The organism is Anabaena sp. FACHB-1237, assembly GCF_014696225.1.
In the GTDB taxonomy this organism is placed as follows: Bacteria; Cyanobacteriota; Cyanobacteriia; order Cyanobacteriales; family Nostocaceae; genus FACHB-1237.
In genome coordinates this window covers 1-57,671 of sequence record NZ_JACJPV010000013.1, presented here as the reverse complement: position 1 = coordinate 57,671, position 57,671 = coordinate 1, and the positions used below count along the sequence as shown (strand labels likewise).

Below are 57,671 nucleotides of genomic sequence, written 5' to 3'. Positions count from 1 at the left end.
GGTTATGCTTGTTTATGCACAGCAGCAGAATATCCTGAAAATGTAGCAGGTATCGTATTACTCAACAGTGCAGGAAGATTTTCCTCTACAGAGAATAAAAATACAGATGGTCAAATAAAACCAGATCAAAATATTTGGAAAAAGCTGCAAAATCAAAGTATAACATGGTTATTTAAACAAAGAATTATCCAATCTTTAATATTTCAATATACACGACAAAAATGGGTAATTCGACGTACCTTAAAGAAGGTTTATTTAGATCAAAGTTCTGTCACGGAACAACTAGTAGATGATATACAACGTCCAGCATTTGATACAGGGGCATTGGATGTATTTGTTTCCGTTTTTAGCAGTCCAAAAGGAGACACAGTTGATGTTTTATTATCAAAAATAAATTGTCCATTATTATTACTTTGGGGACAAGGAGATCCTTGGATGCAAGCACAAGAAAGATCGAAAAAATTCCATGAATATTATCCACAATTAACAGAATATTTTATCAATGCTGGTCATTGTCCTCATGATGAAGTTCCAGAACAAGTAAACTCCTATTTACGCAATTGGGTACTGACAAATTACATCAACTAATAAGGTAATAGGGGTGCGTCAGACAGTATAAATCATGTAAATAACCAAACTGTTGATATCTGACGCACCCTACAACAGATTTTTTAGTGTGACACTTGCGTAAGAGGGTGTTTTAAAAATCTAAATTCATACGTATCTAAACGGTTAAAAAACGCTTTTACACAGGCTAAACCCAACTACGTTGGGTTTAAAACCTTAATTTTGTGTTAGTCCACGAAGGTGGACTTTGTTTGTTTAGTAGCGAATTATATTGGCCGATAATTTTTCAAATATCCTCTAATAATTGTTGATGCAAAAAAGCATCATTTACCAAAGTTTGAATTTTTTGATGTGATAAAATTTCACCTTTTTGATAATATTCAATCCATGTTTGACTAATGATATTAACATCTTGAGGAATATCAATTAAATCCCATCCAGGTATGTGTAAATCTTCCATTAAACGATTAATTTTTGGGTCATAACTAATGGCAAAACAACGACAACCTTCACTAGCAGCCATAATTAAACTATGTAATCTCATTCCTATGACCATATTTACATGACGAAATGCACCTTTTAATAATTGAGGATCTTCTAAACAAATAATTTGACTGTGATCATTAAGTTGTGATTTAATGGTTTCAGCAATTTCTAAATCATGACTTTTTTGAAATGGCAATAATAGAAGAAATGCTTGAGTGGCTGTTTGTAAATTGCGTAAAGCGTGAGTTAAATTTGCTAAAATATCCGGTGTTAGTTGAGGATGACTTCTTAAAGTTACTGCTATTCTAGGTTTGGGTAAATTAGCTAATTCTGCTACTGGTTGGGAAGCTAAAGCCCACACTGGATCTGGTGCTAAAATATGGGGTATATGCCAATTAGATAATAAACTAGAACTGGAGCGATCGCGCACACTAACCTTAGCACAACTAGCAAAATTTGTCCTGGCTAATAATTGAGTGGGCAAATATTTTAAAGGTCCAATTCCTTGACCCCAAGCAATGGTTTTTAACCCCATTATTCGGGCTAAAATCATTAAACCACCGTAGTAAAAAGGACTGATTAAACTAGTAACATCTTGGATTAAACTACCACCTCCCCAAATAAAAACATCACAGGAATGTAGGGCTTTTATTACTTGGGAAAAGTTCTTTCTTTGATAAGTTTCCACACCATAACGTAAAGCAGTTTCTTGAGGATTTCCTGATAGTACCACAGGGGTAACATGAGATGGTAACATTTGTAAAAGTGTGGCTAATAAAGCCTCATCTCCACCGTTACCTAGCCCATAATATCCAGATAATATAACTCGTTTTTTCATAGATGTTTGTTCCATTGTTTATTAACTACAGTATTAGATTTAAAAATTCATCTAAAATTTCTGGTGTTAAGCCTCTAGCAGATGCTCTATCGCTGATTTCATCCATGATTTTTCTGAGAAAATCAATGTCATTTTCTTTTTTCAGTAATAGGCTAACAATTTGTTGAATTTGTTGACGTTCTTCTAAGGGAGTAAATTGATATGCTTCGGCAATTTCATGGCTGACTTCAAGGGTGATAATTTGCATAAATATGCAATTTTAAAATGTTATGGGATAGTTTGATTATATCATGAGTAGAGAGTGAGGAGTGAGCTTTCATCTAAATTAGTGCGATCGCTTTTTTTGTGTCAATAAGCGATCGCGAAGCGCTGCCTAGGAAATGGTAATGCAACTCATATCATTACAGGAGTTAATATTATTTTAATATTATGACAGCTACCCAATTTTTAGAAATTTTCTCAGATTGATCATCAAATGCGATCGCTTCCCACAGACATCACCTATTTTAAAAACCCTAATATCATACTCATTTTGGGATATTATAATATTATAATTAATACCAATAGCTCAACCCCTAATCAACAATTATGCACGCACTTTCAATTCCTACCTGGATAATTCACGTTTCCAGCGTCATCGAATGGATAGTAGCCATTTGGCTAATTTGGCGCTATGGAGAACTGACAAATAACCGCACTTGGTGGGGTTTATCCTTCGCCATGTTACCAGCCTTAATTAGTGCTATGTGCGCCTGTACATGGCATTATTTTGATAATAGCGAATCATTACAATGGTTAGTCACCCTACAAGCTACCATGACATTAATTGGTAATTTTACATTATGGGCGGCTGCTATTTGGATTTGGCAAAATGCACAATCTGTAAATTCTACCAAAATCGAAAAATGATCTCCAAAGAAACATTATTTGCCCTATCATTATTTCCCTATCTAGGCTTTTTGTGGTTCATTACCCGTAGTCAACAAATGCCTAAATTAGCTCTGTATGGATTTTATGGTACTTTAGTATTTGTTGCTGTGACAATTCCCGCCGGAATTTATGCCAAATTGCAATATGGAGAACAATTAGCTAATATAGACTGGTTACATGGTAGTGCGGAAGTATTTTTAACCTTAACTAATATTTTAATAGTCTTAGGTTTTCGTGAAGCTATTGCCAAATTGGAAGCAGGGAACAAAGAATAGTTTTAACATCTTTTGTTCTCACATTTTATTAGAGTTTTATGATGACCATAAATTCTCATTCAACTAACAACTACTTTAGTAATTTAGGAATTAACAAATAATATGGATGTTATCCCCGCAATTGATTTATTAGATGGTCGCTGTGTTAGATTATACAAAGGCGATTATGCACAATCTCAAGTCTTTGGAGAAAACCCTGTAGAAGTTGCCAAAATGTGGGAAGATCAAGGGGCAACTAGATTACATTTAGTTGATTTAGATGGCGCGAAAGCTGGTAAAATAGTTAATTTAGCCGCCATAGAAGCTATTAGAAATGAACTTTCTATTCCTATAGAAGTGGGAGGAGGATTACGCGATCGCTTTAGTGTTATACAATTATTTAATATCGGCATAGAATGGGCAATTTTAGGAACTGTTGCTGTAGAAAAACCAGAATTAGTCCAGGAACTTTGTCAACAATTCCCCCAAAAAATTATAGTAGGAATAGATGCCAGAAATGGACAAGTTGCTACTAGAGGATGGTTAGAAACTTCCACAGTATTAGCCACACAATTAGCAGTACAAATGCAAGAATTAGGTGCAGCCGCCATTATTTACACTGATATTAATAGAGATGGCACATTACAAGGACCAAATTTAGAGGCACTGCGAGAACTGGCCGCCACAATTTCCATACCCGTGATAGCATCTGGAGGAGTAAGTTCTGTAACCGACTTATTGAGTTTATTAGCATTAGAACCCCAAGGAGTTGAAGGGGTAATAATTGGTAAAGCATTATATACCAATGATATTATTTTGAAAGAAGCATTGCAAGCGATCGGACCTGGAAGACTGCAAGATATACCAGCAGACTTTGGTACTTCTAATATTGCTTAATGTAATCAGATCCCCGACTTCTATTTTCTAAATTAGGATATCTGAATATCTGAGAGGATGTTGTAAAAAGCGAATTATATTCGCCTCTACAAACATCCTCTAAGATTAATTATCAATTATCAATTTCTACAACTTACTAATCGCATTTGCAAATAAACGAGATATAAAAGGTAAAATTTCTTTATTTCCCGCTTGCTTCTTACCCTCTGTAAAAACTACCAACAGATAAGGACGTTGATCCACTAACTCAATATAAGCCGCATCATGACGTACTGAACTTGTCCAGCCTGCCTTAGACCATATTTGTGCCGTATCTGGCAGTCCACCACCAAAAAACCCTGTAAGTTGATTTTCCTCGCCATCCTGGGGCAAATCAACGCCTTTGAGACTACGTTTGAGTAGTTCCATCATGGCTTGCGATCGCTCACTAGAAACCGCAATACCACCCACAATACTATGTAACAACCGCGCAGTAGCATCAGTAGTTAACATATTACGATTTTCAAACATATCACCATAAAACCGTCTTTCCCGGCCATAAGGACCATCTCCCCAAGTTTTCTGACAAACATTAATTTCCTGTAACTCATTCCATCCCAAAGACTGATAATAACGATTAATAATTTGACGTTGATACTTCCAAGTTTCAAAAGGTCCTGCGGTTAACTCAGGTCCAGAAGTTGTACCCGTCAAAATATCCACCACTAAACTAGTAGCATCATTACTAGAATCCACAATCATATCATGTAAAGCCCGATCCAACTCCTCAGAACCAGAACTCATCCCCTTTTCTAACCATTCCTGTGCAGCTACCAAATAGAATAACTTCACCACACTAGCAGGGTAAATTCTCTCACTTCCACGATAACTAAAACCCCGTACCCCATGATCCCAAAACGCATTAGGAGTTAAAGCACCACCAGTATTAACAGGCACAGGTGGATCATAAACAACCCACGTGAGCGCAATTTGGGTATCTGTCAAACTAGGAAATTCTCGCCAAGTAATTTGTAAAATATCATTACCGATACTTGCCAATTCTTGATCTTCCTTAAAAAATACCATTTCTATCAACATCCTTAAAAAAATGACTCACAGTAAAACTACCATCTATCAATGTTTAGCCAATTTAAACCTATATGATTCTCCTCAGTGTAACCGTTTAGCTACCCAAGCCGCTAGAGGAAGATACTTACAAATGACATCAAACCATGAAAATAGCGCCATTAAAATCTATCTCAGAGAAGACAACTATCCAGGATGGTTATCTATCAATGATTTACACCTAATTACACAAGCTAAATCAGCTTATAAACCACAGACATTTACCACAGCAGAAGTACAAGCAAAAATACCAGAAGTAATTAAATTTATCCAAAAAGCAAAACAACAGCCAAATTATTATCTTTGGGGAGGCACAGTAGCACCTAATTATGATTGTTCTGGATTAATGCAAGCTGCATTTATTTCTGTAAATATTTGGATACCTAGAGACGCTTATCAACAGGAAGGATTTACTCAACCTATAGATATTAATGAAATACAACCAGGAGATTTAATTTTTTTTGGTACTCCTGAAAAAGCCACCCATGTGGGATTATATTTAGGTAATAATTTTTATATTCATAGTTCAGGAAAAGATCAGGGTAGAAATGGCATAGGAATAGATCAACTTTCTGCTGATGGAGATCAAATTAGTCAAAATTATTATAAACAATTGCGAGGTGCGGGTAGAGTGATTAAGAATTACATTCCTGAAGAAATTGACAATTGAATAATTCAGCAATTGAACACAGGACTTACGCAACTGGTACATTGGTAGGGTGTGGTTCGACAAGCTCACCAACCACGTCAGACAGTGTAAATCATGTAATATCATGTCCGGTTGAACACTTATCATATCTGTTGAGGCTGGTAATGGGTAATTGGTAATTGGGAAAAGGCAATACAATGATGAACTATATCGTAAGTGATTGGGCGGACATGATATAAATCACCAAATTGTTGATATCTGACGCACCCACTCAACAGATTTTTTAGTGTGACACTTGCGTAAGTCCTAGAGTAATTAAGCAATTGAATAATTAAGGATGCAAGCAAGATGCTTGCACTACATTAACACATTAACCAAAACTTTCCACAACATAAATATCACTACTAGAATCACCAATAAAAATCATACTACTATCATCACTTGCTAAATTAAGACTACCAGAAATACCATTTCTGAGGACTTTAATTAACATTTGCGGGGTAAAAGACTCTAATTCCACAAAATTTCCAGCATCTAACCATTTTAACTCTTCCTTAGACAAATTTTGGCGAACTTCTATGGGTAAATCTTGAGATTTTTGGCATAAAGCAGTATTATTTTGAATAAACATTCCCCGTTTATTAGCTAGAATTTGACGAGGTAATAAACCTACATCAATAATTTTCACATTGCTATTAAAAAACCAATTTTCACTACTACGAAGATGATGGACTAAACTAACACCTTTAGCACTACAATCATGTAAAGCAAAGACTTGTAAATCTGGGTTACGTCTCACCATTTCCATAGTTGTTGTAAAAATACTTTGAGGATAACCAGTAATACTCAAAATTGCACAGTTATTTTCAAAATGGAAATTATTAGCAATTAATAATTGTGCAATATTAGCACTATCACACACTACCAATCTATCAAAACTATAAGCTGTAACTTCAGGATTAATAGATATTGAATTACTTTCTGAAATAACCTGTTGTACAGAAGGAAGAACTTTATCAATTGTACCATTAATGTCTTGCCATCTTGTTAACCAACTTTTTAAAGATGATTGAGAAATTATAAAATCTTGAATACTTGTAGCAGGAGCAAATTTTTGCTGACTGAGAAGTAGTGCTGAACCTCCTAAAATTATTACAGCAATCATAATTGGTGGAGATTTTAGTAGAAAAGTAATCAAAGTTCCCACTGATAAAATCAGAATACCAACAATTTTCAAAGATTTTGCACTAGCTTTACGTCCTGCATAATTTAGTTGAGGAGATTTAGTTTGTTGATATAAACCAATAATTGTGATTACCTGATAAATTAAATTACAAATTAGAAAAGAATTAGGTAAAAATCCACGAGTAAATCCTCCAAAAAAAACCGTTACCCAAACATTCAAAAATATATATGAAAAGATATTTCCAACGACTGAAGATGCTTTACGTCGGATACGATTATCCAGAAAATATAGAAGTTGTTTAGGTGTAAAATATAAAGTATTATTAGCGGAAATATCAGCTAATATTTTAGCAAACATAGGATCTGTAACCTTCACATTTCCCATAGCTGTGGGTTCAAAAGCAAAACGATGATTACACTGTTTACATCTTCCTTGATTTCCCCTTCTGTCTTTTAAATTGTTGTCAGTTCCACAATTAATACATTTCATAATTTTATCCTGATATTATACAATCTGATTGTTAAGTAAAACATTGTAATTTTCACGTTTTCTAATTAAGCGATGTGAACCATTTTCTAGGAGTATTTCCGCAGGTTTAGGACGATGTAGAAAATGAGAAGACATAGCATAACCATAAGCACCAACATCTAAAATAGCAATAATATCACCAATTTGTAAAGCAGGAAGTTGGTAATTTTTAGCTAAATAATCTCTGGAATAAGTAGTATTTCCACAAACATCCGTGAGGTATGTTTCCGATGTGGAATTTTTCCAAGTGACAACTTCTCGATAACCTCCATGTACAGCAGGAACAGAAATATTTGCAACAGTAGAATTAACTCCGACAATTTGTTTATCACCTTGCCATTTTATAGATACAACCTGTACTAAAAGAGTACCACAACCAGCAACAGCAGCACGTCCAGGTTCAATAATTAAATCTACATTTATTGGTAATTTATTCAGTCTTGCGGTTAATTCATCTCCAAAAATATGCCAATTAAAAGATATTTGATCACGATGATATGGATAACCAAAACCACCACCAAAATCTAAATATTGCCAATGTGGTAAATTTTCTGCTATGGATATTACCTGATCAATAACATTAGTAAAAGCGGCCGTCGCATTAGTTCCCGTACCGCGATAAAAATGTAAACCTGTAATTTTCAAACCTGCTAAACTAGCAATATCTATTGCTTCCTGAAAATCCTTTATACTAACCCCTATACGACTATCTTGAGAAACATTCAAACGTAACCCGATTCTTAAATTTTCTCCTAAATTCTCTCTGTGACTCTGCGTCTGTGGGTGAGATAACAAAACCTGAGAAAATAACTGTAACTGACTAATACTATCCAGATTAAACGTAGTAATACCCCAATCTAAAAGTTGTGAAATATCCTCTTGATTTAAGTTACTACCACTATAAACAATTTCACTAGGATAAAACCCTGATTTTAAACCTAAAAAAACATCACCTGGGGTATTAGCATGAAGTCCCCAACCAGCATCTTTAAAGAATTTCAATAATGAGATATTACCATTAGTGACACTGGCAAAGTAAAATTTAGTTCTAGGATAATTAATAGAATTAGTAATATGAGAAATAGTGTTTTTCAGAATATTACTATCATAAACATAGAGAGGAAAACCGTAAACTTGTAATAACTCCTCAGCAACTTCTAAAGAAAAAGGAGTTAATAAACTGGGAATTGTTGCTGGATTTTTTTGTATTGTTTCCATAACCAACTAGGGAGTACAAAAGAATGATTAAAAGAGATTTTACCTACTTTTCTTCCAAAAACGTGATTATACCAAAGTTCCCACATAATCAGTAACCAAAGTATCTCACCAATGCGTCTTCCTTGAATATTACCTCCTAATTGTCCCGTAATGATTTGTGTAGCAATATCAGGGTAAAAAATATTTTCTGCTGCGATTATACCCGGATTTAACCAATTACCGATATTATGCCATAAATCATGAAAACACCACGAGGTTAAAGGAACACCCATACCGCGTTTTTGTCTCCAAACAATATCGGATGGTAATAAATCTTGCACTGCACGTTTAAGGATATACTTTTCACAAGCACCTTGTAAATAGAGTTCTCCTGATAGTTGAAAAGTCCATTTTGCTAAGTTTAAATCACAAAAGAGCGATCGCACATTTAACCCATGAACAAAACCCAAAGCAGACGCACGAGGATGAATGTTTTGTGATCCTTTTAACATTAAATTTGCCCTTCTCAGACGATGTAATAATGAAGAAGCAAAACTGATATCCAATGCATTAACGAGCCATTCTTCAGCATTTAAACCTTGAATCTGTGCATATATTTGTGGTAGATAAACCCTATTTTCATAGCCCCATAAACGGTGAAAAGTACGGAGATATTGTTGCATAAAACCCTCTTGTTTTTGAGGATTTTGTGATTGATAAATACCAGCAGCAATTAAAGGTTTATTAGTCCAACCTGCAAATAATTGATCACCACCTTCACCATTAAAAATGATATTTGTTTCTTGAGAAGCAGCTTTATTAAGAAGATACAAAGGAACAGTAACACCATCACCAAAAGGTAAATCTAATGCTTGAACAGTAGGAACTAAATACTTTTTTATTTTATCAGGACTTGCATCAACTTTTACAAGAGGAATATTTAAAAAATTTGCCACTTTTTCTGCATAAGAAAACTCAGAAATACCAAACTTACCAAAATCTAAACTATAAGCACGAACTTTTACACCAGCTTTTACTAACAAAGCAGCAACAATAGAAGAATCTAAACCTCCAGAAAGGAAAACTCCCACTGGTTCATTATTAATATCAGAAATTTGTTTTTCAACAGCATCTTTGAGTAAAGTTTGTAATTGAGAAACAGCGACTTTTTCATCTTTAACTTGTTCCTGAGACTCATACCATTGATCAAGATAATGTAACTTATAATTATTAATATTATCCCAGATCATTTCAACTCCCGCAGGTACAGAGAAAATCTGATTAACGGCAGTTAAAGGAGTAGGAACATAAGAAAAACAACTATAACCATATAAACCAGAAATACTAACTTCGGGTTTTTCCATCACTTGTAAAAGCAATTGTAATTGAGAAGAAAACCAAATTACCTGATCTACTTTCATCCAAAATAAAGGAACTTTACCAAAAATTTCCCTTCCTAAAATCAACTTATTTTCTCTTAGCTTTATCCAAACATCAGGATCACCAGAAAATCCTCCAGCAGAAATACCACCAATAATATTTGTAGATGTATTTTTAGCTAAAATTGGTAAACATTCACAACCAACATAAAGAACATTACAAGAACCACTTTCTACCTTTGCGACTTTGCGACTTTGCGTGATAATTTTCTGCAAAATATCTTCACAACCATCACCCCAATAACCGATAAAATGATAAACAGACATATCAAAAACTACTCAACACTAAAAATTTCATCGCTAATTTTTCGACCATCAAGTAACATTTGTACTTGCCAATTACCAACTTTAGCACTAGGATTAATAGTATAACGACAATGAGTATCGAATATAGAAGTTGCGACTTCTTTAGTTATGTATTTATTTTGTTTGACAATAGTACCAGTAGGATCAATCCAATTACAAGAAAGAGACAACTTTTTACCTATGGGTGCATCTTTTAAAGTCACACGATAGAAAACTTCTGAATTAGATTGACGAGAAATATTGGTGATATTACTATTATTGGAAGATAAAGTAATTCTATCAGCTTGAGAACTAACATTAGCTAATAAAGAACTTTCTTTTTGAGAGACAAATAACCATCCTCCTAAAGAAATAATTACACCAGCAACCATACTAGCAATAATTAACTTATTGCGACTTTTTTCAACTTGTAATGCTTGACGACGACGTAATTGAATTAACGCTTCATCTAATAATTCAGGAGGCAAATTTAACTCTTGTAAAATTTGTTGAACCTGCTGTTTATTCAATTCTGATTCTTGACGTAATTGTAAAGATTGAACCTCATAAATAATTTGATTTAGTTCTTCCTCATTTAATCGTTGATTCATATTTGTAAACCTCTGTTAATGTTTTCATAAAATTGCAATTCTCGACTTCTTAAATAAGTCAATAACCTTACTGTGGAAATTGTTCCATAAAACGACGATCAATAAAATCTTTCCAACACCATAATAACTTATGAGGAGGCAAAGTGAAATTACCTTTAGTAGCTATGGCCTTACCATCTCCTGTACCGATTAAACTCAAATAACTACTTTGTGGTTTATAAGATTTTAAAGGTTGATCATCCATTATTCTGCGTAAATTATCATATAAAGTTTTACTTTGACGTACCGCAAATACACCTGATTTCGGTAAATTATAATTAATCATAGTAGCAATATCACCCGCAGCGAAAATATGGTGATGAGAGACTGATTGTAAAGCATTGTTTACCAAAATAAAACCATCATCATTCGTAGCAATTCCCGAATCTTTAACCCAACTTGCTGCTGATGGTTGAGTTACCAAAAACACATAATCACAACTTAGGATCAAACCAGATTCACATTTAACATTTAACCTATCATCTATAATTTTTATTACCTCACATACCCTTTCCTTTAGATGTAAATTCACACCTTTACTGAGGAGAAGATCCTGTATAAATTCACCAACCAAATAATAGTAATTTGGCATTAAACTTATACCACTGTGAAATAAATGAAACTCCACATTTGGCAATTTTAAACAACTTTCTCCTTGTAAACCTCTGATCATGGATAATACCAATTCCACACCGCCAGCACCACCACCAACCACAGCGATACTAAAAGACTTACCAGAATTATTCCAGATATTTTCTTGTAAATTATACCAACATTTTAAAAAACGACTCACAGGTTTTACACCAATAGTATATTCGGAACCAACCAATACAGATAATTGTTGAGGAACACTACCAATATCAATAGAAAGAACATCAAAACTTACAGGTTCTTTATTAGCACAAAGCACATAATTATTTTTTAAATCCAAACCTACCACAGAATCAAGATACAACTCAGAACCAGCAAAATTGCTTAAATATTGTAAATTAATATGGCACTGAGAATAACTATAAAAACCAGCAATATGTCCGGGTAACATACCTGAATAAGGAGTATATATATCTGGAGTAATTAAAATCAATCTTACCTTTGACAGTGGACATTTACCTAAAAGATTTAATACAATGGAATGAGTGTGTCCACCACCAATAAACACTATCTTTTTTGTAACATTAAACATATTTTTCAGAGGTTGTTTTAAAATATGAATTTATATTATGATCCTCATCATCCCAGATGGTATAAAAGACCAGATTGGTTTGTATCTGTGGGTGTTTCTCCTCTTTATAAAAATGGCGATTAATAAAAACTAGATCCCGGACTTCTTGAAGAAGTCCGGGATCTGAATCTGAATATTTCTAAAAATCAACGCCCCGCTTCAATTCTACTCCTTGATTTGCGTAATGTTTATGACAATATACCTCCGAATGAACACTAGCTAAATCAAAATAAGCTGGTTGATGTTGACAGCGCCCAGTAATAACAATTTCTGTGTCTCTTGGTTTCCGTAGTAATGCTTGTACAATGGGATCAACAGGTAATAATTCTAAATCAACTGTAGGGTTAAGTTCATCCAGAATAATAGTTTTATACACTCCAGAAGCGATCGCTGTTTTGGCAATTTCCCAACCTCTTTGAGCTTCTAAATAGTCTAAATCTTGTCTAGAATTACGCCAAACAATAGCATCACGCCCACAACGTTGATGATCTACTACTTCAGGATAGGATTGTTGTAAAGCGGCGATCGCTGCATCCTCAGTATATCCACTACCACCTTTTAACCACTGCATAATTAATACACGGGTAGATCCAGGGTGATTAATACCTCGACCTATTGCCTGTAATGCTTTTCCCAAAGCACTAGTAGATTTACCTTTACCTGCACCTGTATAAATTTCTATACCTTCAATTAACAACTCATCTGCTGTAGGATGATGTAACGGTTTCATCTCTGAATGCAGATCCGCAATATCTAATAGTTGTTGTGGTGCAGCGCGTCCTGTACAAATAATTTCTAATTCTTGGGGTTTATTTTGCAGAGTTTTAACCACTTCTGCCACAGATAATAACCCCAAATCTAACACCGGGTTAATTTCATCCAACACTACCACAGAATATAAATCAGAAGCGATCGCTCCTTTAGCCACATCCCAACCCCTAGCAGCTTCCACACGATCAAAACTGGTAATTTCATCATGTCCGAAAAATTCCGCCCTTCCTGTACGAACCTGGTCAATAAGATGGGGAAACCCTTTTTGTAACGCTGTAATTGCTCCATCTTCATCATAATCTCGCTCTGGTCCTTTTAAAAAACGTAATAATAAGACTCGATGAAAATTATTTTCCGCGTTTATACCTAGACCAATAGAACGTAAAACCACACCTAAAGCCGCTTGTGATTTACCTTTACCAATACCATCATAAACATGAATTTGACCAGTAAGGCGTTCCGAACGGGCTTGGGCTGTACGAATACCGATACCATTTCTTGTCATTGTAATTACTAACTCCTTAATTGTCTACCAATATGATCCATTACTAATCAATCGCTTTTCTATCACTTTGGACGTTTTACACCACCAGGACGTTTTACCCCAAATCCATACATATAAATTGTAGGCATATTAACACGCTTATCAGAACGCCTGTCAATAATTCCCAGTTGTAGCAAATATCCCATAATTTCCTCTGGTTTGGAAGCAGGAGGTTGTTTTCCTAATTCTTCACTCCACATTGTATTTTTAAGTTTATCGAGGAAAATTTCTTCTTCCACAGGAACTTTCAAACCATTTAAGCTATTTTTGAGAGGTTCTAACCAAGGATATTCATCTACTAATTCTCCAATTCTATACTGAGAAATATCCACAAGTGCGCTTTGTAAATCAGCAGGAGTGAGGAGAGTATCTCCAGTTAAATTTTGCATATCAGATTCATTTATTCTTCTTTGTGCTGGTAATGAAAATAGCTGTAAAAATGCGCGGGGATAAATTCGACCTCCAGCATCTTTAAGATTATTAGGAATCCAAAGATGTGTATATCCCTTTCTAGGATTATCACCCATAAATCTATTAATTATTCTGCCGATCACAAATTCATGAGAAACTTCATTAGCAGTGATAATTATTCCTAAAGGTGTGTTAGTTTCCTTGAGAAAATTTGGTGATGTCGGTGATATATCCTGCAAATATTCAGCCATTTCTTGACCAGAATTTGCTAATCTTTTGAATAGTAGTTGATATAACCATGAATCTTTCCATTCCAAATTAACTTGATAAGCTTTTAATTTAGAAGCATCAGGAAAACTTAAAAAATCTTCTCGAAAAAGGTCAGTACGTAAAAAAATCTTAGGTCTAATTCTTTCCCAACGTCGCCATCTATCTAACCAAAAAGCTAAAAGTTCACGTATAGGAGTAGCTAATTGATGATATGAATATCCTAATCTATCTAGTTCATCATAGGTGATAAATAACCATTGATCTGATTCAATTAATTTTTGATCTAACAAATCTAAAGCATAATTAATTTTCTCTATGTTTTGACATACAAGAGGAAACCAAGCAGATAATAGAGGTAATTTATTGATTAATAATTCCCGAATTTCTAAAGGTATCTCATCAACCCAATCACCTTTCAATATTTCTTGTTCTTGGCTTAAAATTCTTCCTAACATTAAACCAATCCAAAATATCCGCCAATCCAAATTACTCCCATTGTGTATTTGTGCTTCTATAGTTTCTGGCGTAGGAAAGGTTTTTTCCTGCTGTTGAGTACGTCCAAAACCAGCAATCCATGTTGTTTTGTCTAAGTCTTCTAATGCTCTAATTTTTAAGTTTTCTACCAGGATTTTTCGTCCTGAAGGAATGGCTAATAACCGAAATAGTTCAGTTTTACCTACCCCCTTTCCTCCTAATATTAAAAGTGTATCTCTTTCTAAAACTTGGCGATAGTTAGGAATAGGTAGAAAGTTTTTGAGAAAAATGGCATGATCATTACTTTCATTTTCTGCTGTTGCGTTTCGTGGTGCTATACCAGCCATTAATTCTAGTAGTTTTTGTTTATCAGAATTACTCATCTTACTTCCTCTTCTATTTTGTTAAATCTCTTATTAAATCTTATACACAACCTTTGAGCAATTTTTTGATAATCTTCATTAGTCATCAAAGATACAAACTGTTTCAGCCGTTCAGATTCTTCTTGACTTTCATCACGCACAAATAAACTAATATCTCCTTGTAATTCATCTTTCAAAGGCAGTATTATAGGTAAAAAAGGTTCATTAATATCATCGGCATTAGGTACAACTTCACCTTCATAATAGTAGTTTTCTTGAAATGCTATATATGCCTGTTCTTTAAATGCTCTTAATTCTTCATTCCTTCGTCTTTCCAAACTGGCAAGAGCCATAGCATGAACTAATATTACAGCGAATTTTTCCCTTTCTGCTAATAATGGTTGAGATAAACGACGAATAACATAAGTTAAACCAGCCCAACTTTGCCGAGACTGTCTACCAAATATCACTGCGGCGTGAGATAAATCAGTTAATGCTAATCCTCCAATATCATGAAATCCTGCTCTAGAATCTAAGAGAATAAAATCAAGAGGTTTAACAGCACTTTCTAGTTCTTTCAACATTCCCTTAAAGGTTTCAGGAAGTTGATGATCTACTAAGTTTTGAAAATCTAACCTTGCTAACTTTTCTAAGTAATTATTATCTACATTTCCCGCAGTAAATAAATATATTTGTCCTCCTGAATTTCCGAGTAATAGGGGATCATTAATTCTTAAAATATCATTTCTTAAAGACCAATTTCTATTTTGAATCTTTTTCTCTAATAAATAATCAATCACACCAAAGTTTTCTACTGTATCTTTAAAAAAGATACTGGATAACCCGGGAGCTTCTAAATCTAAATCTAAATCTACTATAGCTACTCGGTGTCCATTACGAGCTAAAGTAAGTGCTGTAGCTACTAATGCTGTGGTTCTACCTACACCACCTTTGAATGAGAAAAAAGTGACAACTGCTGGTTTTGTTCCTGTATCCACCCATCTTATTTCCCAAGGTGGATTACCTGAATTTTGATTAGTCCATGTCTGTTTAGCAAGATGGCGTTCTAGCACATACCAATCAATATTATTATCATCCCATTCAGCCGCTATTCTTTCATTTTTTATGGCATCAATTAAGGATTTGTAACCATCTTTTTCACCTTGTGCCAACCAAATATCTTCACCATAATAATAACTTAATTTTTGTTGTAAATGTCTTTTTAATTTATCTGTTTCTCCTGCATCAATTGTAATACTTTCCTTTGGTTCAAGAAACAGCCGAATTTTACCATAAATATCACGAATTATGGTTACAGATTTTAACTTTGGTTTGAGTCCTGATTCAATATTTGCTTCTGTAAAACACTCTTTTACTTTGTCAAAAGTATCACCAAAACTAATCATATTTTTCTCAATTTTTCTAAAATTCGTTACTGCTAATTATACCATCTAAAACCAATTTAGTGATAACTTCCTGATAAATTTCCTCTGCTCTGTTAACTGCTTCCTCCGCTTCAGTTTGATTCCAAATTCCTGATTTATAATAGCGTCTGCCTGGATGATTTTCTGCTAATTTTGTTCCTTGGGTTTGAGAAGTTGGAAGCTGCATAAGTACAGGATACATCAAGCGTAATCTATCTATTGCTTTTCCTTGAAGTTCTGTTAAATCATGTCCATACTTTTTAACTGCTGTTTTACCTTCAGGAATATATACTTCTACTAATACCTTAAATGAGCATTCAACGACATAACCCGCAAGATATACAGCATTATCCCATCGTTGCTGATCTAACAAGATTTTTGCATCATATAAATGTCTTGCTGCTGCTTGAGGAAAAGAATCTGGTAACAATGGTAACAAAATTACTCCTTATTTATTATTTTCAAAAAACTACGAAAATGCTAAATATAAACTAAGTATAAATGTGATTATGCGGTGTTTGTTTGTATATCAGCAACTTGTATTTTCTCTTAATTATTTACTTTATATTAAGATATGTAACAAGTTGGTCTATAGCGATCAAGTGAATCATCAGTATTATGACTTGACAGAAGCATCAAGTTATCATAAATAAAAAGTAATCAGAAATGTGGGAAGATACTTTTATTATTAAACCTATCTTACCTATTTAGTGATACTCTGTACAGTTTACCCTACCGACACACCACTATGTCTGAAGAATTAACACTACCGATAATTTTACCAGTTGGGGCAATTCTGTTTGAAGTCCTATTTTTAATCACAGCTATTCCCATAGAAGCTACTGTTCTCCATAAATGGTTGAAATTTGATAAAAAAACTAGTACATTTTATGCTATATGTACTAATGTTTTCTCTAGTGTTATTGGCTGGTTAATATTTTTCTCAATTGAACCAATATTAGCTATAGAAATTAAATCACAATTAATTAACTATGTACTTTTCAATAAACTCAAAGATCCCAGTATCCAAACCATGATAGTTTTTACATCTTCTGCTATTTTCTTCGGAACTTTCTTAGTCAAATTTTTATTACTAAAATTACTAATGATATTTTTGAACGAAGCTAAAAAGCAAGAACAAACTACCGTGATGACTGGACAAGAAAGAGCAGCTTATCTGAATATCAATAAAGTTCAAAATAATCAACTGGTTTTAGCAACATTAGTCGCTAATTCACTGAGTTATAGTGCTATTACAGCACTTTTATTAATACGTTCACTTTAAAAATACAGGAGAAGAAATGGACAGTTTATTTAAGGATGTATTAGCAATATTTAAGTTTATTGAAGACTTATTCTCAGGAGTGCGAAAATTATTAACTCCAGCTAAAATATATTCATGGCAAACCTTAATTTATTTGAGTGTATTTTCTTGGGCAGCATCATATTTTGCTGTAGGATTTGTTAAAGATATTATTGCTTTTTGTGGCTGGTTATTTTTAATAGCAGGAACAGCATGGTATACAACAGATGATCCCTTGCGAGTTCCTGGAACTTTTATGCCTGTGGGAGCAGTAATTAGTGGTTTTTTAATCAGTGTATTTGCCTTCGGCCATGAAAAAAATATTATTACTACTAAAACCATAGTTATCTGGCCAACTATCGCAGCAATAATGACTGTTTTACCCAGTTTTTTTGAAGGTACAGGAGGAACAACAGCAAAGGTTACGCTTCCTAAATTAGAACAGAAACAAAAAATTCTGATTTTGTTAGCTTGGTCTATGTTAATTAGTTGTTGGATTCAATTTTACTTTGTTGTAGATAAATGGTTAAAAGACTATCCCAGTTTACGCGGAGATAATTTTCAAAATAGCGCTTTTGTGATTAGGGTAGAACCGCGAAAACAAAAACCTAAAAATGGTGATTTAATTTTAAGAAAAATTCAACCTTTAGTACAGCAACAAATTGCTAATAAACCTTGGTCAGAAGTGGAAAAATGGTTATTAGATGCTAATCAAAAATTAGGTAATTTAGGCCAGAGAACTATTGACAAGAATTTAAGTAAATTGGAGGAAAAGAAATTATGGGAAGTACAACCAAGAGTAGTTAGTATTAAAACTGGATACAGATTGGATATTTTAACTATTTGGAAAGGACCGAGTCCAGATAATAAAGGATTTTATTGGAAAAAATCTTGTTTGATAGAACCTAAAGGTTCTGATAAAACATCAGAAAATAAAAATGCAGTGGCTAATATTTCCTGCGAAACTAGTACCCTTATTATTGGTTCTCCTCCACCACAACAGTAGAATTGACAATTGATAATTAATTTCTCAATAGTAGATTAGGCTTCTAGCCCGATTTATAATTAATACTGAATGTGTAAATATGGGTTATCAATACCCATTTATCGAATTAGTTGAATTATCACAATATAAATTACAACGAGGAAGAATTATGAATGTAATGAGAACCTTTGTCATGGGTAAAAATGTATTTAAGGAAGTGATCCGCGATCGCATTGTCTACATTATCGGTTTTTATGCGATTATTTTAGCCGTTGCTTTCCACGCTATTCCTGAATTTTCTGCTACCAGTGCTGACAAAATATTTTTAGATTTTGGTTTAGCAACAATGAATATCATCGGGTTAATTGTTGCCATATTTATTGGTACAGGTTTAGTCAATAAAGAAATTGAAAAACGCACAATTTTAGTATTAATTGCTAAACCTATCAGTCGTAGTGAATTTATTGCTAGTAAATATTTCGGTTTATCTGCTGTGATCACTGTTTTAATTACAGCAATGACCATCATTTATGTAGGATTTTTACTAATTGGTAAAATATCTTATCCTTTTACTAGTATTCTTCTGGCTGTATTATTTTTAATTTTGCAGTTATCTTTAATTACTGCTGTCGCGGTTGCTTTAGGAGTATTTACTAGTTCTCTCATTGCCACAGCTTTAACTTTTGCTGTTTATTTAATGGGAACTATTACCAAAGATTTAGTAGCATTAGGTAAATTAAGTGGTAGTCAAGGGATTATGCAAATGACCCAAGGTTTATATTTAATTTTGCCAGATTTATCGAGATTAGACTTAAAAAATGATGCCGTTTATGGTATCCAAGCATTACCAGATTTTATGACTTTAACTATCAATGCTGGTTATGGTTTAATTTACAGTTTTATGTTGTTAGCATTAGCTATTTTAATCTTCTTAAAAAGAGAGTTTTAAATAATTAAACCTAATTAAACCTGTCTGAAAATTCAATATGCTTTTTCTATAACCCTTGTAAAGAGGTTATAAAATGTCTATTGAAAATGGACAATTGATAATTATTTTTGATGATTAAATCTATCCAAATAACTCACTAATGTACTGTTTAATCGGTTAATTATCAATTATCAATTATCAATTATCAATTATCAATTATCAATTATCAATTATCCATTATCCATTATTTATTCCTTCTCATTCGTGACTTGGATTTGTAAATAAACTAGTCCTAAAGTTATGACTAAAAGTACCGTAGCAATGGCCGCAGCATAACCAAAATCAAATTGTCCAAAGGCTTCTTGATAAGTGTAATAAACTAATAAATTGGTAGAATTTAAAGGACCTCCTCCCGTAATCACATAAACTGGTTCAAAACTGCGGAAAGTAAAAATTACTGTGGTAATAGTAGCGAAAATTAAAGTAGGTCTTAATCCTGGTAAAGTAATATGCCAAAATTGTTGTAAATCATTTGCCCCATCTAATTCTGCTGCTTCATATCTATTCACAGGAATTGCTTGTAAACCTGCCAAAAAAACTACCATATTAAACCCTATTTGTTTCCAAATACTGAAAAGAATCATTACTGGCATTGCCCAAAAAGTATCTCCTAACCAAGCAATTTCAGGAATATTAAAAATACCTAATAATTGATTAATTGGTCCAGTATTTTGAAACAACCACCGAAATCCTAAACCAGCAGCAACTAAGGAAATTATTGATGGTAAAAAGTATGCTGTACGGAAAATTCCCCGCATAGGAATAGCTTTATTTAATAATACTGCCAGTCCTAAAGGTATGATTAAACTAGGAATAACACTACCAATGGTAAAATAGATTGTGTTAAACAGAATTTGCCAAAAATCTGCATTTCCTAAGAGTCGCAAATAGTTTTTTAAACCTACCCAATATGCACCTGTGGATGTAAAACTACCTGCTGTAAAGCTGAGGTAAAACAAGTAAAATATTGGCCAAATTATAAATAAACCTAATATAATTAGGGCTGGTGTGAGAAAAATCCATGCTGCTATAATTTCGTTATCAAATAATTGGAATTTTGAGGTTTTTGGTGTATTCATAATGGTATGAAGGTGACAGTGTGAAGTAATGTAAGCTATTAGCCGTGATAGCGTGTGTAAGTTATAATTCATTTCTGGGCGGGTAGCCATACAAATAAGCCATCTGTAGCTTAAGTTGACAAAAATGAGTTCATGCTTTACCCCTATTGATAGCTGACTGCTATGGAGAAATCGTGAATTTATGTATATTTTTTCTCAATCTCTCTAGGGACTGTTAAGATCCTAATTAATACATTAGATTTTACCTCAATAATGCTGACAACTTTTCTTAATTTTCCCACAGAAAAAATCGTTAATAAATTGCTGAAGTACAGCCTATTAATAAGTTTACCTTTAACCTTTCCTGACACTGTTTTAGCACAACCTACGAGCACACCAACGCCTAAAAATGCGGAAACTGTGAGTTCTAGTGATGCAGAAGTGATCAAGAAATTATCAGGACGATGGGAATCTCAAGATGCGACATCTTCTATCACTGTAAGTTTTATTTTTGATGGTAATGGTAAGTTGTTTTTAATGATGGGGGATGCCCAAAGATCCGCAGCCTATGCTGTCACATATCAAATTAATTCTACTCCACAACCGATGCACTTAAATATTAATTTACCAGATACTCCTCAACCAGTATTAACCATTTTTGATTTTACTGCGGATGGACAAATGCGAATGCAAATAGAAGGAACTAATCCAGGTGAACCTAGACCAAAAGAGTTTTCTAAAAATGTTACTTTTTTTAAAAAAGTTTCCGAAAATACAAGTTTACCTCAAAATGTGGAATTAGTCACGAATGACCAAAAACCATCTGAAAATATTGCTGGAAATATTACTGAAAGTTCTGGTGAAGGTAAACAATATATAGGGTCAATGAATCGCGGACAACAGGCTTATTATTTAGAAAATAATAAGTTTGCTAAGAATATCCGAGATTTGGGAGTTGGAATTAAGTCAGAAACAGTAAACTATCGTTATGGTATTATCTTAAATCGTAGGATAAGCAATATGGTAGTGCATACAGCAACGCCTAAAAAACCTAATTTCAAGAGTTATATAGGGGTAGTATTTATCAGAAAAGTGAAGGGTGAAATATTCACAGATACAGCAATTTGTGAAAGTTTAAAACCTGGCACTAAACCTCCTGCTATTCCTAGAATTTCCGCTAAATCTTCTCAAGATGTTAAATGTCCATCAGGTTCGATTTTGCTGAAATAATTATTATATTAGGGACTAACTAATTGAGTTTCAGATCCTCCTAAATTCCCATTAAAAACGGAGACTTTGATTTCATTTCCCCCCCCTTTTTTTAAAGGGGTTAGGGGGGATCAATAGATTCCTAAAACCACTAACTTTTAACTTGTCTCACTGGTCTAAAGATGATATGGATGCTAGTCTAATTTATCCTCAAGTTGATTATAATAATTACGCTAATTATTCCCCAAATAAACCTGTAAAATTGGCAGTGATGGCTTCTGGAAATGGTAGTAATTTTGAAGTAATTGCTCAGGCAATTTCTGCGGGTAAACTTAATGCTGAAATTACGGTTTTAATTTACAATAATCGTCAAGCTAAGGCAGCTATGAGGGCAAAAAATTGGGGTGTAAAAACGGTTTTTATTAATCATCGAGATTATCAAATACGTGAGGAATTAGATCAAGAAATTGTGAACATTCTACAAATTCATGATGTAGAAATTGTGGTTATGGCTGGCTGGATGCGTATTGTTACACAAGTTTTAATTGATGCTTTTCCTCGACGAATAATTAATATTCATCCTAGTTTATTACCCAGTTTTAAAGGTGCGCGGGCGGTAGAACAGGCTTTAGCTGCGGGAGTAAAAATTACTGGTTGTACTGTGCATTTGGTATCTGTGGAAGTAGATAGTGGAGAAATTTTGATCCAGGCTGCTGTCCCAGTTTTTCCTAATGATTCTTATGAAAGTCTCCATGCTAGGATTCAAGTTCAAGAACATCGTATTTTACCTTTAGCTATAGATTTATTAACTAAAGATAAATAACTTCTTGGATAGGTTTATGATTGATCTGTTGTATGGTAAAATGGTCGGTCATCATTAGTTAAAAATTCACAAAAAATTGACAATTGACAAAATTTAGGATATTTTTATGGCAGTTTTGAGTAATCCTATTAAGTTTGGTACAGATGGTTGGCGAGGTGTTATCGCTGAAGAGTTCACTTTTGAACGTTTGGCTTTAGTGGCCAATGTAGCAGCAAAAGTTTTATATAAAACCTACTCGTCTTACACTAATAGTCGCACGATTATTATCGGTTACGATCGCCGATTTATGGCAGAAGAATTTGCAAGAGTGGTAGCTAAGGCTGTAATAAGGGCGGGTTTTGATGTCCTTTTTAGTGAAAGTTATGCACCCACTCCGGCTTTTAGTTGGGCTGCTAAGGATTTAAAGGCTTTAGGGGCTTTGGTAGTAACGGCCAGCCATAACCCTGGTACATATTTGGGTTTGAAGGTAAAAAGTGCTTTCGGGGGTTCAGTACCGCCAGAAGTAACTAAGGAAATTGAAAAATTATTATTAACAGAAGTGACATTTGCCGATAATGTTGGTGGTGAGAAAAGTTTTGATCCTTGGCCTAGTTATTGTCAAGAATTAGCTAGTAAGGTGGATCTGGAGGAAATTAAAAAAGCAATTAGTAGTCATAATTTAACTATTTTTGTTGATGCTATGCACGGTGCTGCAGCAGGCGGTTTAGCTAGGCTTTTAGGTGCAGAAATTAAGGAAATTAATAGTGAACGAGATCCATTATTTGAAAATGGTGCGCCTGAACCTTTACCTAAATATTTGTCTAAGTTATTTACTGTAATTAAGGAATATCAAAAAGTTAATAATTGCAGTTTAACTGTGGGTTTGGTATTTGATGGAGATTGCGATCGCATAGCCGCAGTTGATGAACAGGGAAATTTTCTCAGTTCACAAATTTTAATTCCCATTTTAATTGATCACTTGACTTTAAGACGGAAATTCACAGGGGAAATTGTGAAAACTGTCAGTGGTTCTGATTTAATTCCTCTGGTGGCTAAATTACATAATTTATCACTCCATGAAACGGCAGTTGGTTATAAATATATTGCTGATAGAATGTTAGATACAGAAGTTTTATTAGGAGGTGAAGAATCGGGAGGTATTGGTTATGGTAGTCATATTCCTGAACGAGATGCTTTACTTTCGGCTTTATATGTGTTAGAAGCTGTGGTAGAATCTCAATTGAATTTAAGTGATTATTATCGCTATCTTCAAGAAAAAACTAATTTCTTATCGGACTATGATCGGATTGATTTACCTTTAGCTAGTATGGAGGTAAGAAATAAATTACTAGCACAATTACAATCTCAACCATTAACAGAAATCAATGGTAAAAAAGTGACTGATTGTAATAAAATAGATGGTTATAAGTTCCGTCTAGCTGATCACAGTTGGTTAATGATTAGATTTAGTGGCACTGAACCGGTTTTAAGGTTATATTGTGAAGCTGCTAATATGACAGAAGTTCATCAAACCCTAAATTGGGCGAAAAATTGGGCTGAGTCAACTTAAAGTTAATTTAACAAAAATTAAACAATAAAGAAGGAATAATTGACAATTGATAACTAATGTTCCTTCTTTTAAGTTCAATTACCAATTACCAATCACCATAATATGAAAAAAATACTTGTAGTGGCTACAGGAAACCCAGGAAAATTAAAGGAGATGCAGAATTATCTAGCTGATTCTGGTTGGGAATTAACTTTAAAACCAGAGGATTTTGAGGTAGAAGAAACGGGAGTAACTTTTGCGGAAAATGCTTGTTTAAAAGCCGCAGCAGTGGCTAAAATCACAGGAAATTGGGCGATCGCTGATGATTCTGGTTTAATGGTAAATGCCCTAAATGGTCAACCTGGAGTATATTCTGCCCGTTATGGTAATACAGATGTAGAAAGAATTGCCAGATTATTGCGGGAACTTGGAGATAACAAAAATCGTCAGGCTAGGTTTGTTTGCGCGATCGCAATTGCTAACCCCCAAGGAGAAATAGTAATTGAATCAGAAGGTGTTTGTCAGGGAGAAATTTTATTTGCATCTACAGGAGATCAAGGTTTTGGTTATGATCCAATTTTTTATGTTCCTGAACAAAAATTGACTTTTGCCCAAATGTCTCCTGAAATGAAAAAATCAATTAGTCATCGCGGTAATGCTATCAAAGCCTTACTTCCTCAATTAATCACAATTTAACAATTATGACTGCTAAAGTTATTTTAATCGTCACTCATGGCGCAACCTCTGGACAAAAGTACAGCACATTCCATCTACATGAGGTACACTAGGAACAGGCAAGATGCCTGTGTTACAAGGGTTTTATCAATCTGCATCAGAAATTAAATCAGATTACCTGCAATATGATTTACAACATGGTGATACAGTGCAAATAGGTAATAGACTTTTTCGAGTCTTTATTGAAACGGAACATACACCAAATCAAGTTGTAACATTTTTAAATACAGATATTTCATATAAATCTAAGTTATTAGGAATGATTAAAACTTTGGTGGGTAAAAAAATCCTCTCGATAAAGATTTAAAAAACGTAGGAGAATATAAAATACTTCATTAAGCTGTTGTGCTTTTAACTTGAATAATTAATACAAGCAAGATGCTTGTGCTACTGTAACTTCAGGTTTTTTAATTATACAGTGAGTGCTGCACATTAGCTTATTATCCATCGCCAATCTAACATCTAAAATTCTGCCGATGGTTAGCAGCTTGCAATAATAAAGATTCGGCAAAAGCGATCGCTTCATTTGCTGATTTTCCTCCTGCTAATTGTGCTAATTCTTGTCTTCTAGTGGTTAAATTATCTAGTTTTGTCACTCTGACAACGGTTCTCTCTTCATCATTATTTATCTTATTAATTACCTCTTTAACTACACGGAAATGTCTATCAGCCATCGCTGCTACTAAAGGTTGATGAGTCACACATAATACTTGTTGATTTTGACTCAGTTGATGTAATTTTTCCGCAATAGATTGGGCTACAATACCAGAAACTCCCACATCAATTTCATCAAATACCATAGTTTCCACTTCATCACTGTGATTAAAACAGGCTTTTAATGCTAATAAAAAACGACTCATTTCTCCACCAGAAGCTATTTCTGTTAATGGTTGAATTGGTTCTCCAGGGTTAGGACTAAACATAAAAGTGATTTTATCAGCACCAGTGGAAGTGGGAGAAATAGGCGTAATTTCTACTTCAAATTTTACCTTATCCATTGCTAAAGGTTTGAGTTCATTTAATAAATGAAATTGAAAATTAGCGGCGGTTTCTTGACGAAGTGTGGTTAATTTTTGACAATATTGAATTAGTTGTTGTAAATATAATTGTTCTTGATGTTCTAATTTTTCTAAAGACTGTTCATTATTATTTAATTCTGATAATTCCGTTTGGATTTTTTCATAATAGGCGATCGCTTCTGCTAAACTTGGTCCATATTTACGACAAATTTGTTTTAATTCCCTAATTCTTTCTTCTACTTCTTCTAGTCTTTGAGGATCAGCTTCTAAATTTTCGCCATAAGCATTAATTTGTCTACCTATTTCTGTCACTGCGGCGATCGCATCTCTTACCAACTCTAATAATGGTTCTAATTGAGAATCATACTCTACCATGTGAGTTAAAAAAGTTTCGCCATCGGCTAAAAAGTCTGCTGCTGTAGGAGTTTCTGAATCACTTTGATATAAAGCCTGATAAATTTTATAACTCATTTGTTGCAGATCAACCACATGATTTAAACGTTCTCTTTCTTGAGTTAATAATTCCATTTCTTGAGGATCATCAAGATTTGCCGCTTTTAATTCCTGTACTTGATAAGTCAATAAATCTAATTGTTGTAATCGTTCTTTTTCCGAAGTACGGCGTTTTTCTAAAGTCTGATGAGTTTGTTGATAAAGTTGAAAAGCAGTAGCTACCTTTTGACGTTGTTGTAATAGTAAATCTCCGCCATAAACATCTAACCATTCTCTGACTTGGGCTGATTTTCCCACTTGTACAGTTTGTCCCTGGGCGGTAATTTCCACTAACTTTTCCCGCAGTTCTCCCATAAATTGGCGATTTACTAATACCCCATTTACCCGTGAACGACTGCGAACATTATTAGCATTAGCCACAATTTCCCGACTAATAATAATGCAATTTTCATCAATTAAATCACATTCCTGTTCATTTAACCATATAGCTAAATTAGGATTAACTAAAAAAGTTCCTTCGATAATAGCACGATTAGTACCCGTTCTAATCACACGACTAGAAACCTTACCACCTAAAATAGCATCAATAGCATCTAAAATAATAGATTTACCCGCACCAGTTTCTCCGGTTAAAACATTTAAACCTTTACCAAAATCTAATTCTAATTTATCAATTAAGGCGAAATTTTCAATTCTTAAACACAGTAACATGATAATAGAATCTCCAATCTTTAAATAACTTTCAGATCCCGGACTTCTTTAAGAAGTCCGGGATCTTGGTTAACCCAAATAATTCCGCATTTTCTCCGCTAAAATCTCTACATGAGGAATAGCCATCATAGTATGATGATCTCCTGGTATCCATTCCACATTAACAGATTTATTAGCGTAATCACTCCATCCCCAGTCTTCTAAATTAAACCAATCTTCTTTCATCACATCCAACTCTTCCCCAAAACCTCCCTGAGAACGAAATAATACTATAGGCAATTTTTCACAATTTTGTTCATTTACGACATATTTCGTATCATTATTGGCTTTATAAACTGTGACAATTCCTCGTAATTGTTTTACCAAACTTCCTGGAGGTAAAATTCCCGCATTTATTAGTAGTTTTAAAGCATAATTATATAACTCATCATCATCAGTGATTTTTTCTAAATCTTCTGGTATGACTCCTATTTTTTGACCATATAAACCTTCACCTTGTTGTAACATCATGGCTAACCATTGCCATTCTTGCATATTTTTTTCTTGGCTATATTTTTTCTCTTTTGGTGCTAAAGTATCCACTTCTAAAATATAACCAATTTTGTCACTTTGTGCCTGTAATTGTCTTCCCACTTCATAAGCTACATAACCTCCAAAAGAATGGCCTGCTATAAAATATGGTCCTTGTGGTTGTAATTTTTTCATGGCTTGAATGTAAGTATTAGCCATTGCTTCCACAGAATTATCTAACTCTTCTTCTCCATTTAAACCTTTAGGTTGTAAGCCATAAAATGGTCTTTCTGTTCCTAATGCTTGGGCTAAACTATGTAAATAAATCACATTACCACCCGCACCAGGAATGAAAAATAAAGGTGGTTTATTCCCTTGAGTTTGCATGGGAATTAATGTATGATTAGCAATTTTTACATTATTCTCATTTACTAATAATGCTAATTGTTCTACGGTGGGAGATTGGAATAAAATAGCTAAAGGTAAATTGACTTTAAATCTATCTTGAATTAATGCCATTAACCGCACAGCTAATAATGAATGTCCACCTAAATCAAAGAAATTATCATGGACTCCCACAGGATTAATATTTAGCAATTCTGAGAATATCTCACATAATATTACTTCTGATGCTGTGCGAGGTGCTTGATAACTACTTTGTAAATTTTCTCGATTCAATTCAGGTTCAGGTAGGGCTTTTCTGTCTACTTTACCGTTAGGAGTCAGAGGGAATGATTCTAAGACTACAAAAGCATTAGGAATCATATAATCTGGTAGTTTAGATTTTAAGTAGCTTCTTAATTCTTGTAACTCAAAATCATTTTTCACTAATAAATAAGCTACAAGATTTTGATTACCTAATTTATCAGCTTTAGCAATTACTACTGACTGATTTATCTGGAGATAATCATTAATTACTGCTTCTATTTCTCCTAGTTCTATTCTGAACCCGCGTATTTTTACTTGATGATCTATTCTGCCTAAATATTCTATGTTACCATCTGGTAAATATCTCGCTAAGTCTCCTGTTTTATATATTTTTTGATTGGCAGAAAATGGACTTTCAATAAATTTTTCTGCTGTTAATTCTGGACGATTTAAGTAACCTCTGGCTAACCCATCTCCTCCTATGTGTAATTCTCCTCCTACTCCTATGGGTACGGGGTTTAAATAACTATCTAATATATAAATTTGAGTGTTTGCTATGGGTTTTCCTATGGATATTACCGCTACATCATCTGTTTTTTCAACTTGCTTTACCATTGACCAAATTGTGGTTTCTGTAGGTCCATATAAGTTCCATAATTCTCCACCTGTTTCTAATAATTGATTAGATAATTGTGTGGTTAATGCTTCTCCACCACATAACATTTTAATTTTATTTTTATTGATTTTGTTTTTCTGGAGTGTTTCTTTATTTAATCCTGCTGTAATTAACATTTGCCATGTTGCTGGGGTAGCTTGCATGATGGTAATTTTTTCATCTTGAATATGTTGTAATAATCTCATGCCATCGGTAGCTATTTCTCTGGAGGTAATTACTACTTTTGCCCCAACTATTAATGGTAAATATAATTCCAAACCTGCTATATCAAAACAGATGGTAGTAACGGCATTAAATACATCTTTTCTCTTAATACCAGGTTGTTTTTTCATGGTATTTAAAAAGTTCACTAGCCCTTGATGTTGTATTTGTACTCCTTTGGGTTTTCCTGTTGAACCTGAAGTATAAATTACATAAGCTAAATTGTCTGGTTTAACTTGACTAATGATGTTTTCTGTACTTTCTTGGTTAATTTTTTCCCAATCTTGATCTAAACAAACTATGGTTTTTTGATATTCTGTAAAATCTGCTAGTAATGATGATTGTGTTAATAATAATTCGGCATTACTATCTGATAGCATATAGGCTATTCTTTCTGTGGGATAATTGGGATCTATGGGTACATAAGCTCCCCCAGCTTTTAATATCCCTAATAATGCTATGACCATTTCTAGGGAACGTTCTATACATATTCCCACTAAGGTTTCTGGTTTGACTCCTAATTTTTGTAAATAATTAGCTAATTGATTGGCTTTTTGATTTAATTCTTGATACGTCAATTGCTGGTTTGCAAATTTTATAGCTATTGCATCTGGCGTTTTTTCTGCTTGTTCTGTAAATAATTGATGAACACATTTTTGGTGAGGATATTTAATTTTTGTATTATTATATTCTTCTATTAGTTGCTTTTCTTCTGCTTCTGCTAATATTTTAATCTGATTGATTTTTTGTTCTGAGTTGACAATTATTTCTGTGATTAATTTCTGAAAATGATTAGACATAGTTGTTATTGTCTTTTCATCAAATAAATCACTGTTATAATCCCATGTACAGCTTAATTCTTGATCTTGTTCCATCATTGATAGAGTTAAATCGAATTTGGCTGTTGATGTATGTGATGGTAATATCTCAATATTTACACCTGGTAATTCTAGTTTTTCCATTGGTGCATTTTGTAAAACAAATAATACTTGAAATAATGGTGAGTGACTTAAAGAACGTTCTGGTTTAATGGCTTCTACTATTTGTTCAAAGGGTACATCTTGATGATCATAAGCCTCTAAAGTTGTTTCTTTGACTTGATTGAGTAATTCTCTAAAATTGATATTTTCTGTGAATTTTGTTCTTAATACTAATGTGTTTACAAAACATCCTATTAATGGTTCTATTTCTGACCTATTTCTATTCGCTATTGGTGAACCTATTAAAATATCTTCTTGATGACTATAGCGATATAATAATGTGGCAAATATCGCCAATAATGTCATAAATAATGTTGTGCCTGTTTTTTTGCTTAAATTTTCCAGTTTTTTGGTAATTTCTGGATTAATTTTTAAGTTGTGACTTTTACCATTAAAAGTCATTATTGATGGTCTAGGTTTATCTGTGGGTAGTTGTAATAATGATGGTGCTGCTGTTAATTGTTCTTGCCAATATTTGATTTCCTGATCTAATGTTTCTCCTGTTAACCATTGTTTTTGCCAAGTGGCAAAATCAGCATATTGAATGGTTAAATTTGGTAATGGTGAAGATTTTCCTTGTAAATAATTTTGATAAAGAGTAGATAATTCTTGAATAAATATTCCTAATGACCAACCATCTGAGATAATATGGTGCATGGTGACTATTAGCAGAAATTCATCTTTGTTTATTTGGGCAGTAATAACTCTTAATAAATTATCTGTTGCTAAATTAAAAGGTGTTTCTATTTCTTTTTGAATCGCTTTTTTAATTTCTGCTAGGTTAATATTTGTCCAATCTTCTATTTTTAATTGCCAGGTATTTTCAGAATTAATTACTTGTGCAGGTTGTCCATTAATGGCTTGAAAATTGGTTCTTAATACTTCATGACGATTGACAATTTCCTGTAAAGATTTTTCTAAGATATTGATTTGTAAGTTGCCAGTAATTTTTAAGATTCCTGGGATGTTATAGGTGGAACTTGCACCTTCTAACTGATCTAAAAACCATAGTCTTTCTTGGGCAAAAGATAGGGTTAAATTACCATTTCTAGAAACCGGAGCAATAGTCTTAATACTATTTTGTAAACTTGTTGCTAATTGTTTTATTGAAGTAATGCGATCGCTCAACTCAGATATGGTAGCATAAGCAAATAATTCTTTTAAACTTATCTCTACAGAAAACACTTTTCGTAACCGAGATATAACTTGAGTTGCTAGTAAAGAATGTCCTCCTAAGTCAAAGAAACTATCATATATTCCCACTGATTTTAAATTTAAAACTGTCCTGAAAATATCAGCTATAATTTCTTGATTAGGTGTTTGTGGAGGCACAAATTCTTTACTTTTACTTAAATCTAAATCTGGTGCTGGTAAGGCTTTTCTGTCTACTTTCCCATTGGGACTTAATGGCAGATTTTCTAATATGATAAAAGCAGAGGGAATCATAAACTCTGGCAATTGTTTTTTGAGAGAATCTTTTAATTTCTCAATGTTTAAAGATTTATCTTCTGTAGCTAAATAAGCTACTAAACGCTGATTTCCAGGTATATCTTGCCGAACTATCACTACTGTTTGTTGTATGCCGGGATAACTGTCTAAAGCTGATTCAATTTCTCCTAATTCAATACGGAAACCTCTTAGCTTCACTTGGTTATCAATGCGTCCGAGGTATTCAATGTTACCATCTGCTAGATAACGAGTTAAATCACCAGTTTTATATAATTTGCCAGTACCAAATAAATTAGAGATAAATTTTTCATTTGTCAATTCTGTCCGGTTAAGATAGCCACGACACACTCCTACACCACCTATATATAACTCTCCTGGTACACCTACTGGTACAGGTTGAAAATAGCGATCTAAAATGTATAGTTGAGTGTTAGCTATGGGTTTACCAATGGGAACTATTTTTTGTGGTAGTTGGGGTTGACATTGCCAAAAAGTAACATCAATAGCTGCTTCTGTGGGTCCGTAAAGATTATGTAATTCACAATTTAATTGGTTTAATTTGGTAAAAAACCGTTCTTGAAGTTCATAAGGTAATGCTTCTCCACTGCAAATTACCCGTTTAATGCTTTTACAAGTTTCTACTCCTGATTCTTGCAAGAATACCTGTAGCATAGATGGTACAAAATGCAAGGTAGTAATTTCTGCTTGCTTAATTAAATTTACTAGATAAGCACTGTCTTTATGCCCTTCTGGTTGTGCTACTACTAAGGTTGCACCGAATAATAACGGCCAGAAAAATTCCCACACGGAAACATCAAAACTAAAGGGAGTTTTTTGTAAAATGCGATCGCTTGCTGTTAATTTATAAGCATCTTGCATCCATAGCAACCGATTACTGATACCACCATGAGTATTCATTGCACCTTTGGGTTTTCCCGTAGATCCTGATGTATAAATTACATAGGCTAAGTTATCAAATTTTACTGAAACAGTAGTCAAATTTTCGTCTTTTTGGGTCGCTATTTTCTCCCAGTGACTATCTAAACAGATTATTTGTGCTTGATTTTTTGGTAAGGTTGTTAATAATAATTCTTGAGTTAGCAATATTGGCATTGCTGCATCTGATAACATATATGCTATTCTGTCAGATGGATAATTAGGATCTATTGGTACATACGCTCCTCCAGCTTTTAATATTCCTAATAATCCTATTACCATCTCTAAAGAACGTTCTACACATATCGCCACTAATGTCTCTGGTTTTACTCCTAAGTTTTGCAAATAATGGGCTAATTGATTGGCTTTTTGATTTAATTCTTGATAAGTTAATTGTTGATTTTCAAATACTACTGCAACAGCATCAGGAGTTTTAATTACCTGTTCTTCAAACAATTGATGAATACATTTATCTTGGCGATATGCAACTTTTGTATTATTCCACTCAAACAATAACTGATTTCTTTCTGCTACTGTTAATAAATTTATCTGATTAATTTGTTGTTGAGGATTTGCTAAAACTGATGTTAAAACATTCTCAAAATGTCCTAACATTCTTGTAATTGTGGCATCTTCAAATAAATCACTGTTATATTCCCAATTTGCCACTAAACCTTGTTCACTGGGTTCTATATCTAAGGTTAAATCAAAATTGGTAGTTTCCTTTTCTAATGTTAATGGTGTCAAAGTTACATCAGGTAATTCTGTTGTCTCACTAGGTGTATTTTGTAAAACAAACATTACCTGAAATAAGGGAGAATGACTTAAAGAACGTTCTACTTTTACCGCATCTACTATTTGTTCAAAGGGAACATCTTGATGTTCATAAGCTGATAAAGTAGTTTGTTTAATTTGTTGTAATAATTCTGCAAAGCTAAGATTTTCTGTAAATGATGTTCTTAATACTAAGCTATTTACAAAAAATCCGATTAATGGTTCTATTTCCGCACGGTTACGGTTAGCAATTGGTGAACCTATTAAGATATCTTCTTGATGACTGTAGCGATATAATAAGGTAGAAAATACTGCCAATAATGTCATAAATAGGGTTGTTCCTGTTTCCCTACTTAATAATTGTAATTTTTCAGTTATTTCTTGATTAATAATTAATTGTTGACTTTTGCCATTAAAAGTCATTATAGATGGTCTAGGTTTATCTGTGGGTAATTGTAATAATGATGGGGCATTTTTTAAATTTTCTTGCCAATATTTAATTTGTTCTCCTAATATTTCTTCTGTTAACCATTCTCTTTGCCATTGAGAAAAATCTGCATATTGAATAGTTAAAGGTGTTAAATCAGGATTTTTACCTTGAATATAAGATTGATAAATAGTAGATAGTTCTTGTAAAAATATACCAGTTGACCATCCATCCCAAACTATATGATGTCTAGTGATTAATAATATAAATTTATTCTCAGATATTTTTAATAAATTGCCTCTAACTAAGGTATCTGTAGCTAAATTAAAGGGTTTTTGTTGTTCTTGATGAATATATTTATTAATTTCTGATTCTTGACAATTTTCTACTATCAATGGCCAGGTTTTTTCTGCTGTAATTATTTGTACTGCATGACCATCAATTTCTTGAAAGTTAGTTCTTAATACTTCATGACGTTCAATAATAGTATTTAATGATTTTTGTAAATAATTAATGTCTAATTTTCCAGTAATTGTTACTCCTAATAATAAATTATATGTAGTGCTATTTTCTTCAAATTGGTCTAAAAACCATAGTCTTTCCTGTCCCCAAGATAGAGGAATTTGTGCTGATTTTCTATTGGCAATTATGGGTAATTTAGCGGGATTTATGCCTTCTTTTTGCAATAGTTTAATTAATACTTTGCGTTTTTGTTGTGTGAGACTGGCTAATTTTTGGGCTATTTGTTCTTGTTCTTTTTGTGATTTCATGGCAGTTTGTTATTAAGTAAATTTTTATAGATTTTTATAGATAGATTTATAAGAAACATTTATTTACAGCAATGATTTAATTTCCTGCTCTGAAAGTTCATCTAACATATCCAACATATCACTAATTTTATCCATATCATCTTGCACTATTTCCTGTGTATTGTCAACTACTTTGGCTAATTCCGCAATAGTTGGTGATTCAAAAATAGTGTTAATTGGTAAATTAACCGCAAAGGTTTGTTTAAGTTTAGATAATAACTGTGTTCCAGTTAATGAATCTCCTCCTATTTCTAAAAAACTATCATGAATACTAACATCAGTCACACCTAAAAGCAACTCAAATATACTAGCAATTTTCGCTTCTGTGTCATTTCTTGGTGCTACATAATTAGTTAATTTATTGGTTGATTTTGTTAATTTTTTCTGATTAACAGAATCTTGGTTTTTTGTTAACCCACGTTTAACCCATAAATTAATTCTTGATTCTAAATCTACAGTGGATACTACTATTTGACTGCATTCTTTAGCCAATAATAAATGACTAAATGCTGTAACTCCTTCCTCTGATGTAATTTCTAAATCTGAGATTTCCTCTCCAAAAGTTTGATTATTTACTGTTACTTGTTTATTGCTTTGCCAACCATCCCAATCAATACTTATCCAAGGATAATCATGATTTTTATTATATGCTTGCACGAATACATCCATAAAAGTATTTACCGCAGCATAAGCTACAAATCCTAATCCTCCTAATATGGCAGATAGGGAAGATGTCAACATACAAAAATCTAATTCTTTATTTTTCAGGATTTTACCTAACACTAATGTGCCGTAAACTTTAGCTGTAAATTGATTTTCACATTCAGTTTTTGTGATATTTTCAATTACATTTATTGACTGTCCCCAAATTGCCCCAGCACCAGCAGCATGAATCACACCATTAATATTACCAAATTTTTTCTCAGCTTTATTGATTGCTGTTTTCATTTGTGCAAAATCAGCAACATCGGCACTAATAACTATGACTTCTGCACCTAGTTCTTCTAATTCTTGAACTTTGAGAATTTGTTGACTAATACTATCTTCTTCTGCATGATTTTTAAGATGTTTAGTCCAATCTTTTCGCGCTGGTAATTGAGAACGTCCTGTTAAAATCAATTTTGCTTGCACAGTTTTGGCTAAATATTTGGCTAAACTAAATCCTACATAACTTAAACCTCCAGTAATTAGATAAATACCATTTTCCCTCAAATTAGTATTTTTTGAATGTAAAGGAATGGGGAATTTTTCAAAAGTTTGTACCCAGCGATTTTTACCACGATAAGCAATATTTTTATCTGTGGTTTTGGTATTAATTTCTGTCACTAATTGATTAATTATTTGATTTTTATTGTTACTAACAATAATATCAACAGCGCGACAAGTAAAATAAGGATATTCTTGGGGAATAGTGGGAATAGTTCCTAAAATTGTAGATTTTTCAGGATGTAAATTTTCGTCCCCAGTGACATCTTGAATATGGTTAGCTATGACGGTAATTTCACATTCATGAATAAATACTTGTTGACTGCACGCTTTCACGTAAAATAGTAAACTATAAAATCCTCTACTTTGGGATTTTTGGATGATATCAATATCTAATTCTTCATCTAATTTTTGATTGGGTTTTTCATCTGTTAAATTCCATAAATGGACAACTTTTTCAGGAGTGAAATTTAAACTTTGCAATTCTTGAATTAAGGAAACATAATCTTCTGAATTTTCAGGATTAATGGTATATTTTCCTGCACTTTCTTGTTTAAAAGATTCTCCGATTTTAACGGTAATTGCTTGGGGATATTGTTTAGCTAATTCTTCTCCTATTCCCACATCATCTATAAACAATAAAATCTGATTAACGGTTGTTTGTGATGGTAATAAAGGTAAACGTTGCCAAGAAGGAACATAAAACCAATCAGCAATATTAGATTTTTTCACTAAGATCTCTGAATTTGTAGTAGGTAAATTTCTATTTTCTGGTGCAGAAATCCAATAACTTTGACGTTGGAAGGGATAGGTAGGTAAGGTAACTTTATAATGTTCTTCTGGAGAATAAACCTGACTCCAATCAATTTCTATACCTGTTAACCATAAATTACCCAAAGTATTCAATAAAAATGCACTATCTGAAATGATTTCTTGAGGATGAGGTAAGGATGTGAAAATTAATTGTGATGGTGATTTTTGCGGATGTTTTTTAGCAAAGGAGGTTAAAACTCTTCCTGGTCCTACTTCTAAAAAGATTGATTCTGTAAATTGTGATTCATTAAATAAAGTTTCTAAACCTTGAGAAAAACGCACTGTTTGGCGTAAATGTTGCGCCCAATATTCAGGGTTTGTAGCTTGTTGTGGAGTAATCCAAGTTCCTGTTAAATTAGAGATGTAAGGAATTTGGGGACTATTCAAAGATACTTTTCTAAATATCTCTGTAAATTGTTTAACAATTCCTGCCATCATTTGTGAATGAAAAGCGTGGGAAGTATGTAAACGTCGAGATTCGATATTTTTAATTGTTAGTAATTCCTCCAATTTTTCGATATCTGTTATTGTTCCTGACACTACACAACGGGAAGGTTCATTAATTACTGCTATGTCAATTTCTGATGTTAAAAATGGTTGAATTTCCTGGGGAGATAATGGTACAGATAACATTGCCCCAGTAGGAAGTTGTTGCATCATTTTTCCTCTATTTGCTACCAAATATAAGGCATCTTCTAAAGAAAATACTTCTGCAATACAAGCTGCTACATATTCTCCTATACTATGACCTATTATGGCTTTTGGTGATATTCCCCAAGATTTCCACAGTTGAGTTAATGCGTATTCAATAGTAAATATGGCAGGTTGAGAAATTGCTGTTTGGGTTAATTTTTCTTCTGCTTGTTTAATGTTTTCTGGTTGAGGATAAATGATTTCTCGTAAGTCTAATTTTAGATATGGTTGCAAGATTTCACAACATAAATCTATGGTTTGTTGAAATACTGTTTCTGTTTCATATAGTTCTCTACCCATGTTGATATATTGTGAACCTTGGCCAGAAAACATGAAAATTACAGGACGTTCTTGCACTTCTATGTTATTAGTAATTAATGATGATGAATCATGATTACTTAATATTTCTACAGCTTGATTGATGTTTTCACATACTAACATCCGCCGATGATTAAAGGCTTTTCTACCACAACTTAATGTATGGGCGATATCTGCTAAATTGTCATGAGAATGTGTTTTTAAATGATTTGCTAAATTTTCTGTTGCTTGATTTAAAGCAGTTTCATTTTTAGCAGAAATTACTAAAATATGGGCAATTTTTGCTGTTTCTATAGGTGCAATTTGGGGGGCTTGTTCTAAAATTGCATGGGCATTTGTACCACCAATTCCAAAGGAACTCACTCCGGCACGTAAGGGGGTATGATTAATAGTTTCCCAGGGTGTTAATTGAGTATTGACATAAAAAGGTGAGTTGTCAAAATCAATTTTAGGATTAGGATTTTTAAAGTGTAAACTAGGAGGTATTAATTGATGTTTTAAAGCTAAGGTTGTTTTGATTAAACCTCCCACTCCAGCAGCAGTATCCGTGTGGCCAATATTACTTTTTAAAGAACCAATGGCGCAAAAATTTCTAGCTGAAGTTTTGGGTTTAAATACTTGATTTAAGGCGGTAATTTCGATAGGATCACCTAATTCTGTAGCTGTACCATGGGCTTCAATATAAGTGATAGTTTCTGGTTCAATATCTGCGATCGCTAAAGCATCAGTAATAACTGCGGCTTGACCTGTTATACTAGGGGCAGTGTATCCAACTTTGACAGCACCATCATTATTAATAGCTGAACCTTTAATTATGGCATGAATTTGATCATTTTGGGCGATCGCATCACCTAATCTTTTTAATAGTACAATTCCTAAACCATTACTTCCCACCGTACCTTTAGCTTCAGCATCAAAAGTGCGACAATGACCATCAGGAGATAATATCATCCCCTCTTGATATAAATAACCATTTTTGTGAGGAACACGCAATGTTACCCCACCAGCTAAGGCCATATCGCATTCACCACTTAACAAACTTTGACAAGCTAAATGTACCGCAACTAAAGAAGTAGAACAAGCAGTTTGAATATTTACCGCAGGTCCTTTAAGATTTAATTTATAAGCAACACGAGTAGGTAAAAAGTCTTTATCACTATCTAAAATAACTTGATATTCACCAACAGACTCTAACAATTCTCGATGATAAATGAGGTTGTTTAATAAATAACTATTAATACCAATTCCCGCATATATTCCTATTAACCCAGGGTAAATTTCGGGGTTATAACCTGCTTTTTCTATAGCTTCCCAAGCACATTCTAAAAATAATCTTTGTTGAGGGTCTAAAATTTCTGCTTCTCTAGGACTAAAATCGAAAAATTCGGCATCAAATAAATCAATATTTTCTAAAACACCGGAACTTTTAACATAATTATCACTTTTTAATAATTTGGGGTTAATACCTTCTGCTAATAGTTCATCATCGGTAAAATAGGAAATTGACTCTACACCATTTTTCATATTTTCCCAAAAAGCATCAATATCTTTTGCCCCAGGAAATCTGCCAGCGAGGGAAATAATGGCTATATCGCTATCATTTATTAAATAATCAGGGTTTTGTAATGGCATAAGTTTAAATTAGTTATATTTTTGTATCAAGTTATGTTTATTAAACCTTATTTAGAAAAGTGTGAAGATAATGTTTTCATAACTAGTGCGTAAGTCCTCAAAATTATCATCCACACTCAAATTAACTTTATCTTAGTTAATTCTTCCTTTCAAAAGTCTCGATAATATTGATTGCTTCAAGAGAAACTTCTGGGTGCATTTTTTCCATTAAACCTTGAGAATTTCCCAAACCTATCCACATTTGACTCATATATACACCTTCAGAGTTTACTTGATTAAATGGTGGATAATTAGATGTATATGCTGATTTTTCATAATTAGCTAAAACAGATTTTTCATCACTCAGTCCCTCTTGTAAATCTTTCACCCAATTATCATTAAATAAGGCTTGTTTTAAATTAACTTCTTCAGGATTTAAAAGCCCTAAATTTTTAATTACTAGGTTATCATGGTAATGCCAAACAGAACCTTTGTCTTCAAAATCTGCCAAAATATTTGGTTGAGATAAGAGACTTTTGTTCTTATATTCTGTGTAATTATCTGCATTCAAATTACCATTTTTTAGCAGATTTGCTAATTCAGTGCTATTATATTGGTCTTGTAACCAAACTACATTGACAACTCTACCTGTGGAGTCAGTAAAAACACAACTAGGATTAATTGTAGCAGCAGGTTCATGAACAAATACACTAGTTTTACACCACAAAGCCCCTAAATTTCTAAATTGACGACTAACAGGAAGATAACCATCAGCTATTAATAATTTATTAGCCTCTGTACCTGCTGTTAAATAAGGTTGAAACTTTGTAAATAAGCTACTAATAATATCTTTCTGGGATTGACTAAAATCATCACCATAATAGCTGTAAAAATCTGCTATAGAAGTGATATATGGTGAAGCTGCATAAACAGGAGAAACGAATAAGCAGAATACACATAATAAGGATAATGTGAGATAGGATAAACGCGAGATTAAACCTTGAATCATGACCGATTTACTCCTTATATTAATCAAAGTTAGTGTGGTGCATCAAATATAGCAAACTTTTTGTAGTTTATCAAATTTAATACACCCTATTTTTTACCATTATCTACCCCGTTTCTGTCTTCTTTGCATCATTACAGATTTGCCTTGACTACGGTTTTCAGCCCGTAATTGTGCCTGTTCTGCTGCTATTTCTTGGGCGTTAGATAATCCCATAATGTAGCTACTTAAGGCCTTAACCGTGGGATAACTAAACATTTCCACAACGGGTAATTCTATTACTAATTGTTCCTGTAATTTGCGATGAACTTGAATTAGTAATAATGAATTTCCTCCTAAGTCAAAGAAGTTATCATTTCGTCCTACTTTGGGCATTTTTAAAACCTCTTGCCAAATTTCCACAATAGTTTTTTCGGTGTCATTTTCCGGCATTACATATTGTGTTTCATTGACTAAACTTTGCCCTGGTAATGGTAAGGCTTTTTTATCTATTTTACCATTTGCTGTTAAAGGCAGTTTATCCAACAATACAAAGGCAGTGGGTAGCATATATTCAGGTAATTTATCAATGACAAATTCTTTAATTTCATTGCTAGAAATTAGGGTTTCTGTAATGATTGGTATTTCCAGAATATGGCTTTGAGGATGAGTTTGTTTAACTAACTTACCTTTTTCAGAGGGACGAATAGCGTAGATATAGCAAAGTTCAGTATTAGTTAATAATACATCTTGATCAACTAATAAATCATAACCCTGTTCGGTTAATAAATTTACAATGGGATCAAGATTTTCTTTAACATCAACTTCCACTACTAACTGTCTAATTTTCGCCCAATCTTGTTTTTCAATACCTTGGAGTACATCAAATTCACTCTTTTCTACATTAATTTTCAATAAATCAATGTGAGTAACTTTTTGTTCAGCAATGACTTCTGATAATGTTCTCAATTGGGCTGTAAATGTTTGGGCTTTAAATCGAGATTCCAGAATTGCATCAGCTTGGGATAAAAAGTCTTGTGATGCTACATCTTGTTGATTATTTACGAAGTTTTTAACTACTTCTTTCTCTATTTCAGCATCAGCATAAAATCCTGAAAGTAGAGAAAATCCAGGGAAGAAGGTAAATTCTGCCGTTTTATTTTTGTCAGCAATTCCACAATTAAATACTTGGCCATTCTGAGAATATAATGATAAATTGGCTTTGACAATTTTATAAATTGTCGGGTTAGGTTCAAAAGCGTAAATCTGAAGTTCAGGACAAATTTGCGAGATAAATAACCCGAATAAACCGATATTACAACCCACATCAAAAACGCAATCTCCAGGATTAATAGTAATCCCATGTCGTAGATATGCTTGCAGTTCAAATATTTCGCGGTAGATGTAATCTGTCTCGTTTTTATTCAAATGTGCCACATACATATTGTTAGGCAATTTGTAACGATTCATGCCATTAATAATGGGATTACGTTTAGTGTGGGGAACTACATAAGCTGCTAATTGTTGATTTTCTGTGAGGATAACTGTGGATGTTTCAATATCAGGATGTTGAGTAATTACAGACTCAATATCTTTCAATTCCACCCGGAAACCACGTACTTTTACCTGATTATCTACCCTACCAATAAACTCAATTTCTCCTGAGGGTAAATATCGCGCTAAATCTCCCGTTTTATACAGTCTTTCATCATCTTTATCAATGAATTTAGCTGTTGTTAACTCGGGCTGATTTAAGTATCCCCTAGCCACTCCTAAACCACCTATATAAATCTCTCCTGGAACTCCCACAGGAACAGGTTTTAAGTTATCATCTAATAGATAAATGTGAGTATTATAGATGGGATTTTGTAGCGGTAAGGTTGCTATTTCTGGTAGTGGTTTTTTCGGGTTTACTTGATAGGTAAGCACCCCAACTGTAGTTTCTGTCGGTCCATAATGATTGTAAATTCTACAGTTGGGCTTATGTTCCAGAATATTTTTTACCCAAGTTAATGATGTCGCTTCTCCTCCTAATATCAAACCTTTGCGGGGTAATATTTCTGTGGGTTTAGCAGGATTTTGTAAAGCAATTAAATGAGAAGGTACTGCTTTAATATAATCAATGGCATTTTTCGCCACATATTGACTAAATCGTTTTGCATCCGCCGCTTCATCCCATGACAGAATGTGTAATTGTCCACCTGTACAGAGTGCGGGGAATATCATGGTATTGCCTAAATCTGCACTAACGGTAGAAATGAGGAGGAAACTACTACCAGGTTCAATTTTTAACTGGTCAATAATACTGGTAGTGTAATTGACAATAGAATGATGTTCAATCATTACCCCTTTAGGTTGTCCCGTTGAACCAGATGTATAAATTACATAAGCGAGGTTATCGGGTTTTACGGTGCTAACTGGGGATGTTGTGGGATATTTACTAATGATGTTACTATCACTGTCAAGGGTAATAATTTTCGCTGTGGTGCTGGGGATGCTTGATGTAACTGCGGTTTGAGTTAGCAAGATGTTGACTTTAGCATCTTCTAACATATATGTTAAACGTTCCTTGGGAAAACTAGGGTCAAGGGGCAAATAAGCAGCGCCAGCTTTGAGTATACCTAGTAATCCTACTATCATATCGAGCGATCGCTCAACACACAACCCCACAATTTCCTCTGGTTTCACTGCCAAACTTTGTAAATAATGGGCTAATTGGTTGCTTTTTTCCTCTAATTCTTGATAGCTTAACCTTTGATTTGCAAATACCACGGCACTAGAATCAGGATATTTTTCTACCTGTTCACTAAATAATTGATGGAGACATTTATCAGCAGGAAAACTTTTCTCAGTTTGATTTCTAGTAACCAACAATTCTAACTGTTCAGCACTAGTTAAAAGGGGTATTTCTCTAATTAATTGTTGAGGGTTTTGTACAATGGCAGTTAACAAATTTTGGAAATGATGTAACCAACGTTGAATAGTCTCATCATTAAACACATCCAAATTATAACCACAATCTAAAAACAACTCATCATTAGCATCTGTTACTGTCAAATAAATATCATAAGCTAAAGGAATTTTAGGAGGGGACAAGAAACTCATTTCCACACCAAACATTGTTGGCCTACCCAAAGGTAAATCTAAATTAAATGCCGCAGATACTAAAGCTGGCCTGCTAAAATCTCTGTGTAAATCTAACTTATTCAACAATGTGGAAAATGGATAATCCTGATGTTCATAACCATCCAATAAAATTGCGCGAATGTTCTTTAAATATTCCCCAAAACTAACAGCAGCATCTAAACTACTCTTAATAGGTAATAAGTGAACGCAATAACCTACAATGTTTTCACTACCAGGGAAAGAACGTCCAGATGTGGGTATTCCCACCACAATTTCTTGATTACCAGAAAGCCGATGTAACAATACTTTATAAGCAGCCAACAAAGTCATAAATAATGTACAACCTTGTTTTTTACTTACTTGCTTAATGGCCTTAGTTAAATCACTATCTAATTTCCAACTTTGACGATTTCCCCGATAACTCATCATTGCTGGATGTGGTCTATCTGTAGGTAAATTTAACACAGGAATATCATTAGCAAACTGATTTAACCAGTAAGATTCCTGTATCTGCATTTCTACAGTTTGACTTTGTTGATTTTGCCATTCGCTGTAGTCTTGAAACTGTTTAGTTTTTGGTAAAGAAATAAACTTCCTTTGACATTTAGCTGAATATAACTGAGTCACTTCTTGCAATACCAAAGACACAGACCAACCATCAGCGATAATATGATGTATCTTGGCCACTAATCTGTGAAGTTCCGCATCTAATTTGAGTAGATAAACCTGAAAAAGAGGTGCTTGAGTTAAATCAAATCGCTGTTTGAATTGTGCTTCTAACCAAGATTTAATTTCTGTTTCCTGTGCATTACCTGATAAATGAGTAAAATCAATTACTTCAATTCCTACATTAACAAAGGGTAAAATCTCTTGAAATTCCCCCTCATTATCAATTCTAGTCCTTAGTGCTTCATGACGATTAATGACGGTATTTAAAGACTCCTGTAAAAGTGCAATATCTAAATTACCTTTTAACTCAGCATACAAAGAATCAACATAAGCTACTGCACTATCTTCTCCTAACTTATCCAAGAACCATAACTGTTTTTGTGCTTCTGTTAAAGGTATTTTCTCAGTTTGATTTTGATAATATTCTCTAATTTGATTGACATAGGGTAAACTTTCTAAAACTACATCTTCCTCAGCCCCAAAATCAATCAAACAAGAAATTTCATCAACTCCAATTCCCCGCAATTTCTCAATAATAGGAATACAAGATTCTGGAGTACCAATTAACGCGCTATTTTCTACATATCGCTTATAACCAGATTCCAAAATTACCAATTTATCATCATCGGTTAATTCATCCATGTTAGTAGATAAACCTTGATTTCCCATCATACTTTTGAAAAGTCCGATGGAAGAAGTCATGTAATTATACATTGGTTGCCGACCTTTTTCGCAGGTAATTTCTAAATCTTCCCCAACTAATGTATGTAATAAAACTGTTACATGACCAGAATTAATATCATGACCATTATCTAACAATGCTTGGCGATATAATTGAATATTCCGCGCTAAATCTTCAATTTTTTGCCCCATCAAATTAGTTAATATTCCTGCCCCAATTTCTCCAGCACGGATATAGGTATCAGGATTATTTACTATGGTAATCCAGATAGGTAATTCTGATTGCATGGGTTGAGGGTAAATGCCTAATTCCACATCATTGCCAGTGCCATTTTTTACGGTAATTTTTTCACCATGCCAGAGTTTTTGCACTTTTTCAATATTAGTAAACATTAACTCTCGATGTTTACCAAAAGCATCTGGGGCAAATACAAAATCATTTTCATGCCAACCGGAAGCAAAGGCAATACCCACTCTTCCCTGAGATAAATTATCTATTACTGACCATTCTTCTGCTACTCTAATGGGATGATGTAAAGGTAAAACTACGCTACCTGCACGCAATTTTACCTGTTTAGTTTCCCTAGCTAAAGCTGCACTTAAAACGGAAGGGTTAGGAGAAAAACCACCAAAATCATGAAAATGTCTTTCTGGTAACCATACAGCAGAAAATCCATGTTCATCAGCAAATTTTGCCCCAGAAAATAACAAGCTATATTTATCTGGATTAAATTCAGAATTATAGTTGCCAAAATAGAACAGACTAAATTCTAATTTGTGAGGTTTTCTGGGAATAATGGTAATTTCAGGAGTTTTATGGACACTACGTTTTACCCAAAATCCTTTATTTTGATTACTTTTGATTTCATCTTCTGGATTTTTTAACTCCTGAATTTCTACCTTTTTACCACCATTACTAGTTGTTGTGGATGTTAAAAAAAAACCCCCTGCTTTCATTTCTTCAATAGTTTCTTTTACCACCTTAATGATAAATTCAATGTCAGCATCAGTATGGGCGGTAGATAGGAAATATTTCCGCCATTCCCACACATACAAACCTTTATTAATCAAATGATAAAAGAAGGGATCAAGATTTTGGGTAAAGGAGAATCTGAAAATAGAACTGAAATATTCCACTTCAATGGGAATATCATTTTCCACAAAATAATTGTTTAATGTTGTGGCTAAATATTTGGTTTTTTGATGCAGTCTTTCCTGTAATGCTAGTCCTTCATCTTTTAATTTTTGCAATACAGCTTTTGTCGAAACCATCGCTAAGGGGTGCATACAAAATGTACCACCGAAAAAGGTTCTTTCTACTTCTGGGAAGGAATTATCACCATAATTCCACATTCCCCCATCCACTGCATCCAGAAACTTGGCTTTACCAGCAATTACACCTATGGGCATTCCACCACCCATAACTTTGCCATAGTTGACAATATCCGCTTGAATACCTAACCATGCCTGTGCGCCACCAGGATGGAAGCGGAAACCTGTGGTTACTTCATCAAATACTAAAGCTACTCCACATCTTTCTGTGACTTCTCTTAATTTGATAAGAAATTCTTTTGGTTGTAGTGAAAGTCTATTACTTTGTACAGGTTCAACTAAAACCGCTGCTAATTCATGGGCATTAGCTTCTATATATGCTAAACTTTCAGGACTATCATAATCTAAAACTACCATATCCTCAGCCACGCTGGCAGGTACACCAGATGCAAAAGCTACAGTTTTGGCTATGCCATCTTCTACTTCTCTTCTAACTAATGTATAGTCTCCATGTCCATGATATGCACCTTCAAACATGACTATTTTAGTTTTGCCAGTACCCGCCCTAGCAATGCGTAGAGAGGTAATTACTGCTTCTGTTCCAGAGTTAGAAAAACATACCCTTTCTACACCTGTTAACTCTTTAATCAGTTCCGCAACTTCACCGGCTAAATGATAACGAGGGTGTAATTGGATACCTAACTCTAGTTGTTCTTTAATGGCATCCATAATAAAATCGGGTTGATGTCCGAATAATAACACACCCTGTCCCATTGTTAAATCCAGATATTCATTACCGTCAACGTCCCAAACTCTTGCTCCTTCAGAACGTTCAGCGACAAGGGGATATAACATTTCCTTGACTGATGGACGAAATCCTACGGATGCTCGACTATCAGCTAATACAGGACGATACTTTTGTGCGAGTTTTTTGGAGGTGGCAGTCTTTTTTGTGTAGGTTTCTGTCAGTTCGAGAATATGCTGCTTTTGTTGTGCTGTCAGTCCTCCAGTTTTCGGTTTCCGCAGTTCTGAAGGTCCAGCAATGGTTGTTTTCGCTGCTGGTTTTTTGGTTGTGGGTTGGGAGTTAGTTTGTTGTATTGGTGTTTGTTGAATAGGAGTTGGCGGTATTGATGTTTGTTGTATGGGAGTTGGCGCAATTACTTGCTGTTGAGTAACTGGTTGAGATTCATAACCTCTGAATATTTCCAACTGCTGAGACATAATTTGCAGTTGTTGGCGCATGATTTTTTCTAAAACTGAATCTCCCACTGCGTCTTGAGTTTCATAAACTGGTGTAATTGGTGATTGGTAATTGGTGATTGGTAATTGGTGATTGGGTACAATATAATTCTCCTGACTGGTTGATATTCTGACCTCTTGATTTGCTTGTGGTGGTTGTTGATATATTGGTTGTGGTGTAGATATTTCTGGTACTTTTTGTACTTCTTGAATAGGTTGTATCGGTTGTGGAAAGTTTAATTCTGATTTTTGGGGAATATTATTATCTATATATGTTGCTAAGGCATCAATATTTGTTAGGTCTTCAAAAAACTGTCTAATAGCAATGGGAACACCATAGGTCTTTTTAATTTTAGCTACCGCTTCCATCATAGCAATAGAATCAGCACCCATTTCTAGCAAGGAAGTATTAATATCCAGATCCGATGGATCATCGAAACCTAATAAAATAGAGGTTTGAGAACGAATATCAGCTAAAATAGTTTCTCTTCTGGAGGGTGTGTATTGTGATGTAACCATATATGTTTAGTTGTTTTGTTATGTAGGTTTTACGGTTAAAAATAGTTTAATAGTTGGTACTAATCGTCACCTATTTTTACAGACCACAGATAATCATTATATTAGCACCAAATTATACTAATGTCAATTGTCAATGTTAGGAATATATCACGAAAATGCACAGGTAGTGCACGTTTGAACAAGGATTTTGGGGTTACATAAGATAATTGCCTGATATATAAGGGTTTGCGAGACCTAAAATTTAGAAAATATATACAATTTCTTGATAGATACTATCAGTGAGCTATTGTATCAGATGAAAGTGAATTTGTAGTGAGCAAGTTAAAATAATTTTTGGGAAATAATTTTCCGCAACAAATCGCTAATAAAAATAGTATCTACTATGTATAAAAAATTTTACGGATACTAATTACCAATCACTGGGCTAAACCTTTTATTGAAGCGTTAGCTGCACGTCCCATTGTTATTGCTATTGACAAAAAAATCCGGATAGTATCTATTAAGACTTACTTATTAAAAAGATGATGGCGGTAACAGAAGCGGAAAATCAGTTACAATCACTGTCAGTAGAGATGTGATAGAAGATGTTAACAATAAAAAACTGGAAGATGGGGAAAGCATTTATAGGTGCTGTGTGTGCGATTGTTGCTATGAATAGCACTGTAAAAGCTGCGGAAACTGTAGTCTTGCGTTATGGCTTATTAGAAGAGTCAGCATCAGTAGCGGACTTAAAAATAGCAGCAGAGACGGGGAAACTACCAGAAAGCTTAGAAACGTTTACCAAGAGGATGACTCAGGAACAGCGCCAGGCTTTTCTTGGGGGTTTGAGGGCTAAAATTCCCATAAGTGTTATTGTATTAGACAGATTAATTAATACTCAAATTGCCGATACTGTACTTAGTGATCTTGCGCCAGTGATCAATCGTTCTGGACAAGGAGGAGTATCAGCGATGAAAGCGGGATTAATTTTAGGCGCTAGACAGCCCGGAGGTTTATCAGTGTTAAGTTTTATATCTGCTTATCCTAGTAAACGCTTGGAGATCAATTTACCGAAAATGATTAATGTGGTGCAAAATTTAAACGGTTCTTTTTTTAAGACCCAGCAGTTTATGTTAGCTATTTCGCCGCAACTTAGTCCGCGAAATATCGAAGCTGTATATCCTATTGATCCTCGTCAGCCGGGAAAAGCTAAAGTAGAAATATTGAGTTTAAAGTTCACGGATGCAAAACGTCAGCGTCAAATTCCTGTAGATATATATTATTCAGCAGTTGTAAAGGCTGATAAGCCTTTAGTGGTGTTCTCTCATGGGTTAGGTTCAAATAAAAAAGATTTAGGGTACTTAGCGGAACATTTAGCTTCTCATGGTTATGTAGTTGCGGCTTTAGAACATCCTGGTAGTAATGAAACTAATACTAATGCAATTACTAAAGGTAAAAGAAGAATAGTAGAGCCGCAAGAATTTTTAGATAGACCAAAAGATGTTAGTTTTGTACTGGATGAATTAGCTAAAATGAATCAAATAAGTAATAAAACAAATAATCAAACAAATAATAGTGAATTGCAGGGAAAATTAGCGACTAATAATGTGATGTTTGTGGGTTATTCTTTTGGTGGTGCGACGGCTTTAACATTAGCTGGGGGGGAATTACAAATAGAGAGTTTAAAAGCAAATTGCCAGCAAAATTTAGCTGAAGTTAGTTTAGGGGAAGGAGTGCAATGTATAGCGCAGGAATTACCAGAAAAAAGTTATCAATTGCGAGACATAAGAATTAAACAAGCGATCGCATTTAATCCTACATCTTCTTTAATGTTTGGAGAAACAGGATTAACAAAAGTTGAAATACCCACATTAATATTCACAAGTTCCGCAGATAAAACCACACCAGCATTAACAGAACAAGTGATAGGTTTTGCTAAGATTACCTCTCCTAAATGGTTAGTTGCCGCCATTGGTGCGACTCATTTAAGTGTCAAAGATCCGAGCACAACTTTAGATCAAGCTGGCAAAACTAATACACCATTATTTGGCAAAGAAATAGTAGGAGATGACGCTAAAGATGTGCGTCAATTTGTTAAAGGTATTACCCTAGCAATGGCTGCCCAACAAACACCGCAAGCAGCAGAATATCAACCTTTTTTAACATCTGATTATGCACAAATAGCATCAACTAAATTATTTCCATTTCGCACAGTTCGTCAACTTCCTCCTAACATTCTAGAAATGATTAAATAGGAGTCAGTAGGGGTTTAACGGTAATCATTGGTGTCAACTTAACGTAAAACCCATAACCGCACTGGGAAGTCATTTAAAGATGACTTAATGAACAAAAATTCTTCTAGTAAACTAAAGTTTACTTTGGTTATTAGGCTTGAAATTCATTTCAGGGTGGGTGTGGAAGCAAACAAATAAAACAATTTTGGGTTAGGTTGAGACCATTAAGCAATAATAAACCCCTACAAGGAGTGAGGAAGTTACGCAAGTGTCACACTAAAAATCTCTTGTGGGGTGTGTCACATATCAAGAATCAATTTATTTGCAGGATTTATGCAGTCTGATGTACCCTACCAATGTGCCAGTTGCATAAGTGCTGACACTGTAAAAAAAGAGAAAAAGTGTTTATAAAAGTTTTTAAATATTAATAAATTAATAATGCTGATAAAAACCTAGATTTGTATTTAAGTAGAGTTAATTATTTGTTAGAACAAGGTAGACCAGATCACCGGGATGGAATTTGGCGGTTTACCGAAAAATAACTCAAAAAGGAGTTATACTCATAATTTAGGATTTTCATTTTGTTTTGTGCAAATCCACCAATTAGTAATTAGTAGCCGGACATATCCCGGAGGTATAATTGACCAAGTTCATTTTAAAAATTCTCTGGTTAGACGAAAACGTAGCCCTAGCAGTAGATCAAGTTGTCGGTAAGGGTTCTAGTCCTTTAACAAAGTATTTCTTCTGGCCTAGAAATGATGCCTGGGAAGAACTCAAAAAAGAGTTAGAATCTAAACACTGGATTACAGATATTGATCGCGTTGAATTACTCAACAAAGCTACAGAAGTAATCAACTATTGGCAAGAGGAAGGTAGAAACCGTCCCATGGCCGAAGCACAGTTGAAGTTCCCTGAAGTGGCCTTCACAGGTAGTGCTTGATTGTTTTAACACTTTAATTAGTAATTGCTAATGTCAGCATTCAGCATTCAGCTAATATGTACAGATAAGCTATACTATATATTACATAATAGCTACAATCTTGATATTTGCTGCATGATTTCTGATATGTGATTATTTACGTTTTAATGCGTAATTTCTGATTACCATTTACTAAGTTACTTGTAAATTATTTGAGATAATGTAGAGGCGTTTTATGAATAGAGACATTTCTTGAAACGTCTCTACATATATTTTTTTGTTTTCTAAATAAAAGAATTAAGAATTATTTTTATAGTTTTATCCTTACTACTACTAGCAATTAAATTTCCATCTGCACTTACATCTATAGCTGTGATTAAATCACTATGATTGTTGAATGTAATTATCTCTTTATTTGTCTGTAAATTCCAAATTTTTACAGTTGTATCCCAACTACCAGTAATCAAAGTTTGACTATCTTTAATAAATGCTAATGCTACCACAGACCAAGAATGTCCCGCAAGTGTTGTAATTAATTCTCCTGTGTTTAGATCCCATAAATTAATAGTATTATCGCTGCTACCACTAGCTAATATTGTGCCATCTGGACTAAAGGCAATTGTTAATACTGGCCAAGTATGATTTACTAATGTTCTTAACAGTTGATAATGGTAGTGTGTTGATTTTTCACCTTGCCATATTCGCCATAATTTCACTGTGCGATCGCTGCTTCCACTAGCTATTATATTACCATTAGGACTAAAAACCACCGCATTTATTTGTAATTTATGTCCTGTAATAGACAAAACTTCCTGAAATTGATCAATATCCCAAACTTTAATAGTTTTGTCCCAACTTCCACTAACTAAAATATTCTTGTGCGGATGGAAACTAACTGATTTTACCGCTTTTGTATGGGTATTTAAAGTATGTATTAATTCCCAGGTTTCTACCTGCCAAATTTTAATATTTTTATCATCACTACCCGTAGCTAATATTTGACCATTATCATTAAAATCTAAACAAGTTATTGCTTGAGTATGTGCCACAAAATTACTTAACAACTTGTAAATTTCCACACCCCAAACTTTAATATTCTTATCATCTCCAGCAACTAAAATTTTCTGATCAGGACTAAATCTGATAGTATTAATTTGCTGATCAATATCATTTTTTATAGTTACTACATCTGCATAATTATAACTTTTTTGTTGTTGATATTTCCACCTCTTAATTCCCAGATTCCTTATCATATCTGATGTTGAATTCCATCTAGTATTAATATTAATATCTATCATTTTTGTCAAAACTTGGCTTAAATATTCACTAATAGGTTGTGTCAAATAATCTTGCCAAATACATTTATTATTAATATCAAATAAATCAAAAGGAGAAACGTGTGTTAATAGATAAATACAAATAATTCCTAAACTATATAAATCACTAGAAAACACAGGTTTACCTTCAATTTGTTCTGGGGCGCTATATTCAGGATCACTAACGATAGTTTTTTCTCTATTTGGCAATATTAGGGATGCGGCAAAATTGACTAACACCAAATTTTCAATTGAATTGTTAATAATGATATTTTTCGGTTGAAAATTACCATGAATTAGATCATGATCATGAATAAACTGTAATATAGGCAGAATAGTTTTTAATAACTGCCAAATTTGGATTTCATTAAAAGTACCTTGTTTTGCTAAAAACTGATTTAAAGTATCACCAATAATCAATTCATAAACAAGATAATTATATTTTTGATCTGTGAAAAAATCTAGTAAATTAGGAATTTGGGGATGATCATTTAAACTTTTTAACTTAGTAACCTTATCAGAAAATGTCATTGATAGTTCCCCATTAACTACCAACCTTTGCAAAATACAAGAAATTGGAGGAAAAACACCTTCATCAACAGCGATAAAAGTCTGATATTTTCCCCCATTACCAACTAACTTAACTAAACGATAACGTTCCTGAAGCATTAAAATTATCTATTTCCTTCTTTGCACCTTTGCATCCTTGCGTGAGATAAAATCATCATTTATTCCTTGGGAAAATTACTGGTACTTTGTCCGTTATGATGCTGTAATTCTGTAGTTTTTGGTAATGATGTTACAGATGGAGGTACACTTGTTTTTATCGTGTTATTAGTTGGTATATGATTACTTTGATTCCACAAAATCATAGATAATAAACCATCAACCAAACTAGTAGTATTATTGCCGTTACTACCTCCCACCAGGATATCAGGAATGACGCGGACATTGCGATCGCCTATAATTTGCATTAATTGCATCGCTGTATACCCTTGTGATCCCAATGCTTGTACACCAGCTTTATAGGTTTCCGCTTTAGCATTACCTGTGGCAAGAATAGCTTCTGCTTCAGCTAATGCTTTTAACTTAGTCGCCTCAGCTTGTCCATTTGCTTCTTTAATGGCTGCTTGCGCTTTCAACTCTGCTATTTCGACATTTTGTTCTGATTGTACCATTTCTTTCTGAATATTAGCTAAAGCTGTTTCTCGTACAAGTTGCTGACGTTGAGTTTGTGCCATTTGTTGCACTTCATAGGTTTTCTTTTCTTCTTCAGCAATTTTCCGATCTGTCAGCGTATTCATCAATTGAGGTGGTGGTGTAATTAAACCAATTAATGAATCTACAGCCTGAACATCATAAGCACGTAAAGCAGATTTAACATATTCAGAAGCTTCCACTTGTCGTTCACTACGTGCAATCAAGAAATCTAAGATAGTATATTCTTGAGCAGAATTGCGGAAATAATTACCCACAATAGGGCGTAAAACCTGATCAATGACGTTTTGCATTGAACCTAAGCGAGAGATTACTTTCGGAGCATCTGAAGCACCAATATGAATAATTTGGAATATTTCTAAATCAAAGCTAAAACCGTCAAAAGACAATAGTTTTAGAGCTTTTAAATTAGTATCATATCCGTGTTGTCCACTAATTCTGTCAGTAAAGTTTAAGACAATATTTGTAGTTGGTACTAACTCAACTTTCATCACCTTAGTGTTGAGGGGGTGTTTTCCTGGATACAAAGGTTCAACCCAAACACCTTTATGTCCTTGATTTACCAAATTACCATGAGTGAAAGAGGCACCACTAACATCTTCTTGTTCTTCACCTACGAAAGAAATAACCACACCGACATAACCGATAGGAATTTCGGTCATAGGTACTTGTTCAATATTAACTAACCAAGGGTTTAAATTCCAAGTACCAGATAATAATACCTGTTCTTGTAAACCGCGTTGTCCGCCAGCATCAATAAATTTTTGCCCATTTTGGAAATTATCGTGACCCCGAATAATACGTCCAGCAATTTCACCTTCTTCAATGGGTGAACCATCTAAAGTAGTGACAATACCAACCTTTTCTCGTGCGATTTCATAGATGTGCATTTGTTCTGGACGCATTCCATGACTACTAGCATTATCGGATGTAATCACTTTAAACAGAGCAGTATTAATACGATAAGTACCTGCGGTGAGGAAACCCATTTGGCGACCTTTTTCCCCACCCTTAGTCAAGAATTTTCGTGCATCTTGGAAGTTATCAGAGTCTACTATCTTGCCTAAAATGCGTTCTGGAGGGATAGAAGTACCATCAGCAGCTACTACTAAAGCGATTTGTCCTTGAGGTACAACGATTACAGATTCTTTTTTAACTGCAAACTGCCAAGGCCAATATCCCCAATGCCAACCAGGGGCGAGTGTATCCGCTTGCAAACCTGCTTCTCCATTTAAAGCTATTAACCTTCCTGCGGGAAGTCCCTTACCTGTAATCGTAAATTTTTTAACAACTATACCAACTTCTCGTTCACCAATAACCACTAAACCACCGAAAAATATACAACCTCCAAGAATTAAGGCAGGTATAATTAATACTTCCATGCCCATTGCTTGATAGGGAACAAGTTGGTTAATTGCAGGTTGTTTGGGAATATTAACAGTAATATGTGATTTAATTTCTGTCTTTGTAGAAGTTTTTAAAGGCGTAGCATTAGCAGTTGAGATACCAGTAGCTATTGCTAAAGCGGCAAATGTAGATGCTGCAAAACTGACTAATTGATGTTTGCGATTTTTCATAAAAACGCCCTCTTTGGGCAACTAATTGCTTAACATATCACTTCATTTCGGTTCAGGTGTTTTTCTTAAAAATGATCTAATTTTTGATCCAGGACTTACGCAAAAGAGAACGAAGGTAGGAGTAATTCATGAATTACCCCTAGCAAATAATCAGGGTTTCAGTTACATCTTGCGTAAGTCCTAGAAGAATAAAATTGTTTTGGAGCGTGGTCTAAATACATTAAAACTGCTGTAATACAGTTATACGGCACATTCTATTTCTATCTACAGGGGGTAAAAGGGTGCAAGATGCCTGCACTACAAGAATTTTATCATTACTTGATAATCATGGAAACTGCTGTAAGACTTGAAACTCAATCATAGCATTAATTCTACACTTTAATTTCTCAGGGAAAGGACGACCCGAAAACCGCACCGGTTGAAACGATTATCACGCAAAAGCCTAGCAGGAAAGGCAGATCTACAGCAACTAGCATCGTTGATCCAAGAACCACCACGCAGCAGTGCAATATTGCCTTGTCCAGTGGAATCTCTACTATATGTAGGGGCATTGATGTAATTTTGATGCCAAGTATCTTCACACCATTCCCATACATTCCCATGCATATCATACAAACCAAAAGCATTAGGTCGAAATTTGCCTACTTCTGTGGTTTGTCCATATCGTCCATCATAATTGGCTAAATCAGTAGTAATGCTATCACCGAAATAATAGCGAGTTGTGGTTTTAGCCCTACAGGCGTATTCCCATTCAGCTTCACTAGGCAACCGATATTTTTTACCTGTAGCTTTGCTCAGTCTAGCACAAAATTCCTGAGCGTCAAGCCATGAAACCTGTTCGACAGGAAGATTTTTGCCCTTAAAGTATGATGGTTTGGGGTCTAAATCAATTTTTACCTTGGGTAAACTGGCCACTTTTTGCCATTGTAGCTGAGTAACAGGGTATTTTCCCATGTAGAAAGGTGAAACAATAACTTCATGTTGAGGTTTTTCGTAACTTGTTGCTTGGTGATCGTTATCTGATGAACCCATAAGAAATTTTCCACCAGGAATGGCAATCATATCTAATAATAGTTGGCGATCGCCTGTAAACAGAGATAAGAGACCTTTAGTTTCTATTTTTCCCAAATTTTCTGTAAAAGATTGAAATTTAGGTTGTGGTGGTACAGGAATTTCAAACTTAGGAATTTTCATAGGTTGTGGTTTTACTGGTATAGGAATTTCAAATTGTGGAGATAGGATTTTGATACTTTCAGCATTATCAAGATTAATTTGAGGAGTTTGAAGAGGAATATTAATTACAGGTTGGTTAAGTAAACCTAGCAAATCTCTAAATTCTCTAATAGTCTGGGGACGGTTTTCTGGTAGTATTTGCATAGCCTGGAGAATAGCAGCATTTACCCTATTACTAATCTTGTCATTATATTGTTGTGGTGGGGGCAAGGGATAACCACTATCGGCTAAACTATAGGATGGTAAAGGAATTCGTTGAGTTAATAAAGTATATAAAGTCGCAGCCAGACCATAAACATCTGTATAATGTCCTGGTTTGACATTTACCACATCAATAAGTGTAATTAATTTCCGCTCTTCATACTCATATTGTTCTATGGGAGCATAACCTTCTGTTTTCATTCCCGTCATGGTTTTTAGTTTACCAGACTCAAACTCTCGTGCTAGACCAAAATCAATTAAAACAGCTTCTTGAGTTCGTTTTCGTAAGAGAATATTACTAGGCTTAACGTCTCTATGCAATAATCCATTTTCATGAACACATTCTAAGGCTTGCCCAATTTGATCTATATATCGTAGTGCCTCGGTTTCGGACAAATAACCATTATATTCTTTGACATATAATTCTAGCTCATGTCCATCAATATGTTCCATAACAATAGCTTCTATTCCATCTTGTTCAAAGATATCGTAGATTTGCACGATATAAGGATGTTGACATTTAGCTAATGCTTCTGCTTCTTGGATAAATTTCTGTTGAATGTTATTATGGCTAGACTTTTTTTGTTGTTCTTCGTTGAGAGTTTTGATTACTACTAAACGTTTTAATCTAATATCTTGCGCTAAATAGGTTTTCCCAAAGCCACCTCTGCTAATGGCTTTTTTAATGATATATTTATCTTGTAGGATGATATCTAGTGTCCAGGCTGACATAGTAGTATTAAGGATTTGGTTTTCACTACAGTATATTATATTTTGTATCTAAGTTTATCAAAATGAGTATACGCAGGATTTGAGGATTTACAGGATATTAACGTAAGTTGCTAGTTACAAATAATTAGGTTTATTTCGCTTAATTAAATAGAGTCTAACAGAGCTTGTTTAAAATCAGCCGCAGTTTTAAAATAAAGTTGTGGTTTTTCGCGTAAAGCTAAATCTATCATATCTGCTAACTTTTGGGGAATATTTCCAAGATGATGATGCCGTTTTTGAATGGGAATAATATCTAGGACTTACGCATTGACAAAAAACATTATCTATGTATTCTAGATCATGCGATCGCTATTAAGATTAGCAAAAATATGCTCACGTACAACTAAAGTAAACAGATTCCTCTGTACTTCATACCAGTTG

Annotated in this window: 36 protein-coding genes (1 of these 36 running past the window's edge); 15 read left to right on the top strand and 21 right to left on the bottom strand. The window is 33.9% G+C overall.

Translation table 11 applies throughout. The features are described 5' to 3' along the window. Positions 1-588, top strand: the 3' portion of a protein-coding gene (locus H6F32_RS09115) for an alpha/beta fold hydrolase (RefSeq protein WP_190369015.1). It extends 336 nt beyond the left edge of the window; only the last 588 of its 924 coding nucleotides appear in the window; its start codon lies off the left edge, out of view; the stop codon is at positions 586-588. A gap of 265 nt (positions 589-853) precedes the next feature. Here the strand turns inward: H6F32_RS09115 and csaB are convergent, their stop codons facing one another. Together csaB and H6F32_RS09105 are read right to left on the bottom strand one after the other, a co-directional pair. Beyond that, positions 854-1,906: a polysaccharide pyruvyl transferase CsaB gene (csaB, locus tag H6F32_RS09110; RefSeq protein WP_242031090.1), complete on the bottom strand. Its 1,053-nt coding sequence runs from the start codon at positions 1,904-1,906 to the stop codon at positions 854-856. A 10-nt stretch (positions 1,907-1,916) separates the two neighbouring features. After that, on the bottom strand, positions 1,917-2,138 hold the full coding sequence (locus tag H6F32_RS09105; protein ID WP_190369014.1) for a hypothetical protein: 222 nt from the start codon (positions 2,136-2,138) through the stop codon (positions 1,917-1,919). Between the two features lie 341 nt (positions 2,139-2,479). On the opposite strand from H6F32_RS09105, the gene H6F32_RS09100 reads away from it, so the two are divergent. From H6F32_RS09100 to hisA, 3 genes are all read left to right on the top strand, one after another. Next, the gene (locus H6F32_RS09100) at positions 2,480-2,800 is read left to right on the top strand and encodes a DUF2499 domain-containing protein (RefSeq protein ID WP_190369013.1); all 321 of its coding nucleotides are present in this window, start codon (positions 2,480-2,482) and stop codon (positions 2,798-2,800) included. After that, positions 2,797-3,096 carry a DUF3593 domain-containing protein gene (locus tag H6F32_RS09095; RefSeq protein ID WP_190369012.1) on the top strand — a complete coding sequence of 100 codons (300 nt, stop codon included), beginning with the start codon at positions 2,797-2,799 and terminating at the stop codon, positions 3,094-3,096. The genes H6F32_RS09100 and H6F32_RS09095 overlap by 4 nt, the downstream gene beginning before the upstream one ends. A gap of 102 nt (positions 3,097-3,198) precedes the next feature. Beyond that, positions 3,199-3,972, top strand: coding sequence for a 1-(5-phosphoribosyl)-5-[(5-phosphoribosylamino)methylideneamino]imidazole-4-carboxamide isomerase (gene hisA / locus H6F32_RS09090; protein ID WP_190369011.1), 774 nt, complete (start codon positions 3,199-3,201; stop codon positions 3,970-3,972). Between the two features lie 126 nt (positions 3,973-4,098). Here the strand turns inward: hisA and H6F32_RS09085 are convergent, their stop codons facing one another. Next, positions 4,099-5,037, bottom strand: coding sequence for a serine hydrolase (locus H6F32_RS09085; RefSeq protein WP_190369010.1), 939 nt, complete (start codon positions 5,035-5,037; stop codon positions 4,099-4,101). Between the two features lie 22 nt (positions 5,038-5,059). Here H6F32_RS09085 and H6F32_RS09080 point away from each other — a divergent pair, with 22 nt between their 5' ends. Then, a complete protein-coding gene (locus H6F32_RS09080) occupies positions 5,060-5,746 on the top strand; it encodes a C40 family peptidase (RefSeq protein ID WP_190369009.1) in 687 nt (228 codons plus the stop codon). A 349-nt stretch (positions 5,747-6,095) separates the two neighbouring features. Here H6F32_RS09080 and H6F32_RS09075 read toward each other — a convergent pair whose 3' ends face one another. The 9 genes from H6F32_RS09075 to H6F32_RS09035 form a co-directional block, all read right to left on the bottom strand. After that, positions 6,096-7,400: a hypothetical protein gene (locus tag H6F32_RS09075; RefSeq protein WP_190369008.1), complete on the bottom strand. Its 1,305-nt coding sequence runs from the start codon at positions 7,398-7,400 to the stop codon at positions 6,096-6,098. A gap of 15 nt (positions 7,401-7,415) precedes the next feature. Beyond that, complete coding sequence (locus H6F32_RS09070) at positions 7,416-8,657, bottom strand: decarboxylase (RefSeq protein ID WP_190369007.1); 1,242 nt, start codon at positions 8,655-8,657, stop codon at positions 7,416-7,418. After that, the gene (locus tag H6F32_RS09065) at positions 8,612-10,342 is read right to left on the bottom strand and encodes an asparagine synthetase B (RefSeq protein WP_190369006.1); all 1,731 of its coding nucleotides are present in this window, start codon (positions 10,340-10,342) and stop codon (positions 8,612-8,614) included. The genes H6F32_RS09070 and H6F32_RS09065 overlap by 46 nt, the downstream gene beginning before the upstream one ends. 8 nt (positions 10,343-10,350) lie before the next feature. Continuing rightward, positions 10,351-10,971, bottom strand: a complete 621-nt coding sequence (locus H6F32_RS09060) for a DUF3859 domain-containing protein (RefSeq protein ID WP_190369005.1) — start codon at positions 10,969-10,971, stop codon at positions 10,351-10,353. Positions 10,972-11,038: 67 nt separating this feature from the next. Beyond that, complete coding sequence (locus tag H6F32_RS09055; RefSeq protein WP_190369004.1) at positions 11,039-12,193, bottom strand: FAD-dependent oxidoreductase; 1,155 nt, start codon at positions 12,191-12,193, stop codon at positions 11,039-11,041. Positions 12,194-12,371: 178 nt separating this feature from the next. Continuing rightward, complete coding sequence (locus tag H6F32_RS09050) at positions 12,372-13,508, bottom strand: cob(I)yrinic acid a,c-diamide adenosyltransferase (protein WP_190369003.1); 1,137 nt, start codon at positions 13,506-13,508, stop codon at positions 12,372-12,374. Positions 13,509-13,570: 62 nt separating this feature from the next. Next, the gene (locus H6F32_RS09045; RefSeq protein WP_190369002.1) at positions 13,571-15,085 is read right to left on the bottom strand and encodes a P-loop ATPase, Sll1717 family; all 1,515 of its coding nucleotides are present in this window, start codon (positions 15,083-15,085) and stop codon (positions 13,571-13,573) included. Further along, on the bottom strand, positions 15,082-16,470 hold the full coding sequence (locus tag H6F32_RS09040) for a KGGVGR-motif variant AAA ATPase (protein ID WP_190369001.1): 1,389 nt from the start codon (positions 16,468-16,470) through the stop codon (positions 15,082-15,084). Before H6F32_RS09040 ends, H6F32_RS09045 begins: the two co-directional genes overlap by 4 nt. Before the next feature lie 16 nt (positions 16,471-16,486). Beyond that, a complete protein-coding gene (locus H6F32_RS09035) occupies positions 16,487-16,927 on the bottom strand; it encodes a HEPN domain-containing protein (RefSeq protein ID WP_199294526.1) in 441 nt (146 codons plus the stop codon). A 309-nt stretch (positions 16,928-17,236) separates the two neighbouring features. Between H6F32_RS09035 and fraC the strand changes: the two genes are divergently transcribed. The 3 genes from fraC (at position 17,237) to H6F32_RS09020 (ending at position 19,725) form a co-directional block, all read left to right on the top strand. After that, positions 17,237-17,773 carry a filament integrity protein FraC gene (gene fraC / locus H6F32_RS09030; protein WP_190369000.1) on the top strand — a complete coding sequence of 179 codons (537 nt, stop codon included), beginning with the start codon at positions 17,237-17,239 and terminating at the stop codon, positions 17,771-17,773. Between the two features lie 16 nt (positions 17,774-17,789). Next, on the top strand, positions 17,790-18,797 hold the full coding sequence (fraD, locus tag H6F32_RS09025) for a septal junction protein FraD (RefSeq protein ID WP_190368999.1): 1,008 nt from the start codon (positions 17,790-17,792) through the stop codon (positions 18,795-18,797). A 148-nt stretch (positions 18,798-18,945) separates the two neighbouring features. Further along, the gene (locus H6F32_RS09020) at positions 18,946-19,725 is read left to right on the top strand and encodes an ABC transporter permease (RefSeq protein ID WP_190369055.1); all 780 of its coding nucleotides are present in this window, start codon (positions 18,946-18,948) and stop codon (positions 19,723-19,725) included. A gap of 227 nt (positions 19,726-19,952) precedes the next feature. On the opposite strand, the gene H6F32_RS09015 is transcribed toward H6F32_RS09020, so the two are convergent. Next, entirely contained in the window at positions 19,953-20,843 is an 891-nt protein-coding gene (locus H6F32_RS09015; RefSeq protein ID WP_190368998.1) for a carbohydrate ABC transporter permease, read from the bottom strand. A gap of 252 nt (positions 20,844-21,095) precedes the next feature. Here H6F32_RS09015 and H6F32_RS09010 point away from each other — a divergent pair, with 252 nt between their 5' ends. The 5 genes from H6F32_RS09010 to H6F32_RS08990 all read left to right on the top strand — a co-directional run bounded on the left by H6F32_RS09010 (position 21,096) and on the right by H6F32_RS08990 (position 25,424). Further along, positions 21,096-22,052, top strand: coding sequence for a type IV pilin-like G/H family protein (locus tag H6F32_RS09010; protein ID WP_190368997.1), 957 nt, complete (start codon positions 21,096-21,098; stop codon positions 22,050-22,052). A 166-nt stretch (positions 22,053-22,218) separates the two neighbouring features. After that, positions 22,219-22,854: a phosphoribosylglycinamide formyltransferase gene (purN, locus tag H6F32_RS09005; RefSeq protein ID WP_190369054.1), complete on the top strand. Its 636-nt coding sequence runs from the start codon at positions 22,219-22,221 to the stop codon at positions 22,852-22,854. Positions 22,855-22,960: 106 nt separating this feature from the next. Further along, complete coding sequence (locus tag H6F32_RS09000; RefSeq protein WP_190368996.1) at positions 22,961-24,403, top strand: phosphoglucomutase/phosphomannomutase family protein; 1,443 nt, start codon at positions 22,961-22,963, stop codon at positions 24,401-24,403. Between the two features lie 102 nt (positions 24,404-24,505). Beyond that, positions 24,506-25,078, top strand: coding sequence for an RdgB/HAM1 family non-canonical purine NTP pyrophosphatase (gene rdgB / locus H6F32_RS08995; protein ID WP_190368995.1), 573 nt, complete (start codon positions 24,506-24,508; stop codon positions 25,076-25,078). Positions 25,079-25,181: 103 nt separating this feature from the next. Beyond that, positions 25,182-25,424 carry a hypothetical protein gene (locus H6F32_RS08990; RefSeq protein WP_190368994.1) on the top strand — a complete coding sequence of 81 codons (243 nt, stop codon included), beginning with the start codon at positions 25,182-25,184 and terminating at the stop codon, positions 25,422-25,424. Positions 25,425-25,572: 148 nt separating this feature from the next. On the opposite strand, the gene recN is transcribed toward H6F32_RS08990, so the two are convergent. The 5 genes from recN to H6F32_RS08965 form a co-directional block, all read right to left on the bottom strand. After that, positions 25,573-27,300, bottom strand: a complete 1,728-nt coding sequence (gene recN, locus H6F32_RS08985; protein ID WP_190368993.1) for a DNA repair protein RecN — start codon at positions 27,298-27,300, stop codon at positions 25,573-25,575. A gap of 69 nt (positions 27,301-27,369) precedes the next feature. Continuing rightward, positions 27,370-34,671, bottom strand: coding sequence for a non-ribosomal peptide synthetase (locus H6F32_RS08980; protein WP_190368992.1), 7,302 nt, complete (start codon positions 34,669-34,671; stop codon positions 27,370-27,372). Positions 34,672-34,734: 63 nt separating this feature from the next. Continuing rightward, entirely contained in the window at positions 34,735-39,372 is a 4,638-nt protein-coding gene (locus H6F32_RS08975; RefSeq protein ID WP_190368991.1) for a type I polyketide synthase, read from the bottom strand. Between the two features lie 136 nt (positions 39,373-39,508). Next, the gene (locus H6F32_RS08970) at positions 39,509-40,360 is read right to left on the bottom strand and encodes a hypothetical protein (RefSeq protein ID WP_190368990.1); all 852 of its coding nucleotides are present in this window, start codon (positions 40,358-40,360) and stop codon (positions 39,509-39,511) included. A gap of 99 nt (positions 40,361-40,459) precedes the next feature. Beyond that, positions 40,460-47,842 (bottom strand): non-ribosomal peptide synthetase, encoded by a 7,383-nt coding sequence (locus tag H6F32_RS08965; protein ID WP_190368989.1) that lies wholly within the window; start codon positions 47,840-47,842, stop codon positions 40,460-40,462. Between the two features lie 584 nt (positions 47,843-48,426). Between H6F32_RS08965 and H6F32_RS08960 the strand changes: the two genes are divergently transcribed. Further along, positions 48,427-50,076 carry an alpha/beta hydrolase gene (locus H6F32_RS08960; protein ID WP_190368988.1) on the top strand — a complete coding sequence of 550 codons (1,650 nt, stop codon included), beginning with the start codon at positions 48,427-48,429 and terminating at the stop codon, positions 50,074-50,076. Positions 50,077-50,695: 619 nt separating this feature from the next. Then, on the top strand, positions 50,696-50,995 hold the full coding sequence (locus H6F32_RS08955; RefSeq protein ID WP_190368987.1) for a 30S ribosomal protein PSRP-3: 300 nt from the start codon (positions 50,696-50,698) through the stop codon (positions 50,993-50,995). A gap of 263 nt (positions 50,996-51,258) precedes the next feature. Here the strand turns inward: H6F32_RS08955 and H6F32_RS08950 are convergent, their stop codons facing one another. From H6F32_RS08950 to H6F32_RS08940, 3 genes are all read right to left on the bottom strand, one after another. After that, a complete protein-coding gene (locus H6F32_RS08950) occupies positions 51,259-52,959 on the bottom strand; it encodes a WD40 repeat domain-containing serine/threonine-protein kinase (RefSeq protein ID WP_190368986.1) in 1,701 nt (566 codons plus the stop codon). Positions 52,960-53,018: 59 nt separating this feature from the next. Next, positions 53,019-55,085, bottom strand: coding sequence for a flotillin family protein (locus H6F32_RS08945; protein WP_190368985.1), 2,067 nt, complete (start codon positions 55,083-55,085; stop codon positions 53,019-53,021). Between the two features lie 378 nt (positions 55,086-55,463). Beyond that, positions 55,464-57,251, bottom strand: a complete 1,788-nt coding sequence (locus tag H6F32_RS08940; protein WP_190368984.1) for a bifunctional serine/threonine-protein kinase/formylglycine-generating enzyme family protein — start codon at positions 57,249-57,251, stop codon at positions 55,464-55,466. Positions 57,252-57,671 lie beyond the last annotated feature (420 nt).

Bases quoted from the DNA above. Each gene is read 5' to 3' on its own strand.
- H6F32_RS08960 (WP_190368988.1), top strand. From the start codon at position 48,427: ATGTTAACAATAAAAAACTGGAAGATGGGGAAAGCATTTATAGGTGCT.
- H6F32_RS09010 (WP_190368997.1), top strand. From the start codon at position 21,096: ATGCTGACAACTTTTCTTAATTTTCCCACAGAAAAAATCGTTAATAAA.
- H6F32_RS09015 (WP_190368998.1), bottom strand. From the start codon at position 20,843: ATGAATACACCAAAAACCTCAAAATTCCAATTATTTGATAACGAAATT.
- recN (WP_190368993.1), bottom strand. From the start codon at position 27,300: ATGTTACTGTGTTTAAGAATTGAAAATTTCGCCTTAATTGATAAATTA.
- H6F32_RS09065 (WP_190369006.1), bottom strand. From the start codon at position 10,342: ATGTCTGTTTATCATTTTATCGGTTATTGGGGTGATGGTTGTGAAGAT.
- H6F32_RS09045 (WP_190369002.1), bottom strand. From the start codon at position 15,085: ATGAGTAATTCTGATAAACAAAAACTACTAGAATTAATGGCTGGTATA.
- H6F32_RS09040 (WP_190369001.1), bottom strand. From the start codon at position 16,470: ATGATTAGTTTTGGTGATACTTTTGACAAAGTAAAAGAGTGTTTTACA.
- H6F32_RS08940 (WP_190368984.1), bottom strand. From the start codon at position 57,251: ATGTCAGCCTGGACACTAGATATCATCCTACAAGATAAATATATCATT.
- H6F32_RS09105 (WP_190369014.1), bottom strand. From the start codon at position 2,138: ATGCAAATTATCACCCTTGAAGTCAGCCATGAAATTGCCGAAGCATAT.
- hisA (WP_190369011.1), top strand. From the start codon at position 3,199: ATGGATGTTATCCCCGCAATTGATTTATTAGATGGTCGCTGTGTTAGA.
- H6F32_RS08945 (WP_190368985.1), bottom strand. From the start codon at position 55,085: ATGAAAAATCGCAAACATCAATTAGTCAGTTTTGCAGCATCTACATTT.
- H6F32_RS09055 (WP_190369004.1), bottom strand. From the start codon at position 12,193: ATGTTTAATGTTACAAAAAAGATAGTGTTTATTGGTGGTGGACACACT.
- fraC (WP_190369000.1), top strand. From the start codon at position 17,237: ATGTCTGAAGAATTAACACTACCGATAATTTTACCAGTTGGGGCAATT.
- H6F32_RS09000 (WP_190368996.1), top strand. From the start codon at position 22,961: ATGGCAGTTTTGAGTAATCCTATTAAGTTTGGTACAGATGGTTGGCGA.
- H6F32_RS09100 (WP_190369013.1), top strand. From the start codon at position 2,480: ATGCACGCACTTTCAATTCCTACCTGGATAATTCACGTTTCCAGCGTC.
- H6F32_RS09050 (WP_190369003.1), bottom strand. From the start codon at position 13,508: ATGACAAGAAATGGTATCGGTATTCGTACAGCCCAAGCCCGTTCGGAA.
- purN (WP_190369054.1), top strand. From the start codon at position 22,219: ATGGATGCTAGTCTAATTTATCCTCAAGTTGATTATAATAATTACGCT.
- H6F32_RS08990 (WP_190368994.1), top strand. From the start codon at position 25,182: ATGCCTGTGTTACAAGGGTTTTATCAATCTGCATCAGAAATTAAATCA.
- H6F32_RS09085 (WP_190369010.1), bottom strand. From the start codon at position 5,037: ATGGTATTTTTTAAGGAAGATCAAGAATTGGCAAGTATCGGTAATGAT.
- H6F32_RS08970 (WP_190368990.1), bottom strand. From the start codon at position 40,360: ATGATTCAAGGTTTAATCTCGCGTTTATCCTATCTCACATTATCCTTA.
- H6F32_RS09075 (WP_190369008.1), bottom strand. From the start codon at position 7,400: ATGAAATGTATTAATTGTGGAACTGACAACAATTTAAAAGACAGAAGG.
- H6F32_RS08965 (WP_190368989.1), bottom strand. From the start codon at position 47,842: ATGGTTACATCACAATACACACCCTCCAGAAGAGAAACTATTTTAGCT.
- fraD (WP_190368999.1), top strand. From the start codon at position 17,790: ATGGACAGTTTATTTAAGGATGTATTAGCAATATTTAAGTTTATTGAA.
- H6F32_RS09080 (WP_190369009.1), top strand. From the start codon at position 5,060: ATGACTCACAGTAAAACTACCATCTATCAATGTTTAGCCAATTTAAAC.
- H6F32_RS09020 (WP_190369055.1), top strand. From the start codon at position 18,946: ATGAATGTAATGAGAACCTTTGTCATGGGTAAAAATGTATTTAAGGAA.
- H6F32_RS08980 (WP_190368992.1), bottom strand. From the start codon at position 34,671: ATGAAATCACAAAAAGAACAAGAACAAATAGCCCAAAAATTAGCCAGT.
- H6F32_RS09060 (WP_190369005.1), bottom strand. From the start codon at position 10,971: ATGAATCAACGATTAAATGAGGAAGAACTAAATCAAATTATTTATGAG.
- H6F32_RS08950 (WP_190368986.1), bottom strand. From the start codon at position 52,959: ATGCTTCAGGAACGTTATCGTTTAGTTAAGTTAGTTGGTAATGGGGGA.
- H6F32_RS09095 (WP_190369012.1), top strand. From the start codon at position 2,797: ATGATCTCCAAAGAAACATTATTTGCCCTATCATTATTTCCCTATCTA.
- H6F32_RS09070 (WP_190369007.1), bottom strand. From the start codon at position 8,657: ATGGAAACAATACAAAAAAATCCAGCAACAATTCCCAGTTTATTAACT.
- rdgB (WP_190368995.1), top strand. From the start codon at position 24,506: ATGAAAAAAATACTTGTAGTGGCTACAGGAAACCCAGGAAAATTAAAG.
- H6F32_RS08975 (WP_190368991.1), bottom strand. From the start codon at position 39,372: ATGCCATTACAAAACCCTGATTATTTAATAAATGATAGCGATATAGCC.
- csaB (WP_242031090.1), bottom strand. From the start codon at position 1,906: ATGGAACAAACATCTATGAAAAAACGAGTTATATTATCTGGATATTAT.